This window comes from Streptomyces sp. DSM 15324 (assembly GCF_001514285.1).
In the GTDB taxonomy this organism is placed as follows: domain Bacteria; phylum Actinomycetota; class Actinomycetes; order Streptomycetales; family Streptomycetaceae; genus Streptomyces.
Genome location: NZ_KQ949024.1, coordinates 753,909 through 809,517 on the forward strand (window position 1 = coordinate 753,909; position 55,609 = coordinate 809,517).

The 55,609-nt window shown below is 70.6% G+C and carries 54 protein-coding genes and 2 pseudogenes (2 of these 56 only partly in view); 23 read left to right on the forward strand and 33 right to left on the reverse strand.

The annotated features are described in order from the left end of the window. Positions 1 to 717: the 5' portion of a cyclase family protein gene (locus AQJ58_RS09445; protein ID WP_067247274.1), read on the reverse strand. 282 nt of this gene lie to the left of the window's left edge; the window shows 717 of its 999 coding nt (coding positions 1-717); the start codon lies at positions 715 to 717; its stop codon lies off the left edge, out of view. After that, positions 714 to 1,697, reverse strand: a complete 984-nt coding sequence (locus AQJ58_RS09450; protein ID WP_199844553.1) for a fumarylacetoacetate hydrolase family protein — start codon at positions 1,695 to 1,697, stop codon at positions 714 to 716. The genes AQJ58_RS09445 and AQJ58_RS09450 overlap by 4 nt, the downstream gene beginning before the upstream one ends. A 119-nt stretch (positions 1,698 to 1,816) precedes the next feature. Here AQJ58_RS09450 and AQJ58_RS09455 point away from each other — a divergent pair, with 119 nt between their 5' ends. Then, complete coding sequence (locus AQJ58_RS09455) at positions 1,817 to 2,800, forward strand: LysR family transcriptional regulator (RefSeq protein ID WP_067247280.1); 984 nt, start codon at positions 1,817 to 1,819, stop codon at positions 2,798 to 2,800. 141 nt (positions 2,801 to 2,941) lie between these two features. On the opposite strand, the gene AQJ58_RS09460 is transcribed toward AQJ58_RS09455, so the two are convergent. Together AQJ58_RS09460 and AQJ58_RS09465 are read right to left on the reverse strand one after the other, a co-directional pair. Further along, on the reverse strand, positions 2,942 to 4,210 hold the full coding sequence (locus tag AQJ58_RS09460; RefSeq protein ID WP_067247283.1) for an MFS transporter: 1,269 nt from the start codon (positions 4,208 to 4,210) through the stop codon (positions 2,942 to 2,944). 330 nt (positions 4,211 to 4,540) lie between these two features. Further along, a complete protein-coding gene (locus AQJ58_RS09465; protein ID WP_079078797.1) occupies positions 4,541 to 4,990 on the reverse strand; it encodes a DUF6069 family protein in 450 nt (149 codons plus the stop codon). A gap of 138 nt (positions 4,991 to 5,128) precedes the next feature. Here AQJ58_RS09465 and AQJ58_RS09470 point away from each other — a divergent pair, with 138 nt between their 5' ends. From AQJ58_RS09470 to AQJ58_RS45855, 4 genes and pseudogenes are all read left to right on the forward strand, one after another. Then, positions 5,129 to 5,632: a MarR family winged helix-turn-helix transcriptional regulator gene (locus AQJ58_RS09470; RefSeq protein WP_079078798.1), complete on the forward strand. Its 504-nt coding sequence runs from the start codon at positions 5,129 to 5,131 to the stop codon at positions 5,630 to 5,632. 21 nt (positions 5,633 to 5,653) lie between these two features. Further along, positions 5,654 to 5,824 (forward strand): annotated as a pseudogene (locus AQJ58_RS40560) (IS5/IS1182 family transposase); the annotation flags it as partial. 173 nt (positions 5,825 to 5,997) lie between these two features. Continuing rightward, positions 5,998 to 6,357 carry a hypothetical protein gene (locus AQJ58_RS09480; RefSeq protein ID WP_067247290.1) on the forward strand — a complete coding sequence of 120 codons (360 nt, stop codon included), beginning with the start codon at positions 5,998 to 6,000 and terminating at the stop codon, positions 6,355 to 6,357. Between the two features lie 36 nt (positions 6,358 to 6,393). Further along, positions 6,394 to 6,522 (forward strand): annotated as a pseudogene (locus tag AQJ58_RS45855) (IS30 family transposase); the annotation flags it as partial. A 269-nt stretch (positions 6,523 to 6,791) separates the two neighbouring features. On the opposite strand, the gene AQJ58_RS09485 reads toward AQJ58_RS45855, so the two are convergent. Together AQJ58_RS09485 and AQJ58_RS09490 are read right to left on the reverse strand one after the other, a co-directional pair. After that, the gene (locus tag AQJ58_RS09485; protein WP_067247292.1) at positions 6,792 to 8,120 is read right to left on the reverse strand and encodes a class I SAM-dependent RNA methyltransferase; all 1,329 of its coding nucleotides are present in this window, start codon (positions 8,118 to 8,120) and stop codon (positions 6,792 to 6,794) included. A gap of 104 nt (positions 8,121 to 8,224) precedes the next feature. Beyond that, entirely contained in the window at positions 8,225 to 10,306 is a 2,082-nt protein-coding gene (locus AQJ58_RS09490; protein ID WP_067247294.1) for an APC family permease, read from the reverse strand. Between the two features lie 414 nt (positions 10,307 to 10,720). Here AQJ58_RS09490 and AQJ58_RS09495 point away from each other — a divergent pair, with 414 nt between their 5' ends. Continuing rightward, complete coding sequence (locus AQJ58_RS09495) at positions 10,721 to 11,389, forward strand: potassium channel family protein (protein WP_067247297.1); 669 nt, start codon at positions 10,721 to 10,723, stop codon at positions 11,387 to 11,389. After that, positions 11,389 to 12,057: a potassium channel family protein gene (locus tag AQJ58_RS09500; protein ID WP_067247300.1), complete on the forward strand. Its 669-nt coding sequence runs from the start codon at positions 11,389 to 11,391 to the stop codon at positions 12,055 to 12,057. The genes AQJ58_RS09495 and AQJ58_RS09500 overlap by 1 nt, the downstream gene beginning before the upstream one ends. 96 nt (positions 12,058 to 12,153) lie before the next feature. Here the strand turns inward: AQJ58_RS09500 and AQJ58_RS09505 are convergent, their stop codons facing one another. The 7 genes from AQJ58_RS09505 to AQJ58_RS09535 form a co-directional block, all read right to left on the reverse strand. Continuing rightward, complete coding sequence (locus tag AQJ58_RS09505) at positions 12,154 to 12,912, reverse strand: DUF3159 domain-containing protein (RefSeq protein ID WP_067247303.1); 759 nt, start codon at positions 12,910 to 12,912, stop codon at positions 12,154 to 12,156. Positions 12,913 to 12,915: 3 nt separating this feature from the next. Next, positions 12,916 to 13,314, reverse strand: a complete 399-nt coding sequence (locus AQJ58_RS09510) for an OB-fold nucleic acid binding domain-containing protein (protein ID WP_067247794.1) — start codon at positions 13,312 to 13,314, stop codon at positions 12,916 to 12,918. A gap of 50 nt (positions 13,315 to 13,364) precedes the next feature. After that, entirely contained in the window at positions 13,365 to 14,081 is a 717-nt protein-coding gene (locus tag AQJ58_RS09515; RefSeq protein WP_067247305.1) for a response regulator, read from the reverse strand. Further along, entirely contained in the window at positions 14,075 to 16,675 is a 2,601-nt protein-coding gene (locus AQJ58_RS09520; RefSeq protein ID WP_067247308.1) for a sensor histidine kinase, read from the reverse strand. Before AQJ58_RS09520 ends, AQJ58_RS09515 begins: the two co-directional genes overlap by 7 nt. A 223-nt stretch (positions 16,676 to 16,898) precedes the next feature. Next, positions 16,899 to 17,666 (reverse strand): DUF3710 domain-containing protein, encoded by a 768-nt coding sequence (locus AQJ58_RS09525; protein ID WP_067247309.1) that lies wholly within the window; start codon positions 17,664 to 17,666, stop codon positions 16,899 to 16,901. Position 17,667: 1 nt separating this feature from the next. Next, on the reverse strand, positions 17,668 to 18,210 hold the full coding sequence (dut, locus tag AQJ58_RS09530; RefSeq protein ID WP_067247312.1) for a dUTP diphosphatase: 543 nt from the start codon (positions 18,208 to 18,210) through the stop codon (positions 17,668 to 17,670). Further along, positions 18,207 to 18,791, reverse strand: coding sequence for a PaaI family thioesterase (locus tag AQJ58_RS09535; RefSeq protein WP_067247314.1), 585 nt, complete (start codon positions 18,789 to 18,791; stop codon positions 18,207 to 18,209). The genes dut and AQJ58_RS09535 overlap by 4 nt, the downstream gene beginning before the upstream one ends. A gap of 58 nt (positions 18,792 to 18,849) precedes the next feature. Between AQJ58_RS09535 and AQJ58_RS09540 the strand changes: the two genes are divergently transcribed. Further along, positions 18,850 to 19,314: a DUF3093 domain-containing protein gene (locus tag AQJ58_RS09540; RefSeq protein WP_067247317.1), complete on the forward strand. Its 465-nt coding sequence runs from the start codon at positions 18,850 to 18,852 to the stop codon at positions 19,312 to 19,314. A gap of 16 nt (positions 19,315 to 19,330) precedes the next feature. Here AQJ58_RS09540 and AQJ58_RS09545 read toward each other — a convergent pair whose 3' ends face one another. The 4 genes from AQJ58_RS09545 to AQJ58_RS09560 form a co-directional block, all read right to left on the reverse strand. Further along, positions 19,331 to 20,278: a hypothetical protein gene (locus AQJ58_RS09545; protein WP_079078799.1), complete on the reverse strand. Its 948-nt coding sequence runs from the start codon at positions 20,276 to 20,278 to the stop codon at positions 19,331 to 19,333. A gap of 13 nt (positions 20,279 to 20,291) precedes the next feature. Further along, complete coding sequence (locus AQJ58_RS09550; RefSeq protein WP_003993510.1) at positions 20,292 to 20,588, reverse strand: DUF4193 domain-containing protein; 297 nt, start codon at positions 20,586 to 20,588, stop codon at positions 20,292 to 20,294. 396 nt (positions 20,589 to 20,984) lie between these two features. Continuing rightward, positions 20,985 to 22,238 (reverse strand): sensor histidine kinase, encoded by a 1,254-nt coding sequence (locus tag AQJ58_RS09555; protein WP_067247797.1) that lies wholly within the window; start codon positions 22,236 to 22,238, stop codon positions 20,985 to 20,987. A gap of 5 nt (positions 22,239 to 22,243) precedes the next feature. Further along, positions 22,244 to 22,897: a response regulator transcription factor gene (locus tag AQJ58_RS09560; protein ID WP_067247321.1), complete on the reverse strand. Its 654-nt coding sequence runs from the start codon at positions 22,895 to 22,897 to the stop codon at positions 22,244 to 22,246. A 412-nt stretch (positions 22,898 to 23,309) separates the two neighbouring features. Between AQJ58_RS09560 and AQJ58_RS43805 the strand changes: the two genes are divergently transcribed. After that, complete coding sequence (locus AQJ58_RS43805; RefSeq protein WP_199844554.1) at positions 23,310 to 23,483, forward strand: hypothetical protein; 174 nt, start codon at positions 23,310 to 23,312, stop codon at positions 23,481 to 23,483. A gap of 85 nt (positions 23,484 to 23,568) precedes the next feature. Here the strand turns inward: AQJ58_RS43805 and AQJ58_RS09565 are convergent, their stop codons facing one another. After that, on the reverse strand, positions 23,569 to 24,384 hold the full coding sequence (locus tag AQJ58_RS09565; RefSeq protein WP_067247323.1) for an inositol monophosphatase family protein: 816 nt from the start codon (positions 24,382 to 24,384) through the stop codon (positions 23,569 to 23,571). A gap of 8 nt (positions 24,385 to 24,392) precedes the next feature. Further along, positions 24,393 to 25,520, reverse strand: a complete 1,128-nt coding sequence (locus AQJ58_RS09570) for a ferrochelatase (RefSeq protein ID WP_067247325.1) — start codon at positions 25,518 to 25,520, stop codon at positions 24,393 to 24,395. A 287-nt stretch (positions 25,521 to 25,807) separates the two neighbouring features. On the opposite strand from AQJ58_RS09570, the gene AQJ58_RS09575 reads away from it, so the two are divergent. From AQJ58_RS09575 to sepH, 3 genes are all read left to right on the forward strand, one after another. Then, positions 25,808 to 27,046 (forward strand): MFS transporter, encoded by a 1,239-nt coding sequence (locus AQJ58_RS09575; protein ID WP_067247799.1) that lies wholly within the window; start codon positions 25,808 to 25,810, stop codon positions 27,044 to 27,046. Continuing rightward, positions 27,006 to 28,325, forward strand: a complete 1,320-nt coding sequence (locus AQJ58_RS09580) for a D-arabinono-1,4-lactone oxidase (RefSeq protein WP_067247328.1) — start codon at positions 27,006 to 27,008, stop codon at positions 28,323 to 28,325. The genes AQJ58_RS09575 and AQJ58_RS09580 overlap by 41 nt, the downstream gene beginning before the upstream one ends. Before the next feature lie 466 nt (positions 28,326 to 28,791). Further along, positions 28,792 to 29,829 carry a septation protein SepH gene (gene sepH / locus AQJ58_RS09585; RefSeq protein WP_067247331.1) on the forward strand — a complete coding sequence of 346 codons (1,038 nt, stop codon included), beginning with the start codon at positions 28,792 to 28,794 and terminating at the stop codon, positions 29,827 to 29,829. Between the two features lie 137 nt (positions 29,830 to 29,966). Here sepH and AQJ58_RS09590 read toward each other — a convergent pair whose 3' ends face one another. Continuing rightward, positions 29,967 to 30,818: a sulfurtransferase gene (locus AQJ58_RS09590; RefSeq protein ID WP_067247334.1), complete on the reverse strand. Its 852-nt coding sequence runs from the start codon at positions 30,816 to 30,818 to the stop codon at positions 29,967 to 29,969. A gap of 220 nt (positions 30,819 to 31,038) precedes the next feature. Here AQJ58_RS09590 and AQJ58_RS09595 point away from each other — a divergent pair, with 220 nt between their 5' ends. Continuing rightward, the gene (locus AQJ58_RS09595; protein WP_067247337.1) at positions 31,039 to 31,842 is read left to right on the forward strand and encodes a VOC family protein; all 804 of its coding nucleotides are present in this window, start codon (positions 31,039 to 31,041) and stop codon (positions 31,840 to 31,842) included. 25 nt (positions 31,843 to 31,867) lie between these two features. On the opposite strand, the gene AQJ58_RS09600 is transcribed toward AQJ58_RS09595, so the two are convergent. The 3 genes from AQJ58_RS09600 to AQJ58_RS09610 form a co-directional block, all read right to left on the reverse strand. After that, positions 31,868 to 32,320, reverse strand: coding sequence for a hypothetical protein (locus AQJ58_RS09600; protein ID WP_067247339.1), 453 nt, complete (start codon positions 32,318 to 32,320; stop codon positions 31,868 to 31,870). Continuing rightward, complete coding sequence (locus tag AQJ58_RS09605) at positions 32,320 to 34,839, reverse strand: AAA family ATPase (protein ID WP_067247342.1); 2,520 nt, start codon at positions 34,837 to 34,839, stop codon at positions 32,320 to 32,322. Before AQJ58_RS09605 ends, AQJ58_RS09600 begins: the two co-directional genes overlap by 1 nt. A gap of 91 nt (positions 34,840 to 34,930) precedes the next feature. After that, positions 34,931 to 35,425: an ATP-binding protein gene (locus AQJ58_RS09610; RefSeq protein WP_324613750.1), complete on the reverse strand. Its 495-nt coding sequence runs from the start codon at positions 35,423 to 35,425 to the stop codon at positions 34,931 to 34,933. A gap of 194 nt (positions 35,426 to 35,619) precedes the next feature. Between AQJ58_RS09610 and AQJ58_RS09615 the strand changes: the two genes are divergently transcribed. After that, a complete protein-coding gene (locus AQJ58_RS09615) occupies positions 35,620 to 36,573 on the forward strand; it encodes a helix-turn-helix domain-containing protein (RefSeq protein ID WP_079078837.1) in 954 nt (317 codons plus the stop codon). After that, a complete protein-coding gene (locus AQJ58_RS09620) occupies positions 36,570 to 36,785 on the forward strand; it encodes a DUF397 domain-containing protein (RefSeq protein ID WP_067247347.1) in 216 nt (71 codons plus the stop codon). Before AQJ58_RS09615 ends, AQJ58_RS09620 begins: the two co-directional genes overlap by 4 nt. A gap of 94 nt (positions 36,786 to 36,879) precedes the next feature. Here the strand turns inward: AQJ58_RS09620 and AQJ58_RS09625 are convergent, their stop codons facing one another. The 3 genes from AQJ58_RS09625 to AQJ58_RS09635 form a co-directional block, all read right to left on the reverse strand. Then, positions 36,880 to 37,380, reverse strand: a complete 501-nt coding sequence (locus tag AQJ58_RS09625) for a hypothetical protein (RefSeq protein ID WP_067247350.1) — start codon at positions 37,378 to 37,380, stop codon at positions 36,880 to 36,882. A gap of 76 nt (positions 37,381 to 37,456) precedes the next feature. Next, entirely contained in the window at positions 37,457 to 37,687 is a 231-nt protein-coding gene (locus tag AQJ58_RS09630; protein WP_067247352.1) for a DUF397 domain-containing protein, read from the reverse strand. Positions 37,688 to 38,032: 345 nt separating this feature from the next. Beyond that, complete coding sequence (locus AQJ58_RS09635; RefSeq protein WP_159056226.1) at positions 38,033 to 38,560, reverse strand: hypothetical protein; 528 nt, start codon at positions 38,558 to 38,560, stop codon at positions 38,033 to 38,035. Positions 38,561 to 38,592: 32 nt separating this feature from the next. Here AQJ58_RS09635 and AQJ58_RS09640 point away from each other — a divergent pair, with 32 nt between their 5' ends. From AQJ58_RS09640 to AQJ58_RS09655, 4 genes are read left to right on the forward strand one after another with little or no spacing between them, the layout of a single operon-like run. Further along, positions 38,593 to 39,000, forward strand: coding sequence for a hypothetical protein (locus AQJ58_RS09640; RefSeq protein ID WP_067247357.1), 408 nt, complete (start codon positions 38,593 to 38,595; stop codon positions 38,998 to 39,000). Then, positions 38,972 to 39,496, forward strand: a complete 525-nt coding sequence (locus AQJ58_RS09645; RefSeq protein ID WP_067247360.1) for a DUF6879 family protein — start codon at positions 38,972 to 38,974, stop codon at positions 39,494 to 39,496. Before AQJ58_RS09640 ends, AQJ58_RS09645 begins: the two co-directional genes overlap by 29 nt. A gap of 7 nt (positions 39,497 to 39,503) precedes the next feature. Further along, the gene (locus AQJ58_RS09650) at positions 39,504 to 40,358 is read left to right on the forward strand and encodes a helix-turn-helix domain-containing protein (protein ID WP_079078800.1); all 855 of its coding nucleotides are present in this window, start codon (positions 39,504 to 39,506) and stop codon (positions 40,356 to 40,358) included. 15 nt (positions 40,359 to 40,373) lie between these two features. Next, positions 40,374 to 40,556 (forward strand): DUF397 domain-containing protein, encoded by a 183-nt coding sequence (locus AQJ58_RS09655; protein WP_420712145.1) that lies wholly within the window; start codon positions 40,374 to 40,376, stop codon positions 40,554 to 40,556. Between the two features lie 186 nt (positions 40,557 to 40,742). Here the strand turns inward: AQJ58_RS09655 and AQJ58_RS09660 are convergent, their stop codons facing one another. The 5 genes from AQJ58_RS09660 to AQJ58_RS45315 are packed head-to-tail and all read right to left on the reverse strand — an operon-like array spanning position 40,743 to position 49,828. After that, complete coding sequence (locus AQJ58_RS09660) at positions 40,743 to 41,519, reverse strand: hypothetical protein (RefSeq protein WP_067247365.1); 777 nt, start codon at positions 41,517 to 41,519, stop codon at positions 40,743 to 40,745. Positions 41,520 to 41,554: 35 nt separating this feature from the next. Beyond that, a complete protein-coding gene (locus AQJ58_RS09665) occupies positions 41,555 to 44,833 on the reverse strand; it encodes a type I restriction endonuclease subunit R (RefSeq protein ID WP_067247367.1) in 3,279 nt (1,092 codons plus the stop codon). Continuing rightward, on the reverse strand, positions 44,830 to 46,023 hold the full coding sequence (locus AQJ58_RS09670) for a restriction endonuclease subunit S (protein WP_079078801.1): 1,194 nt from the start codon (positions 46,021 to 46,023) through the stop codon (positions 44,830 to 44,832). Before AQJ58_RS09670 ends, AQJ58_RS09665 begins: the two co-directional genes overlap by 4 nt. Further along, positions 46,020 to 47,639 (reverse strand): class I SAM-dependent DNA methyltransferase, encoded by a 1,620-nt coding sequence (locus AQJ58_RS09675; protein ID WP_067247373.1) that lies wholly within the window; start codon positions 47,637 to 47,639, stop codon positions 46,020 to 46,022. Before AQJ58_RS09675 ends, AQJ58_RS09670 begins: the two co-directional genes overlap by 4 nt. 17 nt (positions 47,640 to 47,656) lie before the next feature. After that, positions 47,657 to 49,828 carry a hypothetical protein gene (locus AQJ58_RS45315; RefSeq protein ID WP_067247375.1) on the reverse strand — a complete coding sequence of 724 codons (2,172 nt, stop codon included), beginning with the start codon at positions 49,826 to 49,828 and terminating at the stop codon, positions 47,657 to 47,659. Between the two features lie 233 nt (positions 49,829 to 50,061). On the opposite strand from AQJ58_RS45315, the gene AQJ58_RS09685 reads away from it, so the two are divergent. The 4 genes from AQJ58_RS09685 to AQJ58_RS09700 all read left to right on the forward strand — a co-directional run bounded on the left by AQJ58_RS09685 (position 50,062) and on the right by AQJ58_RS09700 (position 54,060). Then, a complete protein-coding gene (locus AQJ58_RS09685; RefSeq protein ID WP_234360002.1) occupies positions 50,062 to 50,706 on the forward strand; it encodes an Rv1352/Rv1906c domain-containing protein in 645 nt (214 codons plus the stop codon). A 299-nt stretch (positions 50,707 to 51,005) separates the two neighbouring features. After that, positions 51,006 to 52,022 (forward strand): EcsC family protein, encoded by a 1,017-nt coding sequence (locus AQJ58_RS09690; RefSeq protein ID WP_067247378.1) that lies wholly within the window; start codon positions 51,006 to 51,008, stop codon positions 52,020 to 52,022. Positions 52,023 to 52,538: 516 nt separating this feature from the next. Further along, complete coding sequence (locus tag AQJ58_RS09695; RefSeq protein WP_234360003.1) at positions 52,539 to 53,198, forward strand: alpha/beta hydrolase family protein; 660 nt, start codon at positions 52,539 to 52,541, stop codon at positions 53,196 to 53,198. A gap of 70 nt (positions 53,199 to 53,268) precedes the next feature. Continuing rightward, on the forward strand, positions 53,269 to 54,060 hold the full coding sequence (locus tag AQJ58_RS09700) for an MBL fold metallo-hydrolase (RefSeq protein ID WP_067247381.1): 792 nt from the start codon (positions 53,269 to 53,271) through the stop codon (positions 54,058 to 54,060). A gap of 31 nt (positions 54,061 to 54,091) precedes the next feature. Here AQJ58_RS09700 and AQJ58_RS09705 read toward each other — a convergent pair whose 3' ends face one another. Beyond that, positions 54,092 to 54,739: a thymidine kinase gene (locus tag AQJ58_RS09705; RefSeq protein WP_067247382.1), complete on the reverse strand. Its 648-nt coding sequence runs from the start codon at positions 54,737 to 54,739 to the stop codon at positions 54,092 to 54,094. Positions 54,740 to 54,795: 56 nt separating this feature from the next. After that, on the reverse strand, positions 54,796 to 55,609 hold the 3' portion of the coding sequence (locus tag AQJ58_RS09710; protein WP_067247385.1) for an alkaline phosphatase family protein. 377 nt of this gene lie beyond the right edge of the window; only the last 814 of its 1,191 coding nucleotides appear in the window; its start codon lies beyond the right edge, outside the window; its stop codon occupies positions 54,796 to 54,798.

The window sequence follows — 55,609 nt, forward strand, 5'->3', positions numbered from 1 at the left end:
CAGGCCGGGCGCGGGGCCGCCCGCGTAGTCGCCCCAGCCTCCCCGCCGGGCGCGGGCGAGATGTCCGGTACGGACGAGGACGATGTCGCCGGTGCCGACGGTCACCCCATGGGCCTCGGCGGTCTGCTCGAGGTGCTCCTCGGTGATGGCGAACCCGTCGGGCAGCTCTCCCCCACTCTCGGCTCCGCTCGAGCGGGAGGTGCCCCCACCCGTGCCGACGACCAGGCCCACGTCGAGCAGCACGCCGCGTCCCGCGACGTACGGCGCCATGTGCTCGATGCCGGTGACAAGGTCTCCGTCGGAGGTGACCACCTGCTCGGCGGCCCGTCCGTTCCACGCCTTGCCGTGGTCGAAGATGTGCCCGAGGCCGTCCCACTGGGTGGAGCACTGCAGCGGCATCGCGATCACGTCGTCCGCGCCGCCGATGCCGTGCGGGAAACCTTGGTTGCCGAGGGCCGCGTCGGTCCCCGTGTCGAGCATGGTGTGCACCGGGTTGGTCCGCCGGCGCCAGCCCTTCTGCGGGCCGTTCATGTCGAACCGCTGCGACAGCGAGAAGCTCACGCCGCGGCGCACGAGCGCCGCGCCCTCGCGCCGCTTGGCCTCGTCGAGGAAGTTCAGCGTGCCGAGCACGTCGTCCTCACCCCAACGCCCCCAGTTGGAGTACGCCTTGGCGGCCTCGGCTATCGCGCCCTCCGGGTCGCGGCGGTCCAGGCTCATGCCGTTCCCTCCGCGACGCAGCGGGTCCGCTGCACGCCCAGACCGGTGATGGAACCCTCCATGACGTCGCCGTCGCGCAGCAGGCGTCCCCAGTGGATGCCGTTGCCGGCCGGGCTGCCGGTCAACACCAGGTCGCCGGGAAGGAGTTGCGCCGTCTGCGAGGCGTACGACACCAACCGGGCGACTCCGAAGAGCATGTCCTTGGTGGACTCGTCCTGCATGGTCTCGCCGTTCAGCCTGAGCGTGACCCGCAGGTCACCGGTGTCCGCGATCGACTCCGCAGGTACGAGCCACGGGCCGAGCGGCGTGAAACCGGGAGCGTTCTTGCAGCGCAGCCAGTCGGTGCCGATGGCCTTCATGTCCCGGCGGAACACGGTGGCGCGGTCCGTGAGGTCGTTGGCGATGGTGTACCCGGCGACGTACTCCAGGGCCTCCTCGACCGTCACCCGGTAGGCGGGCTTGGCGACGACGGCCGCCAGCTCCAGCTCCCAGTCCGGCTTTGCGGCCCAGGCGGGCAGGACCACGTCGTCGTAGGGGCCCGTGATCGCGCTGGGCAGGCCGATGAACACGTAAGGCAGGTCCTCGGCGGCCCGGCGGTCCATGACCGCGGCGATCTCCGCCCGTGCCTCCTCGACGGTGCGGGGGTCGTCGGGGGAACGGTGGGCGACCTCCAGATCGATCACGTGCTGCCGGTAGTTGGCGCCGGACTGGAAGATCTGCCGCGGCTCGATGGGGGCGTGCACGCGCAGGCTCTCCAGTGGCAGCCGGCCGAAGGAGTCGTCGTCGGCCAGGGTGTGCAGGACAGGGAGGGTCTCCTCCCACCGCTCCAGGACCGCGCGCAGATCCGACGGCGCCCAGTCCAGGGCGCTTCGCAGATCGAGTACCCGGTCATTGGCCAGGAGGCCGGGAAACGACTCCCCGTCCTGAGCGGAGAACGTGCCGAGCGCGAACGGGCCGGCTGGTTGCGCGAGCATTGCCATCAGATTTCCTCCTGCGGGGTTGGGGTCTACTCTGGCTCCGATCAGCCAATCACGGAAATTAATCCTGTGGATGTTTCGAATCCACGTCATGGATGGCTCTCGTCGCTAGGTGGTTGCCGGTGAACCTGTCCCGACTCGACCTCAATCTGGTCCTCGCCCTTCGCGCGCTGCTGGAGGAGCGCAATGTCACCCGGGCCGGCGAGCGCATCGGCCTCAGCCAGCCGGCCATGAGCGCCGCGCTGTCCCGGCTGCGCCGCCATTTCGACGACGAATTGCTCGCCCGCACCGGCAACGCCTACGAGCTGACTCCGCTCGGCGCCGCCCTGCGCGACCGCAGCGCCACCGCGTGCGACCTGCTGGAGCGGGTCTTCTCCAGCCAGGCCGACTTCGACCCGACCGCGGAGTCACGTGAGTTCACCCTGCTCGCCTCCGACTACGGGGCGGCCGTTTTCGGTGCCGCACTCGCCCGCACCCTGCACGAGGAAGCGCCCGGCATCCGGCTCACCTTCCAGCACCCGGCACCATCCGTCGTGGAGAACACCGCCGCGGTGCTGAGCACCGTCGACGGACTGCTGATGCCGCACGGCGTCATCGACGGCTTGCCCGCCGTCGACCTCCACCAGGACCGCTGGCTGTTCCTGGTCGCGGACGATCACCCCGAGATCGGTGACGAACTCTCCCTGGACCAGCTGGGGCGTCTGCCCTGGGCCGTCTACCAGCGCCCCTACGACGCCCCAGCCGCCCGCCAGCTCAGCATGATAGGGATCAGTCCCCAGGTGGAGGTGTCCGTGCAGACCTTTCAGCTGCTGCCCTTCATGGTCGAGGGCACTCGCCGGATCGCGATGGTCCAGGAGCGCCTGGCGCGCAAGGCGGTCCGATCGGCCGCGGTGCGCGTCCTGCCCTGCCCCTTCGAGGCGGTACCGGTGCGGGAGGCGATGTGGTGGCACCCGGTGCACGCTCAGGACGCGGGCCACATCTGGCTCCGGCAGAAGGCCGCGGAAGTGGGCGCGACGCTGGCGGGCAACGGCTACAACACTGGCAAGGGCCCGGGAAAGGCCCTGCCCGTCGACCAGAGCGCGGGGCTGCCGCCGGGCCGGCTCTGACCGGGCCCGGCGGCAGCCCGTGATCGACGCGCTCTCGGCGGTCTTCCCACACACCCTCGGGGCTGTCCGGCGGATCAAGTCACAGGAAAGCAGCGGTGACTCATCGGCCCGCGTCCGCGGCATGATCCGCCGGACAGCCCCTCAGGCCAACTGCTCCGGCAACGGCCGGGAATCGAGGGCGCCCACCCGGCGGCGGGCCGCCCACAGCCCCGCCGCGACGAGGGCGGCGGCCAGCCCCAGCAGGCCCACCGCACCGGCGAGAGAGCCGACCGCGGACTCCCCGGCGAGCAGCACCAGCGGGCAGATGAACTCACCGCCGAAGAAGGCCGCCGTCCACAACCCCGTCCCGCGGCCGCGGTCCTCGAACGCCAGGCGGGACATGGCACTGGTGAGAAGGGCGGGCAGCAGCATGCCGGTGCCCACACAGTTGACGACCGCCCCGATGACCAGCAGCGGGGCATTGCCCGCGAGGAACATCACCCCGAAGCCGGCCGCGCAGACCGCGAAGACGGCGGGCAGCATCGGGTCGGGAGAACGCTTGAGCCGGGCGAAGGTGACCGCTCCGCCCACGGTCGCGGCACTGGCGATCGCGGTGGCCAGTCCGATCACGCCGGTGTTCTCCACCCCGAGGTCGTCGAGCAGGTACGACATCTCCACCGGGACGGTGTAGAAGACCATCGCCCCGAAGAAGGTGAGGGCACAGATGCCGCCCAACTGCCGCCAGGGGAAAGAGCGGCGGGCCTCCGTCCCGGCCGGAGTCTCCTCGCCGTCCGCACGGGCCGCCGGGTTGGGCAGGGCGGTTGCCATCAGCGGGGCGAGCGCCAGGCTCACGGCGTAGACCCAGAAGGGCACGCGCCAGCCCGCCGATCCCGCGGCACCGCCGAGCACGAAGAAGACGGTGGCCGACGCGGAGGCGCACATGGTCTGCAGGGCGAGGTACTTCACCCGCCGGTGACCGCTGTAGTAGTCGCCGATCAGCGTCGTGCAGCAGGTCATGATCGCGGCCTCGGCGACTCCGACCAGGGCGCGGCTGGCGATGATGCCGCCCAGCGAGTCCCACCACAGCGGTGCCGTGCCGAACAGCGCGTACAAGACGGTCGCCGCGACCAGCAGTCGCTTGCGGCCCACCCGATCCACGATCACCCCCGCGAACGGGGCCAGCAGCGCCAGCGCCAGTGCCGGGACGGTCAGCGCGAGGGGCACCAGCGCCTTGGCCCCGGGGACCGACGCGAAGTGGTCCTGCATCTTCGGCAGCACCGGGGCGATCAGCACCGCCCCCAGGATCGGCAGACAACTGCCCGCCATCAGAAGGGTCACCCGCAGCAGATGGGCCGGGCCCGAGACGGCGACGGCTGACGGAGCGGTGGCATCGACCGCCGCGTGAGGGGGCGGAGACACGGAACCGGGCATGGCGACTCCAGGGGGCGGTATGAGGGAGTGGGCATGCCTCACGGGCGCCGACGGCGCACGGCATGCTGGGGAAGCTCGCACGCCGACGGCATCCGGACAGCAGCGTGCGGTAGCGACGACTATGGGGGCGCCAGAGCGCCGGTGCCATCCCCTGGGCGATCCGAATCCCGTATCCGGGTTATCCACGCTGTGGATGGGATGGGCAACCGTCACGCAGACGGAAGACGTGCACGACCCGTTCCTGCGCGCGAACAGCGGTGTCCCGGAGCTCGGTCGTCCGGGCCTCCGGGACACCGCCGGCAGCCGGCACGTCGCGCACGCCGGGCGGCGTCAGCGGACAGGCAGCGGCAGGACCCGCCGATAGGCGGCGACGGCGGCGACCGCGACCACCACATGCATCACCATCAGCGCGGCGACGGCCAGCGGCCCACTGGAGGGCGTACCGCCACCGAGCAGGGACAGGTCGGGCCCGAACGACACGACCACGAGGACGGGCACCAGCCACCGCAGCAGCCCCGCCGGGTTCTTGGCGACACGACGGACGACTGCCCAGCCCATGGCGCCGAGGACGACGCCGAACACCGTCAGCGGCCCGTACGCCGAGGGGTGCAGCGGAGCGAAATCCCCCGACGCCCCCGCCGCGCGGGCGGACAACGCGACCACCGCGTCTCCGAGGACGGCCACGACAGCCGCCACGAGAAGCCCCGCGACCACGGTCAGGCGGCGGGAGCGCGGCGCGGGCGGGGCGGACGATGCGGCTTCGGGGACGGAACCGGGCATGGGGACCTCCTGCGGAGAGCTCAAGAACGACAGGTGCAGCGCCGGACAGCGCGAAAGGCAGGCGTTTGACTCATCAAACATGCAGGACGCTACTCCGTAATGTTTGATCAGGCAAACACCTCGGTTAGAGTGGCCCCCATGACATCCCCCCGGTGGCTCGCTCCCGAAGAGCTGCGAGCCTGGATCAACTTCCTCGACTGCTCGACGCTGCTGAACGACTACCTCGATCAGCAGTTGCGGCGCGACGCGGCCATGACGCACGCGGACTACAGCCTCCTGGCCCGCCTGTCCGTGGCACCCGACCGCGCCCTGGGGATGTCCTTGCTCGCCGAGCAGTTGAAGTTCACCCGCAGCCGTCTCACGCGCGCGGTGATCCGCCTGGAGGAGTCGGGCTACGTGCGGCGCCGGGAAGATCCGGCCGACGGACGCGGACAGCTGACCGAACTCACCGATGCGGGCATGGAGTTGGTGACCAAGGCCGCCCCCGGCCATGTTGCTGCCGTACGTCGCGTGGTGTTCGACGCCCTCAGCCCCGAAGAGGTGGAGCAACTCGCCACCATCACCGCCACCGTGGTCGCCTCCCTCAAGCAGGCCGGCGAGGAGGACGCCTACCCGGCGGCCCTGCCGTGGCACCGCCGCTGACCCTGAGAACCCGGCCCGTTCATCGGGCTGAGCCTGCGTCAGTTCGGCAAGCTGATCACCACGGTGCGGCGCCAGGGTGCGGATCCGGTGCGCAAGGGCCGGCCGTGGAGCCTGCCGCTCAAGGGTGTCGTGCTGTTGGTCGCCGCGTACGGGCGGACTGACCTGACCCTGCGCCGGCCGACGCCGCCGTTCGAAGATCCGCGGCAGTCGATCAGTGCCTCGGAGCACACCCCTGGCTCGCAGCCGCCGCACATGCGCACCCCCGGCCTGTAGTGCGCCACCAGGGAAGCCGTATCCGCCCCGTCTCGTCCGGTTGCGCCATCGTCCAAGCCGCCCGTGCGGGCCGGTGCATAGAATCCGATCCCATGTCGAAGCCTGACGAGCTGCTCGTTGCGATAACCGCCCTTGTGGAGTCCGGGCAGAGCAATCAGATGTCCCTGACCGTTGTCACCAGTGGTGCTGTCATCACCGGTCGGCTGGCTCCGGAAGCCACGTGGAGGCAGAGGGTGTCGGAGGTGCTGACGGACTCCGCCGACCTGGGCGAGTTCTCCGCCGTCTTCGACAACCCCGCGAGGAAGGACGGACCGCCCACCCATCTGCATTTCCACGTCGCCCGGATCCTGCAGGGCACGGTCGGGATCCCGGAGACAGGCGGGATGTACCGCGTCGCGATCGAGGACGTCAGTGCCTGGACCGTGGGCGACTTCAGCTACTCCGACCACTGACTCACCGTCCCACGGCACACAGCGACCCCACCGGCACGCCGGCCTCAGGGGCCCAGGAAGCCGGTCCGTGAGCGGGAGGAACGCCTTCGGCTCATGGATCTTGGAATAGGGACCACGGAAGCCTGCCGGATCATCGGTATCAACCGCCGCACCGGCAAGCGTTGGCTCTAGGGCCGGCAGGCATCCGGGAGGTACTAGGCAGCCCCGTCCATCGTGGACACGGGGCTGCCCTGGCAGGCACCCGAACCCCCGGCTCGCCCTGAGGAACCCGGCGGTGGAGCCCGGAGCAGATCTGCCACGCTCGAATCGGCGTGACCAGCCCTGTCCGGTCGCCGCCCGACTCGAGTCACGGACGGCGCAGTCCACCCCCCTCACCCGCGACCTGACGCGCCATCAGAGCGGGCGTCATCCAGGGAAACCAGGGAAACAGCAGGTCAGAGCCCCTTGGCGGCGGGCTCCAGAATAGCGACGCACTCCACATGGTGCGTCATCGGAAACAGATCGAACGCCCGCAGCGTCCGCACCCGGTACCCCCCGTCCCGGAAGTACCCCAGGTCGCGCGCCAGGGCGGCCGGGTCGCAGGCGACGTAGGCGATCCGGCGGGCGTCCAGGGAGACCAGGTGTTCCACCGTGGCGCGGCCCGCTCCCGCGCGGGGCGGGTCGAGGACGATGAGGTCGACCTCGGTGATGCCGGTGCGCGGCAGGACGGATTCCACCTTGCCCTGTTCGATGCGGACCCGGGGGAAGTCCGCGAGGTTGTGCCGGGCGTCCTCGACCGCGCGCTTGCCGGACTCGATGCCGAGGACCGCGCCCTTCTCGCCGAGGCGGTCCGCCAGGGCGCCGGCGAAGAGGCCGACGCCGCAGTACAGGTCGAGGGCGGTGTCGCCCTTGCGCGGCAGCAGGCCCTGCATCACGGCGGTCACCAGGGTGTCCGCCGCCTTCGGGTGGACCTGCCAGAAGCCGCCGCTGCCGACCCGGTGGGTGCGGCCGTCCGCGCGCTCGCGGACGAAGGGGCGGCCGTGGACGCGGTGCACGCCGCCGTCCTTCTCGCCGACCCGCATGACGGAGACGGGACGGTCCAGTTCCACGATGGGCAGCCGTGCGCCGGGCCGCGGGGTGAGGATCACCTGCCGGTCCTGGGAGCCGGTCGCCGAGATCGCCTCGACCGTCGCCATCCCGGTCCAGTCGCGCCGCTCGATGCCGAGTTCGGAGACGCCCTCGGCGGCGATCATGCAGTGGTCGATCCGCTCCACGTCGTGCGAGCGGTGCCGGCGCAGACCGGCGTGGCCCTCGGCGTCCACCGCGTACTGCACGCGGGTGCGCCACTGCGGCACCTGCCCTGCGGGCAGCTTGTCGCCCTCCGCCGGCATCACGGTGCCGTCCCAGCCGGCCTCCTCGGGCGTGAGGCCCGCGAGCCGCTGGAGCTGCTCGGCGATCACCTCGCCCTTGAGCCGGCGCTGGGCGCCCGGCTTGGCGTGCTGCCAGTCGCAGCCGCCGCAGCGGCCGGGGCCGGCGAAGGGACAGGGGGCCTCGACGCGGTCCTTGGAGGCGGAGAGGATCTCCACCGCGTCCGCGCGCAGGAAGCGGGCGCCCTCCTCGCCCTCGGTCACCCGGGCCACGACCCGCTCGCCGGGCAGGGCGTGCCGGACGAACAGCACCTGACCGGAGTCGGTGCGGGCGATGCAGTGGCCGCCGTGGGCGACGGGGCCGATCTCGACCTCGTACTCGTTCCCCACCAGGGTCTTCTTCGGTTCTGCCTGCATGGCGGGGTGACTCCACAACGTCGAACGAGGAACGGCCGGACAACAGCCCACCAGTCTACGTGGCTGTCGTCCGGCCGTTCACCACACGGTGGGGCCGCCGGGCGCTACGACTCCGACGAGGAGCCCGTGGGACCCGTCGCCGAACCCGACGCCTCCTTCGCCCGGCCCTGCTCGGCGGGACCGCGCCGCACCGCACCCGGCGCGTTCCACTCCTGCCGCTTGCGGGCCCGCATACGGGCCGCCTCGGAGGACTCCAGCTGGTACGGCACGGAGGTGACCATGACGCCGGGCGTGAACAGCAGGCGCCCCTTGAGCCGCAGCGCGCTCTGGTTGTGCAGCAGGTGCTCGTACCAGTGGCCGACCACGTACTCCGGGATGATCACCGAGACGGCGGCGCGCGGCGACTCCTTGCGCAGGCCCTTGACGTACTCGATGATCGGCCGCGTGATCTCGCGGTACGGGGAGTCGAGGACCTTCAGCGGTACGTCGATCCCGCGCCGCTCCCACTCCTCGCGCAGCGCCTTCGTCTCGGTGGGGTCGACGTTGACGGTGAGCGCCTCCAGCGTGTCGGAGCGCATCAGCTTGGCGTAGGCGAGGGCCCGCAGGGTCGGGCGGTGGATCTTGGAGATCAGGACCAGGGAGTGCACACGCGACGGCCGTACGCTGTCGTCGCTCGGGCCCTCGGGCGCCGCGATCTCGTCGGAGACCCGGTCGTAGTGCTTACGGATCGCCGTCATCGTCGCGTAGAAGATCACCATGCCGAGCAGCGCGACCCAGGCGCCGTGCGTGAACTTGGTGACGAGGACGACGACCAGCACGAGGCCGGTGAAGAAGGCGCCGAAGGCGTTGATCGCCCGGGAGCGGACCATGTGGCGGCGCTTGGCCTGGTCGGTCTCGGTGGCCAGATGGCGGTTCCAGTGGCGGACCATGCCGATCTGGCTGAGCGTGAAGGACACGAACACGCCGACGATGTACAGCTGGATCAGACGGGTGGAGTCGGCGCCGTAGATGATGATCAGGAAGGTGGCCGCGCCGGCCAGGAGCACGATGCCGTTGGAGAAGGCGAGCCGGTCGCCGCGGGTGTGCAGCTGGCGGGGCAGGTAGCGGTCCTGGGCGAGGATCGAGCCGAGCACCGGGAAGCCGTTGTAGGCGGTGTTGGCGGCGAGGAACAGCACCAGCGCGGTGGCCGCCGCGAGGACCACGAAGAAGAAGCTGCCCTTGCCGAAGACGGCCTCGGCGACCTGGGTGATCACCGGGTTCTGGACGTAGTCGGGGCCGACGCCGACGCCGTTCTTCAGCAGGTCGACGGCCGGGTTCTCGGCCATGCGGACATCGGTGGTCAGGGCGAGCACGATGATGCCGCAGAACATGGTGACGGCCAGCAGGCCCATCGCCGCGAGCGTGGTCGCCGCGTTCTTCGACTTGGGCTTGCGGAAGGCCGGCACGCCGTTGGAGATGGCCTCGACGCCGGTGAGCGCCGCGCAGCCGGAGGAGAAGGCGCGCAGCATCAGGAAGACCAGGGCGAAACCGGCCAGGCCCTGGTGCTCGGCCTTGATCGTGTACTCGGCGGTCGGCGCCCGCATGGTGTCGCCGAGGACGAGCCCGCGGAACGCACCCCACGCGATCATGATGAAGACGCCCGCGACGAACACGTACGTCGGGATGGCGAAGAGCTTCCCGGACTCCTTGACCCCGCGCAGGTTCATCAGCGTCAGCAGCACCACGACGGCGACCGCGCAGACCACCTTGTGCTCGACGACGAAGGGGACCGCGGAGCCGAGGTTCTCGATGCCGGAGGCGATGGAGACGGCCACGGTGAGGACGTAGTCGACGAGCAGCGCGCTCGCGACGGTCAGTCCCGCCTTGGCGCCGAGGTTGGTGGTGGCCACCTCGTAGTCGCCGCCGCCGCTCGGGTAGGCATGGACGTTCTGACGGTAGGAGGCGACCACCGTGAACATCAGCACGACGACCGCGAGGGCGATCCACGGACTGAAGTGGTAGGCCGACACGCCCGCGATGGACAGGACCAGCAGCACCTCCCCGGGCGCGTAGGCCACGGAGGACAGCAGGTCGGAGGCGAACACGGGCAGGGCGATGCGCTTCGGCAGGAGCGTTTCTCCGAGCCGATCACTGCGCAGGGCGCGCCCGATCAGGATCCGTTTGGGCACGTCGGTCAGTTTGGACACAACAGAGGATCGTATGCCTTCGAACTGGGGCGCGCCCACCCTCCCCCGGGGTGAGCCGGGTGACGCAGCACCGCGTCTGCCTCCCGAGTGAAATCGGCCACGCGTCGGCTGCGGATTCGCGGGCCGCGCCGATCGTCATGCCTATATGACAAACCCCGTCCCGCCGCCGCCCATCGGAGGTCCCATGCACACGACCGCGGAGCTGATCGGAGCCGTCGGCACCCTCGTCGGCCTCGGAATCCTTACCGTCCTCAGTCTCTGGAGCATCAGCCGGCGCTGATCACGCGAAGCGTGCACGGGGGTGCCCCACGTGCACCGCGGCTGTGTAGCTTGGTCGCCGGTCTGAGACTCTGTTCAGAGCCACGCCAGAAAATTTATTGACTTCTTGACTTCTTTACTTCCGGAAGGACGGTCGTGCACATCGTCATCATGGGCTGCGGCAGAGTGGGTTCCGCTCTCGCACAGACCCTGGAGCAACAGGGGCACACGGTCGCCGTGATCGACCAGGACCCCACCGCCTTCCGACGACTGGGCTCCGGGTTCGGCGGCCGTCGTGTCACCGGGGTCGGCTTCGACCAGGACACCCTGCGCGAGGCGGGGATCGAGGAGGCCGGCGCCTTCGCCGCCGTCTCCAGCGGCGACAACTCCAACATCATCGCCGCCCGGGTGGCCCGCGAGATGTTCGGCATCGAGAACGTCGCCGCCCGGATCTACGACCCCCGGCGGGCCGAGGTCTACCAGCGCCTGGGCATCCCCACCGTCGCCACCGTCCGCTGGACGGCCGACCAGATGCTGCGCCGGCTGCTGCCCTCGGGCGCCGAGCCGCTGTGGCGCGACCCCACCGGCGGCGTCCAGCTGGCCGAGGTGCACGCGGCGCCGTCCTGGGTCGGCCACAAGATCAGCAAGCTCCAGGAGGAGACGGGCGTCCGGGTGGCGTTCCTGACCCGCCTCGGCGAGACCATGCTGCCCACCTCGCAGACCGTGCTGCAGGAGGGCGACCTGGTGCATGTGATGATGCGTACCGACGAGGTGGAGAAGGTCGAGGCGTCGTTCGCCGAGGGCCCGAAGGAAGGCGGTCACTGATGAGGGTCGCCATCGCCGGAGCCGGTGCCGTCGGCCGCTCGATCGCGGGCGAGCTGCTGGAGAACGGCCACGAGGTCCTGCTCGTCGACAAGGCGCCGACCGCCATCTCGGTCGAGCGCGTCCCCCAGGCGGAGTGGCTGCTCGCCGACGCCTGCGAGATCACGTCCCTGGACGAGGCGGCGCTCCAGCGCTGCAACGTCGTGATCGCCGCCACCGGTGACGACAAGGTCAACCTGGTCGTGTCGCTGCTGGCGAAGACGGAGTACGGCGTCCCGCGCGTCGTCGCCCGCGTCAACAACCCCAAGAACGAGTGGCTCTTCAACGAGTCCTGGGGCGTCGACGTCGCCGTCTCCACACCCCGGCTGATGTCCGCCCTGGTCGAGGAGGCCGTCTCGGTCGGCGACCTGGTCCGCCTGCTGCGCTTCAGCCACGGCGACGCCAACCTCGTCGAACTGACCCTGCCCGAGGAGTCGGCGCTGGCCGGCACCCAGGTCGGCGACGTCGAGTGGCCCGAGGACACCACGCTGGTCACCATCATCCGCGGCACCAGGGTCCTCACCCCGACCAGGGAGGACTCCCTGGAACCGGGCGACGAGCTGCTCTTCGTGGCCGCCCAGGCGCGGGAGGAGCAGTTGGAGGACCTGCTGTCGGTACGGCGCGACACGTAGGCCCGTCCGCCTGTCCGAAGCGGGGGTCTGCGGCAGCGGGGGGTCTGGGGCGGGGGTCTGGGGGCCGGGGGTCTGGGGCGCCGGCCCCCGGACACCTCAGCCGTCCCGACGGTGCCGGCCGCCCGCGGCCTCGGCGGCGGCCTCCCGCTCGGCCTCCGCCTTCTCCTCCGCCTCCATCTCGGCGAACACGTCGATCGGCGCGGGCGCCTTCGCCAGGAAGACCCAGGTCAGCCAGACGGCCAGCAGGAAGGGCGGGATCTTCAGCGCGATCAGGACCCAGCCCAGCTGCGCGGTGTCCGCCCACCAGTACAGCGGGAAGAGGATCGCGCACTTGGCGAGCAGGATCAGGCCCCAGGCCCAGCTGGCCTTGGCGTACGCCTTCTTGCGGCCGGGGTTGCGGGTGCGCCAGGAGAGGTTCTCCTTGAAGACCGGGCCGAGGATCAGACCGATCAGCGGGACCCCGCACAGGGTCGTGATGATGTACGCCAGCGCCAGGCCCAGCGTGTAGAGCATGCCGGGGAGGTAGAAGTCCTTCGCGTTGCCGGTCATCATCGCGAAGACGACGCCGAAGGCGACCCCGAAGACCCCGCTGAAGGCGTGCTTGACGGTGTCCTTCATCGCCAGCCGGACCACGACCAGGACCAGCGACACCGCGAGTGCGGCGATCGCGGACATGTGCAGGTCCTTGTTGATCGTGAAGATGGTGACGAAGAGCAGGCCGGGCACGACCGTCTCGATCATGCCCCGCAGGCCGCCGAAGGCCTCGAACAGCGCGGCCTCGGTCACCGCCCGGGCGTCGGCCGCGGCGGTGTCCTCCGCGGTCGTGTCTTCGGTCGGCTTGTCGAGCGACGTCACCGGCTACTCCCTACCGAGGGGTCTCAGTTCGTACTTCGGGTTGAACAGCACCCGGCGGCCTCTGCTCATGGAGAGCCGGCCCGATGCGATGAGCCTGCGCCCCGGCTCTATGCCCACGATGGAGCGCCTGCCCAGCCACACCACGTCCAACGCGGCGCTGCCGTCGAACAGCTCGGCCTCCAGGGCCGGGACTCCGGCGCGCGGACGCAGGGTGACCGTGCGCAAGGTACCAGTAACCGTGACGATCTGCCGGTCCTGGCAGTCGCCGATCCGGACGCAGCCTGCCGTCTCGGCGTCCTCCCGCAGTTCCTGGGACTCCAGGTCCTCCTGGGACGAGGAGAGCCGGTCGAACATGCGCCGGAACCGGCCCACCGGCTTGTCGGAACGCGGAACATCACTCATGTCTGAAAGCGTACCGGGGCCCACCGACACGGCCGTACCCGTCCCGCGGCTCACTTCTCGAAGCGGTAGCCCATCCCCGGCTCGGTGATGAAGTGCCGCGGATGCGAGGGGTCCGCCTCCAGTTTCCGTCGGAGCTGGGCCATGTAGACCCGCAGGTAGTTCGTCTCGGTGCCGTACGACGGCCCCCACACCTCCTGGAGGAGCTGCTTCTGCCCGACCAGGCGCCCCGAGTTGCGCACCAGCACCTCCAGCAGATGCCACTCGGTCGGGGTGAGCCGGACGTCCCGGCCGTCCCGGTGGACCTTCTTGGCGGCGAGGTCGACGGTGAACCCGTCCGTCTCCACCAGGACGTCGTCCTCGCCGCCCCCGGCCGGCTCGGCCCGGCGCACGGCGGCCCGCAGCCGGGCCAGCAGCTCGTCCATGCCGAAGGGCTTGGTGACGTAGTCGTCGGCGCCCGCGTCGAGCGCCTCGACCTTCTCGTCCGAGGAGTGCCGGGCCGACAGCACCAGGATCGGCACCCGGGTCCAGCCCCGCAGCCCCCTGATCACCTCGACGCCGTCCATGTCGGGCAGCCCGAGGTCGAGGACCACCACGTCCGGGTGGCGGGCGGCGGCGAGCCGGAGGGCGGTGGCGCCGTCGTGCGCGGCGTCGACCTCGTACTTGCGCGCCTTGAGGTTGATCACGAGGGCGCGCACGATCTGCGGCTCGTCGTCGATCACCAGCACCCTGGTGGCGGTCTGGGAGGGTCCCCCAGCAGGACTCACCATGAAGCCTGCCTTTCCGGTCGTACCGAATGTCCTGGTGCCGCGGGTGGTGGCGCGGGGTCCGCGGCGGGCCGTGCCGGCGGCTGGGCCGTCACCGCCGCCGCCGCGCGCAGGGTGAGGACCATGGTGAGGCCTCCGCCGGGGGTGTCCTCGGCGTTGAGGGTGCCGCCCATGGCCTCGGCGAAGCCGCGCGCCACCGCGAGCCCCAGTCCCACGCCCGCCCCGCGCGGTGCGTCGCCGTGGCGCTGGAAGGGCGCGAAGATCCGCTCCTTGGCCTCGTCGGGGACGCCCGGTCCGCGGTCCACCACCCGGACCTCGACGCGGTCGGACAGGGCGCTCGCGGCGACGAGCACCGGTTCGCCGTCCGGGCTGTACTTGACCGCGTTCTCCACGAGGTTGGCCACCGACCGCTCCAGCAGCCCGGCGTCGACGGCGACCATGGGCAGCGTCTCGGGGATGTCCAGCTCGACGCTCTCCTCCGGGTCGGGGACCCCGCCGAGGGCCATCGGCACCACCTCGTCGAGGTCGATCTCCCGGATGATCGGCGTGACCGTCCCCGTCTGCAGGCGCGACATGTCGAGCAGATTGCCCACCAGGTGGTCGAGCCGGTCGGCGCCGTCCTCGATGCCTTCGAGCAGCTCCGCGCGGTCCTCCTCGGACCAGGCCACGTCGTCGGACCGCAGGCTGGAGACCGCGGCCTTGATCCCGGCCAGCGGGGTGCGCAGATCGTGGCTTACGGCGGCCAGCAGGGCGGTGCGGATCCGGTTGCCCTCGGCCAGCGCACGGGCGTGCTCGGCCTCCTCCTTGAGTCGACTGCGGTCCAGTACGACGACGGCCTGCGCCGCGAACGCGGCCAGCACCCGGCGGTCCTCGGCCGGCAGCACGCGGCCGGTGAGCGCCAGCGCCGCGCGGTCACCGACCGGAACGTCGACGTCCGCCTCGTCGGGGCGCTGTACCGGCCGCCCGAGGCCCACATGGCCCGCGCAGGTCCACGGGGACCGGTCGTCCGCCCGCTCCAGCAGGGCCGCCGACTCCATGCCGAAAGTCTCCCGGACCCGTTCCAGCAGGGCCTCCAGGCTGGTCTCGCCGCGCAGCACGTTGCCCGCGAGGAAGGACAGGATCTCCGACTCGGCTCTCAGCCGGGCCGCCTGATGGGTGCGGCGGGCCGCCAGGTCGACCACCGACGCCACCGACACCCCCACCCCCACGAAGATCACTATGGCGATGATGTTCTTCGGGTCCGCGATCGTCCACCGGTGCAGGGGCGGGGTGTAGAAGAAGTTCAGCAGCAGCGAGCCCAGCGCCGCCGAGGCCAGCGCCGGGAGCAGTCCGCCGAGCAGCGCGGCCGCCACGGTCACGGCAAGGAACAGCAGCATGTCGTTGGCGAGCCCGAGCTGGACGGTGTTCAGCAGCAGCGCGAGGATCACCGGGCCGCCCAGGCCGACGAGCCAGCCCCAGACGATCCGGGCCCGCCCGAGCCGGGCACCGCGGGCCACGGGGAGCCCCCGGCCCTTGGCGACCTCGCCGTGCGTGACGATGTGCACGTCGAGGTCGGGGCCGGACTCGCGGGCGACCGTGGCGCCGACGCCGGGCCCGAAGACGTACTGCCAGGCCTTGCGGCGCGAGGAGCCGAGGACGATCTGGGTGGCGTTCACCCCCCGGGCGAAGTCCAGCAGCGCGGCCGGTATGTCGTCGCCGACCACATGGTGGAAGGTGCCGCCGAGATCCTCCACGAGGGTGCGCTGGACGGCGAGTTCCTTGGGCGAGGCCGAGGTCAGTCCGTCGCTGCGCGCGATGTAGACGGCGAGGACCTCGCCGCCGGCGCCCTTCTCGGCGAGCCGGGCCGCCCGCCGGATGAGGGTGCGCCCCTCGGGGCCGCCGGTGAGCCCGACGACGATCCGCTCGCGCGAGCCCCAGATCGCCGACACCCGGTGCTCGCTGCGGTACCGCTTCAGGTACGCGTCGACCCGGTCGGCCACCCACAGCAGGGCGAGCTCCCGCAGGGCGGTGAGGTTACCGGGCCGGAAGTAGTTGGACAGGGCCGCGTCGACCTTGTCCGGCCGGTAGATGTTGCCGTGCGCCATCCGGCGGCGCAGGGCCTCCGGTGACATGTCCACCAGCTCGATCTGGTCGGCCCTGCGGACGAACTCGTCGGGCACGGTCTCCTGCTGCCGTACGCCCGTGATGGACTCGACCACGTCCCCGAGAGACTCCAGGTGCTGGATGTTGACGGTGGAGACGACGTCGACGCCGGCCGCGAGGAGTTCCTCCACGTCCTGCCAGCGCTTGGCGTTGCGCGAACCGGGGACGTTGGTGTGCGCGAGTTCGTCCACCAGGGCGACCTGCGGGCGGCGGGCGAGGACCGCGTCCACGTCCATCTCGGTGAAGACGGCGCCCCGGTGCTCCAGCTCACGGCGCGCGACCTGCTCCAGGCCGTGCAGCATCACCTCGGTGCGGGTACGGCCGTGGTGCTCGACGTAGGCCACCACGCAGTCCGTGCCGCGTTCCACCCGGCGGTGCGCCTCGGACAGCATGGCGTAGGTCTTGCCCACGCCCGGTGCCGCACCGAGGTAGATCCGAAGCTTGCCGCGCGCCATGGCCTCATTGTCTTCCCGTGACTCCTGCCCACGCAGCGTCGACCCTACGGCCAGGGGGTCCGACAAATGGGGCGAGGCGTGCGCCGGCGGGCTCCTTTGACGCAACCCTGACGCGAGCGCCGACCCGCCGACCTCGCCGACTCCGCCGACACCGCCGACACCGCCGACACGGAAAAGAGCCGCACCCCGAAGAATGCGGCTCTCTCTGACTCCCTCTCGGCGCTCAGCGGACCTCGGTGATCTCCGGTCCGCGCTGGAGCTGGCCCATGCCTCCGGAGAAGCGGGAACTCTCGTCCTGCTGCTGGATGCCCTCGGGGACCATCTGCGCGTCGTTCGGCAGCTTGAGGACGATGGGGTCGCGCGGCGCCATCGGGCCGTCGCCGCGCACCACGACCGTGTCCCGGAAGATCTGCTCGAGCAGGCCGGCGGCCTGCGGCTGCACCGCGCCCTGGCCGGAGATCACTCCGCGCAGGAACCAGCGGGGGCCGTCCACACCGACGAACCGGACGACGTGGAAGCCGCCGGTGCCGTCCGGCAGCTGCACCGGGACCTGGGCCCGCAGCTCCCAGCCCAGCGGGCCCTCGACCTCGTCGATGATCCCGCCCTGCTGGGTGATGCCCGCACCGATCTCCTCGCGCACCTCGCCCCAGATGCCCTCGCGCTTGGGCGCGGCGAAGGCCTGGAGCTGGATGGCGCTGTCGCGCAGGACGACGGTGGCGGCGACGATCGCGTCACCCGCGACCTCGACGCGCAGCTCCATGCCGTCGACGCCCGGCACGAACAGACCGCCCAGGTCCACCCGGCCCTCGGCCGGGTCGCGGACCTCGGAGCTGTCCCAGGGTCCGTCGGGCCGCGGCTCGGGCTCGAGCCGGACGCGCTCACGCTCGCCCGCTACCTCTTCGTCCGCCTCAGTGTCGACACTGTCGACGACCTGCTCGGCCTCGCCGGCCGCGTCCTCGGCGGCACCCTTCTTCTTGCGACGTCCGAACACGTCACTGTCCTTCCCGGTCGGATACGACCGATGCGTATCGATACCCACCCACACTGCCGCCCAGGGCGGCCTGACCGCTTGCATCGCCCACCGCGGCATGCCCGCCGGTGGACCCGAAGCCCCCCGCGGCCCGTGCCGATTCGGGAAGTTCCGCGACCTCCTGGAAGCGGACCCTCTCGACCTGCTGGACGACCAGTTGGGCAATCCGGTCGAAGCGCTCGAACCGCACGGACTCGCGCGGGTCGAGATTCACCACGATCACCTTGATCTCCCCACGGTACCCGGCATCAACCGTCCCCGGGGCATTCACGAGTCCGACTCCGCAGCGGGCCGCGAGCCCCGACCGGGGATGCACGAAGGCCGCGTACCCCTCGGGCAGCGCGACGGACACCCCCGTGGGCAGGACGGCCCGTTCCCCCGGCCCCAGCTCACAGGCCTCGGTGGTCCGCAGATCCGCCCCCGCGTCCCCGGGGTGCTCGTACGCCGGAAGCGGTACGTCGGGGTGGACGCGCCGGATCAGGACGTCCAGGGGGTCACGGCTCACGGGTTCACCTCGAAGGCGCGGGCCCGCCGGGCCCGGTCGGGGTCGCTCATGGCCGCCTGGATCTCCTCCTCGCGGCCGTGGTGGACGAAGTGCGCCACGTCGACCTCCACGAAGAGGGCGTCGGCGCGGACCGCGACGGGGCCCTCGGGGCCGCCGATGCGTCCGGTCGCCGTCGAGTAGATCTTCCGCCGGGCCACCGCCGTCACCTCGGCCTCCAGGTACAGGGTGGTGCCGACGGGCACCGGCCGGACGAAGTCGGTCTCCAGCCGGCCGGTCACCGCGATGGTGCGCAGCAGCCAGTTCAGCGAGCCGAGCGTCTCGTCGAGGGCGGTGGCCAGCACCCCGCCGTGCGCGAGCCCCGGAGCGCCCTGGTGGGCGGGCTGCACGGTGAACTCGGCGGTGACGGCGACCCCCTCACCGGCCCGCGCCTGCAGGTGCAGCCCGTGCACCTGTCCGCCGCCGCACCCGAAACACTGTTCGTAGTGGGCACCGAGGAGCTCGCCGGGCGCGGGAGCATCGGGGTGCCGGACGGGTTTCACGGCGTCGGCGGGGGGCTGAAGAGCTGCGGAAGTACCACTCACAGCCGCAGACCTTACCCGCGCGTCGGCCGATACCGAGCACCGTGCCAAGCTTGACTCCATGCAGCTCTCCGCCGCCCCTTACGAAGAACGTCTCACCGCGCCCCGCACCTGGTGGCTGATCTCGTTCCTCGTCGGCGTCTCCTTCGCCCTGATCCTGCTGCCCTTCGGCACGCTGCCGCTGCTGGGCGGCCTGGTGGGCGGGACGGCGGTGGCCGCGGTCGCCGCCAGTTCGTACGGCTCGGTGCGCATCCGGGTGGTCGGGGACGCGCTGATCGCCGGCGAGGCGCGGATCCCGGTCACGGCCCTCGGCGAGGCGGAGGTCCTGGACCCGGAGGAGGCGCGGGCCTGGCGCACCTACAAGGCGGACGTGCGCGCGTTCCTGCTGCTGCGCGCCTACATCCCCACCGCGCTGAAGGTGCAGGTCACCGATCCGGACGACCCGACCCCCTACCTGTACCTGTCGACGCGGGAGCCGGAGCGGCTGGCGCAGGCGCTGCGCACGGCGCGGGAGGCCGCGGTCTAGGGCGCCGCGCCCCGGCTCAGTACCCGAGCTCCCTGGGATGTCCGGGGAGCTCCGTCATGTCCAGCGGATCTGCGGGCTTCTCCAGCGGCGGCAGGTCCGTCAGGGCCTCCCAGGGCACCTGGGCCTTGCGCAGATCGGCGCGGATCCTCGCGGCCAGCTTCTTGGTGTCGCGCCGGTTCATGGCCGCGCCCACCACGGCGCCCACCAGGAACGGCACCAGCATCGGCAGGTCACGGACGAGCCGTTTCATGATCTGCTGGCGCAGCTCGCGTTTCATCTGGCCGCCGAGCGCGGAGTTGACCGAGGACGGCTTGAGCGGTTCTATGCCGCGCTCGCCCGACCAGGAGCGCAGATAGGCCGTGCTGCGGTCCTTGAGGCTGCCGGGGGGCCTGAGGCCGTACACCTCGTGCAGTTCGGCGATGAGCTTCAGCTCGATCGCCGCCACGCCGGTGATCTCCGCGGCCAGCTCGGTCGGCATCGCGGGCGGCACGGGCAGCATGGCCGCCGCGCCGACGCCCGCGCCGACCGTGGCCGTGGCGTTAGCGGCGCCCGCCACGAGCTTGTCGGCGAGCTGTTCCGGCCCGAGGCCGGGGAACTGTCTGCGGAGCGTCCTGAGGTCCCGTACGGGGATCCTCGGGGCGATCTCGATGATCCGGTCCGCGAGGTAGGCCAGACCGGCCCTGGCGCGGTCCCCGCCCTTGCGGACGCCTTCCCGGGCCAGGTCCCTGGCCTTGTCGCGGATCACCGCGGCCCGTCGCCTGGCGACGGGCGCGGGTCCACGTCCAGGCTCCGGGAGTCCGGTCCCGTCACCTGTCGTACCGAGCGAGGCCGATCCCGCAGGGACCACTCCCGTACCGGATGGGCCTCGCTCGTCGTCACGCACGCCGTGAGGGCCGTCGGACGGCCCGTGGTCCGCTCCCGGCTTGCGGAAGCGGCGCTTCCGAGAGGGGGTCGAGCCAGTCACGGCCGACCCCGCCTCAGTCGCAGTCGCGGCAGATCGGCTGACCGTTCTTCTCCCGGGCCAGCTGGCTGCGGTGGTGCACCAGGAAGCAGCTCATGCAGGTGAACTCGTCCTGCTGCTTCGGCAGCACGCGGACAGCCAGTTCCTCGTTGGACAGGTCCGCTCCGGGGAGCTCCAGCCCTTCCGCGGCCTCGAACTCGTCGACATCGACGGCGGAGGCGGACTTGTCGTTCCGCCGGGCCTTCAGCTCTTCAAGGCTGTCGGAGTCGACGTCGTCGTCGGTCTTGCGTGGGGTGTCGTAATCGGTTGCCATTTCGCCTCTCCCCCTCTGGGTGAATGCGGTGTCTCCAGCGCACGTAACGCGTGAGAGGCCGGACTTGTGCCCGCCTCGAGGCGGAGATTTTGCCTCACATCAAGGTCTGTTACTCAATCGACACCCAACCGGACTCCTCATGAGTGATCGGCTTGGATGGCGATCGGGACCGTACACGGTCCTGATGTCGCACTTCAAAGGCGTCTCACCGTGTACTTCCCGTGATCAGGACCCCCGAAAACCCGGATTTTCCGGGCTTTCCGGCGGGCGCCATGATCACAGAGAGTAGATGGCCGGAAATTCGCCTTTGTGATCGATCACACACGGGGCCGCCCTGGCCGAGTGCTGAGAATTCCGCGCAAAGCGAACATCCCCGCGTGTGTCGGCGACATGATCTCAGACGGGCAGGGTCACCCGCATCACCAGTCCTCCCCCCTCCCGCGGCTGGGCCGCGATGTGCCCGCCGTGTGCCCGGGCCACGGACCGCGCGATGGACAGCCCGAGCCCGACCCCCTTGTCGCTGCCCGTGCGCTCCGTACGCAGCCGCCGGAACGGCTCGAAGAGATTGTCGACCTCGTACGCCGGCACGACCGGCCCGGTGTTGGACACCACCAGGACCGCGTGCCCGTGCTGGATCTCGGTGGTCACCTCGACCCAGCCGTCCTCCGGGACGTTGTAGCGCACGGCGTTCTGCACCAGGTTCAGCGCGATGCGCTCCAGCAGGACGCCGTTGCCCTGCACGACCGCGGGTTTCTGCTCGCTGCGGATCACCACGCCCTTCGCCTCCGCCTCCGCGCGCACCTGGTCGACGGCCTGCTCGGCGACCTCGGCCAGGTCCACCGGCTTGCGCTCGACGATCTGGTTGTCGCTGCGGGCGAGCAGCAGCAGGCCCTCCACGAGCTGCTCGCTGCGCTCGTTGGTGGCCAGCAGGGTCTTGCCGAGCTGTTGCAGCTCCACGGGCGCGTGCGGATCGGAGAGGTGCACCTCCAGCAGCGTGCGGTTGATGGCCAGCGGGGTGCGCAGCTCGTGCGAGGCGTTGCCGACGAAGCGCTGCTGGGCGGTGAAGGCCCGCTGGAGGCGCTCCAGCATGTCGTCGAAGGTGTCCGCGAGCTCCTTGAACTCGTCGTCCGGGCCGTCCAGCTCGATCCGGCGCGAGAGGTCCGAGCCGGCCACGGCGCGCGCGGTGCGGGTGATCCGCCCGAGCGGCGACAGGACGCGTCCGGCCATGGCGTAGCCGAAGGCGAAGGCGATCACGGCGAGACCGAGGAGGGCCAGGAGGGAGCGGCTGAGGAGGTCGTCGAGGGCGGCCTGGCGGGAGTGGTCGATGCAGTCGCTGATCGCGGAGTTGAACTGCGTGAGGGTCAGACCGGTCGCGTTGTTGACCGCGGGGCAGTCGGCGCTGGCGACCTTGATCTCGTTACTGGCGCTCACGATCTTGAACGGCGGCTGGTTGCCGGTGCTGATGGCCTGCGCGGCGAGGAGGTAGATGATCGACAGCAAGAGGATGCCGGCGATCAGGAACATCCCGCCGTACAGCAGGGTGAGGCGTATCCGGATCGTGGGGCGCAGCCACGGGAAGGGGGTCTGCGCCCGCCGGGGATCCCACGTGGGCTTCGGGGGTGCCTGGGGAGGCGCGGGTGCGGCGGCCACGGCCATCAGATCCGGTAGCCGGAGCCGGGCACGGTGACGATCACCGGGGGTTCGCCGAGCTTGCGGCGGAGCGTCATGACGGTCACGCGGACGACGTTGGTGAACGGGTCGGTGTTCTCGTCCCACGCCTTCTCCAGGAGCTGTTCCGCCGAGACGACGGCGCCCTCGCTGCGCATCAGGACCTCCAGGACGGCGAACTCCTTGGGTGCGAGCTGGACCTCCCTGCCGTCGCGGAAGACCTCGCGGCGGTTCGGGTCGAGCTTGATGCCGGCGCGCTCCAGGACGGGCGGCAGCGGCACGCTGGTACGCCGGCCGAGGGCCCGCACGCGCGCGATCAGCTCGCTGAACGCGAAGGGCTTGGGGAGGTAGTCGTCGGCGCCGATCTCCAGGCCCTCGACGCGGTCGCTGACGTCGCCGGAGGCCGTGAGCATCAGGACGCGTGTGGGCAGGCCGAGCTCGACGATCTTCCGGCAGACGTCGTCGCCGTGGACGAGCGGGAGGTCGCGGTCGAGGACGACCACGTCGTAGTCGTTGACGCCGATGCGTTCCAGGGCGGCCGCACCGTCGTACACGACGTCGACGGCCATGGCCTCCCGGCGTAGTCCGGTGGCCACCGCATCGGCGAGCAGCTGCTCGTCCTCGACGACGAGTACGCGCACGTCGCTTGTCCTTCCTGTGTCCACCCGTAGCGCTCCGTGAGCGCACGCGGGCAGGGGTTCCTGGTGGGTGTGCTTCCATCCTGCCCTTTTCGGCCATAAGTCGGCGGTAAGACGGTGAGGGCGCGATGAAGGCCAGGTATGAACCCCGGGAATGCGAGATTTTCTCGTTCGGTTGAGGTTTCCGTGGAAGGGAGCGGGGGGAGGACGGCTTTACACCCCGCGATCACGCTCTGCATGTGCCACAACACCATGTGGTACTCCGCTGTCCGCTTGCCGCAGAGTGGGCGTGGGTGTCCGGCACCGTCGCCGCCCGGCAGGGCAGCGCTGGGCACCCACTGGAGACGTGATCGCCCCTTCCGAACCGGCACACCCCCGTGCCATCGACCCACGACCCAGGACGAGGGGGCGCAGCATGGACGCATTCACCACAGGACTTCTGCAGCGCATAAGGGCGACCGAGTCCGATCTGACCAGGGCGCTCGACGAGGGCGACGACTTCCTCGTCGAGGTGGAGCAGGCTGAACTCGACGACCTGCGACGCCTCGCCGCCGAACACGGTGTGGAGGTCGGCGCGAGGAGCGTCTGAGTGGTTGGTACGCGTCGTTCGCACGCGTGACGGAGGGGCCCCGGCGAATCCAGCGCCGGGGCCCCTTCGCGTGCGCGCCGGTGCCTCAGTCGTGCCAGGCGCCGAAGTCCTCCAGGAGGCGCTGGAGGGGCTCGAAGACGGCCGGGGTGGCGGCGATGGCCAGGTCGCGCGAGGGGCGCTCTCCGGGGCGTCCACCGGTCAGCGCGCCCGCCTCCCGGGCGATCAGGTCACCCGCCGCGAGGTCCCAGGGGTGCAGTCCGCGCTCGTAGTAGCCGTCCAGGCGGCCTGCGGCCACGTCGGCCAGGTCCACGGCGGCCGACCCGCTGCGCCGGATGTCCCGCAGCAGCGGGACGATCCGCCGGGCCACCTCGGCCTGGTGGGTGCGGACCTCGGTGACGTAGTTGAAGCCGGTGGAGACCAGGGCCTGGTCGAGCGGGGCCGGGGCCCGGCAGGACAGCTCCCGCTCGCCGTCCCAGGCACCGGTCGCGCGGGCGCCGCGACCGCGTACGGCGTGGTACGACTCCCCGCGCATCGGGATCTCCACGACCCCGACGACGGTCTCGCCGTCCTGCTCGGCGGCGATGGAGACGGCCCAGGTGGGCAGGCCGTAGAGGTAGTTGACCGTGCCGTCGAGGGGGTCGATCACCCAGCGGATGCCGGTGCTGCCGGGGCTGGCGGCGCCCTCCTCGCCGAGGAAGCCGTCGTGGGGGCGGTGTTCGGAGATCAGGCCGGTGATCAGCTTCTCGGCGGCGATGTCCATCTCGGTGACCACGTCGATGGGGCTCGACTTGGTGGCGGCCACCGCGAGGTCGGCCGGGCGGCCGTCCCGCAGCAGCGCGCCGGCCCGGCGGGCGGCCTCCCGGGCGAGTGCGAGCAGGTCCTCGTGGAGGGGGTCGGTCACGGGGCTCCTCACGCGTAGGGGCTGTCGGCGCCGGCGGCGGCGGGGTGGGGCGCGCGGGCCGGGCAGCAGCCGACGGGGCACAGGTCGTGGCTGGCGCCCAGCGCGCCCAGGGCGCACGGGGTGACCGGTCGGCCGGTCTCGGCTGCGGCACGCTCCAGGACCAGCTCGCGGACGGCGGCGGCGAACCTCGGGTCCGCGCCGACGGTGGCCGAGCGGCGCACCGGCAGGCCGAGCTCCGCGGCCTTGGCCGTGGCCTCGGTGTCGAGGTCGTAGAGGACCTCCATGTGGTCGGAGACGAAGCCGATGGGGGCCATCACGACCGCGGGGACGCCGGCCGCGTGGCGCTCCTCGAGGTGGTCGCAGATGTCGGGCTCCAGCCAGGGGATGTGGGGGGCGCCGGAGCGGGACTGGTAGACGAGCTGCCAGGGGTGGTCGACGCCGGTGCGCTCGCGGACGGCGTCGGCGATCGTACGGGCCACGTCCAGGTGCTGCCTCACGTACGCCCCGCCGTCGCCGTGGCCCTCGACGGGGCCGGAGGTGTCGGCCGAGGCGTCGGGGATCGAGTGGGTGGAGAAGGCGAGGTGGGCGCCGTCGCGGACGTCCTCGGGGAGGTCGGCGAGGGACCGGAGGACGCCGTCGATCATGGGCTCAAGGAAGCCCGGGTGGTTGAAGTAGTGCCGCAGCTTGTCGATCCGGGGCAGCGGCAGGCCCTCCGCCTCCAGCGCGGCCAGCGAGTCGGCGAGGTTCTCGCGGTACTGGCGGCAGCCCGAGTACGAGGCGTAGGCGCTGGTGGCGAGGACGAGGATGCGGCGGCGGCCGTCGGCGACCATCTCGCGCAGGGTGTCGGTGAGGTAGGGGGCCCAGTTGCGGTTGCCCCAGTAGACCGGCAGGTCCAGGCCGTGGTCGGCGAAGTCCTTGCGCAGGGCGTCCAGGAGGGCGCGGTTCTGGTCGTTGATGGGGCTGACTCCGCCGAACAGGAAGTAGTGCCGGCCGACCTCCTTGAGGCGTTCCTTCGGAATGCCGCGCCCGCGGGTCACGTTCTCCAGGAACGGGACCACGTCGTCCGGGCCTTCCGGGCCGCCGAAGGAGAGCAGGAGCAGGGCGTCGTAGGGGGTGGCATCGAGCGCTTCTGGCATGGATCCGATCCTGCCACCCGCGTCCGACAGCGGGGAAACGGCGGGGGCACACCGGGGTCGCACCGGCATCGCACCGGGCGCCGTACCGGGGGTGCCCGCGGGGCGTGCGCGCCGGTGCCGGCCGGTATGGCCGGTACGGCCGGTGCATGGGGGTTGCCCGGCTCGTAAGCTGTATGGGTTGCCTTCGCGCCTTACCGGGTGTGACCGGGCACGCACCGACGAGCCGCCTCACTTGTCCCGCCGCGCGGAGCCGCCACGCGCGCGTGACCGGACCGACCGGAGACACCGTGCCCAGCCCCTACCGCGCCCTGTTCGCCGCTGCCGGCTCCAAGGGCTTCTCCGCCGCGGGGTTCCTCGGCCGGATGCCGCTGTCGATGATGGGCATCGGCGTGGTCACGATGGTCTCCCAGCTCACCGGGCGCTACGGCCTCGCGGGCGCGCTGTCGGCGACGATCGCGCTGGCGGCCGCGGTGGCGGGGCCTCAGATATCCCGTCTGGTGGACCAGTACGGCCAGCGCCGGGTGCTGCGTCCGGCGACGCTCTTCGCGCTGGCCGCGGCGGCCGGGCTGCTGCTGGCCGCGCACTTCCGGTGGCCGGACTGGGTGCTGTTCGTGTGCGCCGCGGGCATCGGCGCGGTACCGAGTCTCGGCGCGATGGTGAGGGCCCGGTGGGCGGCCCTGTACCGGGGCACCCCGCAGCTGCACACGGCGTACTCCTTCGAGTCCGTGGTGGACGAGGTGTGCTTCATCTTCGGGCCGATCATCTCGATCGGGCTGTCCACGGTCTGGTTCCCGGAGGCGGGCCCGCTGCTGGCGGCCTGCTTCCTCGCGGTCGGGGTCTTCTGGCTGACGGCACAGCGGGCCACCGAGCCCGTGCCGCACCCGCGCGAGCAGCGCGGCGGCGGCAGCGCCCTGCGCTCGCCCGGACTTCAGGTCCTGGTGGTGACGTTCGTGGCGACCGGAACGATCTTCGGCGCGGTCGACGTGGTCACGGTCGCCTTCGCCGACGAGCGGGGCCACAAGGGCGCGGCGAGCGTGGTGCTGGCGCTCTACGCGGCCGGTTCCTGTGTCGCCGGGCTCGTCTTCGGCCTGCTGCGGCTGCGGGGAGCGCCGGAAAAGCGCTGGCTGCTGGGCGTGTTCATGATGGCCGTGAGTATGATCCCCCTCCTACTGGTCGGAAACTTGCCGTTTCTGGCCGTGGCGCTGTTCGCTGCGGGACTGGCCATCGCTCCGACGATGATCACCACCATGTCCCTCATCGAAGAGCACGTACCACGCGCCCAATTGACCGAGGGCATGACCTGGATCAGCACCGGGCTCGCGGTCGGGGTGGCGCTCGGCTCCTCCATCGCCGGCTGGGTCATCGACGCGGCCGGGGCACAGGCCGGGTACGGGGTTCCGGCGGTGTCCGGGGCCGTCGCGGTCGCGGTCGGTTTCCTCGGGTACCGCCGGCTCGGCAGGCCGGCTCCGGGTCGGGGAGGCACCCTTGAGCACCACAACGAGCGGGAAGAACGGCACGTGGCGTAACTGGGGCGGCAATGTGACCGCCCGTCCCGCGCGGGAGGTGATGCCCGCCTCCGTCGACGAGCTGGCCGCGGCCGTGCGCCGGGCGGCCGAGGACGGCCTGAAGGTGAAGGCGGTCGGTACCGGCCATTCCTTCACGTCGATCGCCGCCACCGACGGCGTATTGATCCGCCCTCAACTGTTGACCGGCATCCGCAAGATCGACCGTGACACCATGACCGTCACGGTCGAGGCCGGCACCCCGCTCAAGAGACTCAACATGGCGCTGCTGCGCGAGGGCCTCTCGCTCACCAACATGGGCGACATCATGGAGCAGACGGTCTCCGGGGCCACCAGCACGGGCACCCACGGCACCGGCCGTGACTCCGGCTCGATCGCCGCGCAGATCAAGGGCCTGGAGCTGGTGACGGCGGACGGCTCGGTGCTCAGCTGTTCGGAGAAGGAGAACCCGGAGGTCTTCGCGGCCGCCCGGATCGGCCTCGGCGCCCTGGGCGTCGTCACCTCGATCACCTTCGCCGTGGAGCCGGTCTTCCTCCTCACCGCGCGCGAGGAGCCGATGCCGTTCGACAAGGTCCTCGCCGACTTCGACGAGCTGTGGGCGGAGAACGAGCACTTCGAGTTCTACTGGTTCCCGCACACCGGGAACACCAACACCAAGCGCAACAACCGCAGCGCGGGCCCGAGCCAGCCGGTAGGCCAGGTCTCGGGCTGGATCGAGGACGAGTTCCTCTCCAACGGCGTGTTCCAGGTGGCGCAGTGGGTCGGCCGGGCGGTGCCCGCGACGATCCCGACGATCGCGCAGATCTCCAGCAAGGCCCTGTCCGCGCGCACCTACACCGACGTCCCCTACAAGGTCTTCACCTCGCCGCGCCGGGTGCGCTTCGTGGAGATGGAGTACGCCGTCCCGCGCGCGGCCGTCACCGAGGTGCTGCGCGAGCTGAAGGCGATGGTCGAGCGCTCCGGCCTGCGGGTCAGCTTCCCTGTCGAGGTGCGCACCGCGCCGGCCGACGACATCGCGCTGTCCACCGCCTCCGGCCGCGACAGTGCGTACGTCGCCGTCCACATGGCCAAGGGGACGGCGTACCAGGGGTACTTCACGGCCGCCGAGCGGATCTTCACCGCGCACGAGGGCCGGCCGCACTGGGGCAAGGTGCACACGCGCGACGCGGAGTACTTCGCACAGGTCTATCCGCGTTTCGGGGAGTTCACGGCAGTGCGCGACCGGCTCGACCCCGGCCGCCTGTTCCAGAACGACTACCTCCGGAGGGTTCTCGGGGCGTGACCCGATCCGCTACCGGTCCGGCGACCGGTCGCGGCCGCCGTGGCGGAAAACGCATGACGCGATCCCGATCGCTCCGATTCGGGAGATTGCGTGAAGTGTGCCACTTTCAAGATCACAGAAACCGCGTAACGGGCGGCCAAGACGCACCTCTTGCCAGAAGTTGAGCGGCGCGCCAATCCACGCACGTGGCCCAAATGGAGTACTGTTGCGAGCCTTGGGCCCGGGCCCCCTACAGGGTGTCCTGGGCCTTGCTGGACCGCCGGGAGGGGACTAGTTGCACACGGTGACGGCCTTGGTCACTTAGCGTGGCGAATAGGTAACCGTGCCATAACGGCGATCCAGGGCCCGCGCCCGACACGCCGGGCAACTCGGCAAGGTTGTGGCAGGCTGCACCCGGGCAGGCCACACTCGACTAGCGGAAGCAGCGACGCACGTGACGTCGGCAGGCACCACCCGGGAGGTCCCCATGCCCGAACTGCGTGTCGTGGCCGTCTCGAATGACGGCACACGGCTGGTGCTGAAGGCTGCGGACAGCACGGAGTACACGCTTCCGATCGATGAGCGTCTGCGCGCCGCCGTCCGTGGCGACCGTCCCCGCCTCGGCCAGATCGAGATCGAGGTGGAGAGCCATCTCCGCCCCCGAGACATCCAGGCGCGTATACGAGCCGGTGCGACCGCGGAAGAGGTCGCCCAGATGGCGGGCATCCCCGTCGACCGGGTCCGCCGATTCGAGGGGCCGGTGCTGGCGGAGCGCGCCTTCATGGCCGAGCGGGCCCGCAAGACCCCCGTCCGCAGGCCCGGCGAGAACGCCGCGGGACCCCAGCTCGGCGAGGCCGTCCAGGAGCGGCTGCTGCTGCGCGGCGCCGACAAGGACACCGTCCAGTGGGACTCCTGGCGCCGCGACGACGGGACCTGGGAGGTCCTGCTCGTCTACTGCGTCGCGGGCGAACCGCACTCGGCGAGCTGGACCTACGACCCGCCCCGGCGGCTGGTCCAGGCCGTCGACGACGAGGCGCGCTCGCTGATCGGCGAGTCCGACGACCTCTCCTCCCCGGAGCCCAGCTTTCCGTTCGTCCCCCGTATCGCGCGGCTGCCGCGCGACCGTTCGATGGACCGTGCGCTGGAGCGCCCGAGCCTGCCCGCCCAGCCGTCCGAACCGGCCGAGGAGAGCATCGGCGAGCGCGAGCGGGACTCGCTGACCAGCCTGCTGGAGGCGGTGCCGAGCTTCCGCGGCGACATGGTCGTCCCGGAGCGCCCCGCCGAGCCCGTGGAGGAGCCGGAGGAGCAGGAGCCGGAGGCCGAGGAGCCCCCGGCGCCGGCCGCCTCCGCCGGCTCCGCGTACGCCGACGTCCTGATGCCGCGTTCGGTCGGCAGCCACCGCGACCGGCTGATCGGCGCCACCGACCGGCAGGCCGAGGCGGACGGGGTCCGTCCCGGGCGCCGGGCCGCCGTGCCCAGCTGGGACGAGATCGTGTTCGGGACGCGCCGCAAGAAACAGGAGTGACGGGACCGGGACGCCGTACGGCGACACGGTCCCGGCCTTCGCCGGTTCGGGTAATTCGGTTCGCACGACGATCCATACGTACGAAGGGGCCGCACCTGCTCGGTGCGGCCCCTTCCTATCCCCGGATGCGAGGCAGGTCACTGTGGGTCGGGGCCCACCGCGACCGGCCGGGACGGGTCCGAGGACCACTCCGACCAGGACCCCACGTACAGGTCCGCCGGGATGCCCGCCACCGCCAGCGCCAGCACCTCGTGGGCGCCGGAGACGCCCGAGCCGCAGTACACGCCCACGTCGGTGCCGTCGGACGCGCCCAGCGCCTTGAAGCGGTCGTGCAACTCCTCGGCGGGCAGAAACCGGCCGTCGGGGGCGACGTTGTCGGTGGTGGGCGCCGACACCGCGCCCGGGATGTGCCCGCCGACCCGGTCGATCGGCTCGACCTCTCCCCGGTAGCGCTCCCCCGCGCGCGCGTCGAACAGCACCCCGGAGCGTGCCCGTTCGGCGGCACCGTCCGCGTCGAGCAGGCCCGCGGCGCCCGCCACGGGCACGAAGTCGCCCTCCACGCGCGCGGGGACGTCCGTCGAGAGCTCGCCCCGCCACTGCGGCAGCCCGCCGTCGAGGACCCGCACGTCCGGGTGACCCGTCCAGCGCAGCAGCCACCAGGCGCGGGCGGCGGCCCAGCCCTGTCCCCCGTCGTACACGACGACCGGCCGGGCGGCCGACACACCCGCCCGGCGCATCGCCGCGCCGAACTCCGCCAGATCGGGCAGCGGATGGCGGCCTGCCGTGCCTGCCGCGCCCGCGAGTTCGCGGTCCAGGTCGACGTAGACCGCGCCGGGCACGTGTCCGGCCGCGTAGGCGGCCCTGCCGTCGAAGGGCGGCTCGCCGGCCGCCTTCGCCACGGTGAGCTGCCAGCGGACGTCCAGGACGACGGGCGGGTTCTCCCCCGCCAGGTCGCCGCCGAGTTCGGTTGCGGTGATGATGGCGTTCATGGTCCCCATCCTCGCGCACGAGGGTGGCCCCCACGCCCCGCTCCGGCTACTCTGCTCGGCCGGACCGGGTCGATCACGGGGTGTACGGGACCGAGCACATGCCGTACAGGCCGTCGCCCTACGGCGACCACCGCGTGTATCCCGGCGGAAACCCCCCATCAGGCATCCTCCGAAGGCGGAAGCGACACGGCCACCACGAGGGGCCGGGGAGAGAGGGACGATGACCGAGGCACCCGGGTCGGCCGGCCCGAGGGGCGCAGAGCAGGCCCGGTACGCGCCCGGTACACCCTGTTGGGTGAGACTGATGGTGCATGGGTTGACGGCCACGCAGGAGTTCTACGGCGCTCTCTTCGGCTGGGAGTTCCAGCCCGGTCCGCAGCAGCTCGGCCCCTACGTCCGGGCCCTCCTCGACGGCCGTGAGGTCGCGGGGATCGGCCAACTGCCCCCGGACCGGCATCTCCCAGTCGCCTGGACCCCGTATCTCGCCTCCGACGACGTGGACGCGAGCGCCGAGACGGTGCGGCTGTGCGGCGGCACCATCGGGGTCGGCCCGCTGGACGCCGCGGAGGCCGGGCGGCTGGCGATCTGCTCCGATCCGTCCGGCGCCGTCTTCGGCATCTGGCAGGCGGCGGCCCATCGCGGCACCAACATCACCGGGGTCCCCGGCGCCCCCGCCTGGAACGAACTGGTGACCTTCGAGACCGCGAGCGTCACCAAGTTCTACGAGACGGTCTTCGGCTACACGCAGGAGGCGGAGGTGTCCGCCGACTTCGACTACGTGACCCTGCACATCGGCGGGCACCCGGTCGCCGGCATCCACGGTGTGGGCAGCGCCCTGCCCCGGGACCGGGGTCCGCACTGGGTGACGTACTTCGAGGTGGCCGACGTGGACGCCTCCCTCGCACTCGTCACCGACCTTGGCGGCCACGTCCTCGGCCCGGCCCGCGACAGCGCCTACGGCCGCGTGGCCACCGTGACCGACCCGGAGGGCGCCCGCTTCGCCCTGATCGAGGGGCCTTGCTGAGGCACGGCCGGACGCGCCGCCGACTTCACCGGGACCGGGACCGAGAGCGATCCAGGGCGGTGTCCGGCGCGGCGAGCTCCGTGGCGCGTTCCGTGGCGAGCTCCGTGACAAGTTCCTCGACGGCCGCCTGCCAGGCCTGTACCTGGGTGTGGCTCGGGCCCATCTCGTCGTGGTGGTACTTGCAGCCCGTGCTGAGCCCGCTCCACAGGGCGTGGGCGCGGCGGGCCAGGTCGGGGCCGGCGTAGTGGCGCAGGCAGAGGAGCTTCGCCCGCGTGGTGACCCGGCGGAGTCCGGCCTCCTCGGCGGTGAGGACCGCGTCGACGGCCGCCTCCAGGGCGATCCGCAGGGCGTAGGCGGCACCCCGGGCACGGCTGCCCGGGGTCAGCGGGCCGCCCAGGCCCGCGGTGAGGAGGCTGTCGGCGGTCGCGAGGAGTGCGGCGACGGTGGCGGTGTCGGCGCTCGTGGGCGTGGCGGGCATCAGACGTTCCCCTCCTGCTTGCGGATCCGGTGGGCGAGGTCCTCGACCTTCCTGACGAAGGCGACCGGGTCGTGCGGGAGGAACCCGTCGGGGTGGGCGCCCCGCTGGCACTGGTGGATCAGGGTCGTGCTCTCGCCTCCGTACAGGGCGCGCAGCCGGCTCCTGACCTCGTCGTCGTGGTGGACGAGACCGTCGTCGAAGAGGGCGAAGGACGCGAGCGGGACGAGCCGGTCGGTCCGGTCGATGGCCGCCTGGAGGGCGTCGGCGCTATGCCCGGTGCGGCTGCGGCGGAGCCAGGCCGCCTCGACGATCGCGATCGCGAGGGCCTCGCGGCACAGGGACGGCAGCACGTGCCGCAGCGCCGCGTCGGGGCAGTTGGGGGTCCTGGCGAGGGCCAAGGCGTCGCCGATGGCCTCCGAGACCGGGTCGGTCCCGTCCGTGACGTCCACCTTGGACCTCTCGCCGCGCTCCACCTTCAGCACGGTCACGGGCAGGCCCTGGCCGCGGAAGGCGTGCGGGAGCCGGGTGTCGTGGGTGAAGACGACGACCTGCCGGTCACGGCCGAGTTCGTCGAGCACCTGGGCCAGCCCGTCGACCTTCGCCGGGTCCATGGACTGCACCGGGTCGTCGATGACGACGAACCCGAAGGGGCTGTCGGCGGTGGCGGCGCGCGGCAGGAACAGGGACAGGGCGAGCGAGTGCAGTTCGCCCTGGCTCATGACGCTCAGCGCCGGGGCCTCGGCGTCGTCGACGGTGACGTCCATGACCAGCTTGCGGACGGTCGCCTTCTCGCTGCCGTGCATCCTGACCGGCTTCAGGTCGACGCTGCTCTGCCGGCGGAGCTTCTCCCAGATCCGCTGCGTGTGCTCGGCGAAGGCGTCGAGGCGCAGGTCACGGATCTCGGTCGTCAGCTTCTTGATCCAGGTCAGCGCGGCGTTCGTCTCCGTCCTGCGCGACTTCTCGGCGGCGACCTGCCGGGAGAGCCGCGTCCACTCGGCCAGCAGGCCGACGACCGCGCGCCAGCGTTCGTCCAGGGCCGCCAGTTCCTCGCCCGCCTTCCGCGCCACGACCTCGCACGCGTCCGCCAGCGTCACCGCGGCCCGCAGCGCGCGCTCGGCGAGTTCGGCGGGGTCGGTGATCCGCCGGCAGTCGCTCCAGGCCCGCCAGGGCTCGCCGAGCACGGCCGGGACCTCCCGCGGCGGGAGGACCAGGTCGTGCACGGCCCGCGTCGCGGTCCGCAGCCCGGCCTCGGCCTCGCGTACGGCGTCGGCCTCACGCAGCAGCGCGGCGATCTGCGCCTCCGCGCGCGAGGCCCACTCCCGGTCCAAAACCTGTTCCGTGCCGCACACCGGGCAGGCCGTGTCGTCGGCGTGGCGGTCGCTGTGGCTCAGGGCCGCCTGGAGCAGCTGGGCTCGGCTGTGCGCGTCGGCGGCCACCGTCCCCTTCAGATCCTCGACGTCGGCGAGGGCGTGCCGCAGCGCGTCGACGGCGACACCGACCCGGTCGAGCTCGGGCCCCTCCGCGGCGGCCTCCAGCCGCGCCTCCCGCAGCCGGCCCTCGTCGGCGGTGGGCACACCGGCGATCAGGGCGTCGAGCGTGGCGTAGTCGGGCCCGCCGTCCTTCTCCTCCATCTCCTCCATCGCCAGGAGGGCCTTGACCGCCCGGTCGTCGTGGCCGACGCCCTCCAGGGCCGCGAGCAGCAGCGGCTTCTTCTCCTTCTCGGCGTTCACGGCCGCGTCGAGTTCCTTCCTCGCCGCCGTCAGCCGCCGCACGGCGGCGTTGAGGTGGTCGAGTCCGAGGATCGCGGCGATGTTGTCGTACATCTGGGCCGGCTTGCCGTTGATCAGGTTGCCGAGATCGACGTACGACAGGAACGGCCGGTAGGTGCGCGTGGCCTGCTCCCAGCCGACCTGCTCCAGCGGGACGGTGCCGTGCCCCGGCCGCCTGAGCACGGCCCGCGACTCGGCGAAGGTGTCGCCGGTCCAGGTGCGGGTGAGGGTGCTCGGCGACGGGTCGCCCTCGACGGTCAGCCTGGCCTCGACGGCGGTCTGTTCACCCCGGTGCAGGTTGCGCCAGCGGACGGCGTGGCTCGGGTGCTGACCGGCGCCGTGGGCGTTGGTGCCGGTGAACAGGGTCTCGACGGCCTCGGCGATGCTCGACTTGCCGGAGCCGTTGCGCCCGACGACGAGGGTGACACCCTGCTTCGGCCGCAGGTTCAGCCGCGCCTCACCGCCGACGCCGCGGAAGCCGGTGACGGTGATCTTCCCCAGGTAGACGGGACGGGCGGGGGCGTGGGACTCCCCCGCGCGACCCGTGCCACCCGCGCCACCGGTGCCGCCCGCGCCGCCGGTGCCGCCCGTGTCGTCTTCGGCGGCGCCGAGCGCCTCGCGGACGAGAGCCTTCGCCCCGTCGGTGAGCTTCGGGTCCTGGGCCAGGCGCGCCTCCACGAGCTGGGGCAGCGGCAGCGCGTTGTCGTGGTGCGGGTTCGGGTGCGGGTGCGTGGTGGGCGTAGCGTCCATGGGGTGCCTCCCGGGGTTCCGTCGCTGATGTGGTGGAACCGTAGGAGTGGGGCGGCGATGTACGACTTCTCTGACCCGATAACCCTGGTTATCAAGTCAGTTGAGGTGCTTGGTTCATGTATCGCGGAGTGGCGCACTCGGCCCACACCGTCTTGCCCGGGCCGTCCGGGCGCGGGTGCCAGTCCCAGCGGGTCGCGAGATGCGATACGAGGACCAGTCCCCGGCCGGCCTCCTCCTCGCCGTGGGGGTGGTGGGCGTGACGGGGGCGGCGGGGGTGGCGTTCGGCGCGGGTGTCGGTGACCTCGACGCGTACGGTGGCGCCGTCCGGTGGGGTGTGGAGGCGGAGATGGAAGTCCCGGCCGGGGACGTGCCCGTGCCGCACGGCGTTGGCGGTGAGCTCGGCAACGATCAGCACGATCGCGTCGTGCGGGTCGGTGCCGTACGGGATGCCCCACGCGTCCAGGCGTACGGCCGCGAGATGGCGGGCGAGGCGGGCTCCGCGGGGCGTGGAGCTGAAGCGCATCTCGAAGGTGCGGTCGCCGGGGGCGCCGGGACCGCCGGGACTGCCGGGGAAGGCGGGTTGGATGGAGTTTGTGGGTTTCGTCGTCCCGCCGACGACAGTGCCCCCGGTCGCGTAGCGTGACTACTGGTGACGCAGCGACAGGGATCCGCTGTACGCGAGCTGTACGCGCGTGTACGTGCTGCGCGCCGTTACGGCGTCCCGTCCGGGACGTTGGGGGCGTGGGGGCGTGGCAAAGCAAGGAGACGCGCGTGACGGAGTTGACGGAGCGCGAGGGCGCGGTGGCGGGGGCCGAGACGGTTCCCGGGGAGCCGGAGAACGACGGCAAGGGCACGGTCGTGAGCCTCGGGGACGGCTGGGACAGCGACGACGGGGCTGGAACCGGGTCCGGGGCCGGGCCGCGGCCGGAGGAGGAGGCCGGGCGGGGTGTCGTGGTCGCGTTCGGGCAGAGCATGAAGACGCTGCGGGTACGGGAGGGGCTGGAACGCGAGGAGTTCGGGCGCCGGATCGGGTACTCGGCGTCCACGGTCGCGTCGTTCGAGCAGGGGCGGCGGATTCCGTCACCCCGGACGATCGAGCGGGCGGACGAGGTGCTGGGGGCGGGCGGGTTGCTGTGCCTGTGGAAGGAGCAGGTGGAGCGGGCGCAGTATCCGGTGTTCTTCCAGGGGATGGCGGCCTTGGAGAAGGAAGCCATTGAGCTGCTCTCCTACAGCACACTCGTGTTCAACGGCCTGGTGCAGACCGAGGAGTACATGCGCGCGGTGTTGGGCATGCGGTGCCCAATCCTGGACGAGGAGACCATCGAGCAGCGGGTCGCAGCGCGACTGGCTCGCCAGGACATTTTCGACCGATGGCCCGCACCGCTCCTCAGCTTCGTGATCGGGGAGGCAGTACTGCGTCACCCGTATGGCGGAAAGCACGTACTGCGGGGGCAGTTGGAGCATCTGCTCTTGATCGGCCAGAAGCGGAACGTCGCAATCCAAGTCATGTCGCTCGACTGCCAGGTCAACGCGGGCGTAGACGGACCGTTCACAATCGTCACGCGCAAGGACGGCAAGAGGTTCGTCTATGCCGAGGCGCAAGGAACCAGCGCCCTCCAGACCGACCCGGAACAGACAGCTCTCGCCGCCGCACGCTATGGGATCATCCGATCACAGGCTCTCACTTCGCGAGAGTCACTGGAACTCATCGAAGGGGTGCTGGAATCGCTATGAACAGCGCTGAGTCCTTGACCGCCACCTCCGGCCTCGCCTGGTTCAAGAGCAGCTACAGCGGAGCCGAAGGCGGCGAATGCGTAGAGGTCGCACCCGGTACGGCGGTCGTGCACGTCCGTGACTCCAAGGCCGTCGCCGGGCCCGTACTCACGGTCTCGCGTGACACCTGGGTGGGATTCGTCGGGCTGGCCGCGTCGGAGCGGCGCGTCTGACGCTCGTACACACGGCAAGAGCCCTGCCCCTTCCTGTCGGGCGGGCAGGGCTCTCGTCGCATCCGGACACCAGACCGGGGCTCACCCCGGTGCGCTAGCGGAGCGGGCAGGTGAGGGCTGGGTGATGGACGTTCGGGCAGCACACGACGTTGAGCGAGACGATGTTGCCCGAACGGTTGTAGTACGCCCAGCTCACGTCGACGCCGCCCGGTAGGACATCGAGCGCGTACGCGCGTCTGCCGTCCAGACCGGCGTCTGGCCGGCCCTCCTCCCCTTGCCCGGTCGGCGGGTTGTCGAGGAAGTGCTTCGTCAGCCAGTCCACGGCGGTTGCCGCGTCGGTCCATGTGCGCTCGGGGGAGGCCTGGTTGCGCTTCATGAGCCAGTGACCCGACATCATCGGCGGCAGCGAGGAGACGGGGAACTCGGCCGCGACCTCGCGGTAGCGGGCGAGTGCTTCCTTCGCCTTCTTGTCGTCGTCGGAGGCCGGCGCCGGCGGAGGGTTGGGATGGGGCGGTCGCCGGTCGCCCTCGCGGTGGTAGCTCTCCGGAGACCCGATCCATGGCCCGAACCCGTGGAAGTGCCCTGACCAGCTCATATGCGCCTTTCGCCAAGGGGGCGGGCCGCTCTCGCGCGCGCGAGAGCGGCCCGCCGGGATGAGAGGTGTAGCAGGGTCAGGCGGTCAGACCGCGCTCCGTCACCCACCCGAGGGCGAAGTCGTCCAGCTCGCCCGCGGTGAAGCGCAGCTCCCTGCCGGCGCCCTCCGGCTTGGAGTCGCGGACGATGAAGGAGTCGGCGGCGCCGGGGATCGCGGCGAAGTCGACGCAGCCCTCGGTGCAGGGGCCGCCGCAGTAGTTCTTGGTCTCGACGCCGTCTGCCGGGAGCGTGTAGAGGTTGCTGTCCATCGGGTAGTCCTCTCTGGTGCAACTGCGTTGCGGAGACGCGTTCTCCGCTCCGTGGTGCGCTTGCTGACCCACCCCCGGCCCGACCTTGGACGTGACAGGTCGGGGGTGGGCGCTGGACCCCGCCCATCCGTACGGGGGACGACGGACGGGCGGGGAGCTATGAGGCGCGACGTGCGTCCAACTGCTGGGTGTAGGCCCGGACGTACCGGCGAGACCAGTCACAACACCCTTCGCAGGCGAAGCCCGGAGCCGTGACGCCGTTCACCGTCACAGGACCTATGAAGATCACGGACTGGTCCGGCTTCCGGCAGAGCCAGCAGAGGCCCACCAGCCACGTCTTGGCGGTCATGCCTCTTCGGCTCCGCTGGCTTTCTGGCAGACCGACAGCAACGTGCTGGCGAAGATGGCCGAGTCGCGCATGTAGGCGTACGCGTCGTGGGCGGGAGTGCGGCTTGTTGGCCGGTTACTCGCAGCCACGTGGCGTTCCACCATGCGGAGGAGACGCAAAGTGTCTTGGCTCTCGTCCTCTCCGAGGCACTGCCCGACGAGAAGGTTCAGGTGTCCGATCAGCTCACCGGTTCTGCCGTCGATGTCCTTGCGTGTCGACGTGCTGAGCTTCATGCCCCAAGCCTGTTCGACGGTCTCGGAGATCGTCTCCACGTGGATGGGCAAACTGCTGGCCTCGGCCTCTGTGATTACGGGTTCCTCGGTCACACTCGCCACCACGCTTCTCCCTTCGATGCCGCCTTTGCGGGTTGGGTCCGTGGACGAACGTAGAGCGGGTGGTTCCCAAGTCCCAAGAAGATTGCGCGAGTTTGCAGCAAGTCGATTGACGGCCTCGAACAGGCTCGCCACCATCGAGATGTCGCGCAAACCGGCGCAAGGCAGCGGACGGGAGAGCCACCATGAAGCTACGGTTCCTCGGTAAGAACTCCACCCCCGGAGACAGCCCCACCCTGTACGCAAGCGATCAGGAAACCTACGTCATCCAAGGCTGGAAGGTGTACGCGAACGAACTGCTCATGCAGCTCGACGTGCCGGCGGGACAGACCGTGATCGAGGTCCCGACCGAGTTGTTCGAGCACCTGACCAAGGACGGCCAGGAGTCCGGCGAGGTCAGGCAGTTCACGGCCCCGATCATGCTCGTCACCGAACAGGGAACATGTGTCCTTCAGGGACCGGAGATGCACGACGCCGAGGCCCTGAGCCAGATGCGGATGCCCGACTATGAGACCTGCATCGAGGTCCCCAAGTCCTCGATCACGGCCCTACTGGAGGAGAACAGTGGACCTGATCACCCCAGCGCAGCGTGACGAGCTGTTCAACCAGTTCGAACGGGACGCCTTCCACCTGGAGTTGAGGGACGACTACGGGTCGCCCATCGAGGACACCCCGTACGTCCGCTGGAAGCGGGGCGAGCCCGACGACTACGCCTGGCTCAACGACTGGACGACGCTGATGAAGCGCGTCACGGGAGAAGGCAGGACCGTACGCCGCGTCCGTGTCGTCACCGAGCCGCACAGCCAGTACGTCACGTGGGAGCACTCGCTCACGCACCTCAACATCGAGATGGGCGAGGACATCCGATGGCTGCCGCGACACCGGTTGCCCGAAGGCGTCACCTTCCCCGTGCAGGGGAACGACTGGTGGCTCTACGACGACCGCCTCCTCGCCGTAGGCCACTTCGACCCCGAAGGGCGCGTGCTCGGGTCCGAGATCGTCGAAGACCCGGACATCGTGGCCGAGTGCGTCAGCCTGCGTGACCTGCTCTGGGCCGTCGCCATCCCTCACGTCGAGTACAAGCCCTGACCCATCAGTGAGCACGCAAGCACAAGAGGCACGAGAGGCGCTGGGCGCCCGGCTGCGCGGATTCCGCAGGGATGCGGGATTCGCGAGCGGCCGGGCGCTCGCTCGCGCGCTCGGGTGGCAGGAGTCGAAGGTCTCGCGCCTCGAAAACGGCAAGCAGAACGCCAGCGAGGAAGACATCAGGACCTGGTGCGCCGCGACTGGGCACGACGGAGAGATCCCTGACCTGATCGCCACGGTGCGCCACATCGACGAGCTGTGGCTTGAGTGGCGCCGGCAGCTGGCAACCGGGGCAGAGAAGAGGCAGCAGGCGGCCATACCGGTCTACTCGAAGACCAAGGTCTTCCGGATCTGGCACCCCACGGTCGTGTGGGGGACTCTCCAGACAGCGGAGTACGCGGCGCAGACCCTCAACCAGGTCAGGGACTTCTACGAGATTCCCGACGACATCGAAGCCGCCACGGCCAAGCGGCTGGAGAGACAGCAGTACCTGTACAGGGGCGACAGGATCTTCAACGTGGTACTCGCCGAGCAGGCGCTCTACACCAACTTCGGGGGCGCGGAAGTGATGAAGGGGCAACTTGACCGCCTGCTCGCTGTGATGCGGCTGGCCCGGCTCAGCCTCGGCATCATCCCGAGGGCCGCGCCCATGCGCCTCTGGCCCGGCAACTCCTTTTCGATGTTCGACGACAAGCTCGTCCTCGTCGAAACGTACTCGGCGGAGTTCTCGGTGACACAGCCCCGAGAGATTGAGCAATACGCCAAGGCGTTCGCGCTCTTGCAGCAGTCGGCGGTCTACGGGACCGCTGTTCGAGACCTCATCTTCGCCGCACTCCAGCACTATGACCGGATGCCAACCGATTAGGAGACGATGACCATGATGCCCAACTGGCGAACCAGTTCTTACACAAAGTCCGACAGCTGCGTCGAGGTCGCCGACAACGACCCGAAGAAGGTCATGGTCCGCGACACGAAGGACCGTGACGGCGGATCCCTGGCATTCCCGCCGTCGTCCTGGTCCGCGTTCGTGGCGTTCGCGATGGAGGTCAGGCTGCCGGGGTGAGGGCGACGAGGAGCGGGCCTGCGGAGTTGTTCCAGCCACGGTGTCCCGTGTGACGTGGGCGGGATACGTCGCACCGGCCACGTCTGAGCGGTGCGGCTGGCACTCGTACAGTCATGGGGCCCTGCCGACTCGAACTCGGGTCGGCAGGGCCCTCGTTGTGGCTGCTGCACTGATCCCGCGCAGGGACTACTGGGTGCCGAGCCAGCTTTCGAAGAGCATGAGGTGTTCGCCCATGGCGCCCAGCGAGGTGGGGCTGTGGTCGTACTGTTCGGAGAGCGCCACCTCGTAGACCTTGTACGCCGGTTCCGCCTCCTGGCCGGCAGCGTCCATCGCCGCGAGCGTCTTGAGCGCTTCCTCAATGTTGCCGTTCTCGGCGCTGGTCACAAGCCTGGGGCAGAGTTTCTCGGAGATGTACTCGCACAGCTTCATGAGCTGGCGCCCCGCGCGGGTCGCCCGGTCCTGGATGGCTTCCGATCGTGCCCGGTCGAGGGCGTCTTGGAGCTCGGCCTCGTCGTCCTCGTCGCACCAGATGCGCCGTGCGGACGCCTCTCGTTCCTCGAGTTCCTGCTGAGAGTCACGCCGTAGCTCCTCCCAGGTGAGGGTGGGGTGGGCCATGTCTTCCGGGGGCAGCTCCGGCAGAGACTCGATCGCCGCCGGGTCCGGGAGCGTCGCGCCTTCCCAGAGCGCTCGGAGCAGGAGGACCTGGCGGAGTACGGGCAGCAGGCGGTCGGCATCGGTGGCTCCGCGGATCTCGTAAACCGAGCGCTGCACCGCCGAGTAGTCGCAGTCCGCGATGTGCCCGTCCAGCTCCCAGCTGAGTTCGGAGATGGTGGAAGAGATGTGCCGGATCTCGTCGAGCAGGTCCTCGTAGGCCTCCCCCACGCCGTCAGCGATCCGGTGTGCCTCCTCCGCCTCGCGCACCTGCCGCTCCAGCTTGGCGACGAGATTCGTTAACTCACTCATGTAACCCCCATGGTCAAGTGGTCCATTGGGCCGCTTCAGTCGTTCGGTGTGCCGTTCACGGACCACTCGTTGGCGAAGTGTTCCATCTGGCGGAGGACCAGGTCGATGGCCTCCTTCTGCTGGTCCGGCGGGTAGTTGTTGCGGGCCAGGAGGCGCTTGATGGTGCTGCGCAGGCGGGCGCGGACGGTTTCGCGGGCGATCCAGTCGGGTTTGAGCTGGCGGCGGACCTCGGTGACGAGTTCGCGGGCGATGCTGGCCAGGACTTCGTCGCCCATGAGGGAGCGGGCGGTGCCGTGGTCGGCTACGGCGTCGTAGAAGGCGAGTTCGCGCCAGTTCAGGGGCGGGTCGAACTTCTCGCCGCGGCGGGCGTCGGCGGCAACCTCCTTGGCCATCTCGACCAGTTTGGCGATGAGTTCGGCGCTGGTGTACTGCTGGCGCATGTAGCGGACCATGAGGTCCTGGAGGCGTTTGGAGAACGTGGTCTGGCGGACGATGTTGTGCCGGGTGACCTCGCGCATCTTCCGCTCGACAAGCCGCCGCAGCGCCTCGGCCGCCAGGTGCGGGGTGTCGCTCTGCTGGAGCTGGGCGACGAGCGCGTCGGTGAGGTGGGTGAGGTCGGCGGTCTCCAGCCCGGCCTCGGCGAACAGGTCCGTCACTCCGCCCGTCTCGACCACGGAGGACGTGAGCTGGGCGAGGTACAGCTCGACGTCACGCGCCACCGGCAGGCCGCGCGCCTCGCGGTTCATGGCGTCCAGCTTGGCCATGTAGGCGCGGACCTCGACGAAGAACTGGATGTGCCGCTTCCAGGCCGGCCGGTCCGCGAAGCGGTCACCAACCTCCTTCGAGCTGCCCGCCAGTGCCCAGAAACGCTCCAGACGGTAGGCGTGGTCGCGGAAGCGGCGGCCCAGGGTCTGGCGTGGGTCGTCGAGCTGGTCCGGGTTGTTGCCGGGTGAGAGGGGGTCGAGGAGGTAGTTCGCGGTGCGCAGGGCTGCGTCGACGAAGGCCTTGGGGCCAGGCTTGTCGAGCAGGGGTTCCCAGGCGAAGCCGCGCAGAATGCCGGACAGGATGTCGTACTCGTTGCGCAGCTCGTCCAGTGCGCGCTCGACGTCCTGGCCGAGGGTGCGGTCGCGCTGGTCGGCCTCGGTGTATTCGGCGATAGCTTTCTGCAGGTTCTCCGTCAGGGGCGCGTAGCCGACGAGGAGGCCGTCCTCCTTGCCGCGGAAACGGCGGTTCACGCGGGCCAGGGCCTGCATCAGGTTGGCGCCCTTGAGCGGCCGGTCCAGGTACATGGTGTGGATCGGCGGGGCGTCGAAGCCGGTCAGGAGCATGTTGTTGACGATGAGCAGCTCCAGCTCGTCGTCGGGGTCCTTGGCGCGGTTGATAACGGCCTTGCGGCGGCTGTCGGGCAGTGCGTGGGCGAGGAGGGCGTCGGAATCCTTGCGGGAGTTCGACGAGAAGACGATCTTCATCGCGCCCTTGTCGAACTCGTCGCTGTGCCACTCGGGGCGCAGCTCGCGCAGTTCCTTGTACACGCTTACGCAGATCTCGCGGGTCGCGCACACCACCATCGCCTTGCCGGGTGCTCCGCCCTCCTCGGAGGCTCCGACGAACGGCTTCATCCGTTCCCGGCGGGCTTCCCAGTGGTCCACGAGGTCGGCGGCCAGGTCCCTTATCCGGGCCGGGGCGCCGTACATCGCGTTCATGGTCGCCACGGCCTGCTCCACGCGGCGGCGTTCGGTGTCGTCGAGGCCGTCGGTGATGCGGTCGGCCTCCTCGTCGATGGTGGTCGGGTCGACGTCCCGGTCCAGGACGAGCTGGATGACGCGGCTCTCGTGGTAGACCTTCACGGTCGCGCCGTCGTCGGCGGCCCGCTTCAGGTCGTAGATGTCGATGTAGTCGCCGAACACCTCGCGGGTGTTGCGGTCGGCCTCCGAGATCGGCGTGCCGGTGAAGGCGAGCAGGGTGGCGTGCGGGAGGGCGTCGCGCAGGTGGCGGGCGAGGCCGTTGAGGTCGTCGTAGTGGCTGCGGTGCGCCTCGTCGACGATCACGACGATGTTCCGGCGGTCGGAGAGCATGGGGTGGTCGGTGCCCGACTCCCGTTCCTCCTTGGTCTTGCCGAACTTCTGGAGCGTCGTGAAGAGGATCCCTCCCGTCCTCTTCGCCGCGAGCTCCTCCCGGAGTTCGGCGCGGGTGAGGACCTGACGGGGTGACTCCGGGAGGATCTCGCTCTCCTGGAACGTCGCGTAGAGCTGGTCGTCGAGGTCCGTTCGGTCGGTGATGACCACGACCGTGGGGTTCAGGAGGGCCGGGTCCCGCATCACCAGGGTGGTGGTGAGGACCATCTCCTCCGACTTGCCGGAACCCTGCGTGTGCCAGACGACGCCGGCCTTGCCGTTGCTTGCCGATGCTCTGCGGACCTCCTCGGCGGCGCGGGTCACCGCGTGGTACTGGTGCGGCTTCGCGATGCGCTTCATCCGCTTCGACGGGACGAAGTTGATGAAGGACTGGCCCAGTTCGAGGAAGCGGGACTGGGTGAACAGGCCGTGGAGTGCGAGGTTCTGCCCGGACTCCGAGAAGCCGTTCGCCGTCAGCGGGTCGACTCGGGCGCCGAACTCGTCCGTGTTCCACGGGGCGAAGTGCTCGTACGGGGTGAACGGGGTGCCGTACTTCGCGCTGATGCCGTCGGAGAGCAGGACGACGGCGTTGTAGCGGAACGCGGTGGGGAACTCCTGGACGTACCGCGCCACCTGGGCGTGGGCCGTCTGGAGGGTTGCGTCCTCGTCGCCGGCGCGCTTCAGCTCGATGACGGCGAGGGGGAGGCCGTTGACGTACAGGACGACGTCGAAACGGCGGTTCTTGTCGCCGTCGATCACGGTGACCTGGTTCAGGGCGCGGTAGGTGTTCGCGTCCGGGTCGGTGAGGTCGAGGAGGCGGATGGTGGGGTTGTACTCGGCGCCGTGGGAGTCGGTGTAGGTGACGGAGCGTATGCCGGTGGTGAGGTAGCGGTGGGCGGCCCGGTTCTCCTCGTAGGTGTCCTGCGAGCCGGGGGTGACGGCGGCCGTCATGGCCTCGCGGACGGCGTCCGGGGGGAGGTCCGGGTTCAGGCGCTCGATCGCCTCCTGGAGGTCCGGGTAAAGGATCAGGTCGTCCCAGGACTTCCGGTGCCCGGACCCGGGCGCGAACTGGTTGCCGGGGCCTGGCAGCCAGGCCAACTCGGCGAGTTCGTCGAGCGCCAGCAGCTCCCAGTCGGCTTCGGTGGGGCGGCGGGGGGTTCTGTCGTCGGGCTCGGTTCCGTCGTGGTGCGTTGCAGTCACGTGGCGTCCTCGACAATCTTCTCGGCGACTTTGACGCGGAGGCGGCCGGACATGAGTTGGGGCAGGAGGGTGTCGCGGAGGGTGGCGAGCTGCCGCGATTCCCGGAGGTGGCTCTCAATCAGTTGATGCAGTGATGTGAGCTCGCCGTCCAGGCTTTCGAGAACGTCGGCAGGCAGATCCGGGATCTCCACATGATCGAAGGTCTTCATATTCACCGTGGAGAACACGGTTCCGTGTGCCATGCCGAGCATGCTCTTCGAGGCAGAGCGCACCATGTGGAAGAGCACTGCACTCGGCACCCGCCCCGGTTCGAACGCGTAGCAGGACTGGTTGATGGCTGCCGACATCGCCATTCGAGCAACGGCACCCACGGTCCCCCGGGCTGTGAGCACTACCGAGCCAGGCCTCAACTCTTTTGCTCGCGAATCCTGCGTAGCCGCCTCGGTGATGTGCTCCTCGGTGGACATCAAAACACCGGCGGTCGCGTTGACCACGTCTTTGGCCGAAGCCCAGGGAACGCTTCCATCCCAGTAGGACTCTTCTTTGCGGTCGGGCGTGCCGCCCAAGATCGGCTGAAGAAGCTGAGACATGGAGACGCAGGTATGCCGCTGCGCGTGACTCTGGAAAATCAGATCACACATTGAGTCGGCCGTGCTTGCGATGCGCTCGTTGACGGCAATCTTGTCATCCAGGGCCCCCAGCACTGAGCCGATTTGACGCTGTTCCGCGACGCCCGGCACCAGTGGAATACGCAGATCCCGCACCTGGGCCACACGCAAGTGGGCCACGGTCGACCCCGAGGCCTGAGAGTGCAGGAGTTCTTGAACAGCGGGACTCAGCAGGAAGTAGTGGAGAAATCGGGAGTCGGAACGCTGTTCGTTCGGCCGCAGCAGCATGGTCCGCTGCCCGAGACAGAGGTTCATTCCCTGTTCGACACGGCCGACTCGCCCCACGGGAGCCTCGCGGGTGAGAACGATGTCTCCCGCTTTCGGCACCGCGCGAGCCGTCCACGTGGAAAAGGTCTCACTACTCACGGGCTTGGCATCTGATAGCCGGATACGTCCATCGATGATATTGGGGGTCCCAATAGCGAATCCCGTGATCTCCTCGCCAGGAGCGGCCTCGGGGGGCGTACGGTTCTTACAGTCCACGACCAGGTCACAGAGATCGGCAAGCGTCAGAGCCGTCATCGAACGCCCTCCAACTGTTCGCGCACCGTCTTCTCCAGCTCCGCCGACTTGTCAAACAGCTCGTACAGTTCCTCGGTCAGCTTGCCGATCCGCTCGGCGATCGCCTCCGCGTCCTCTTCCTCCGCCTCGACAGCCCCCACGTACCGCCCCGGCGTCAGCACATACCCGTGCTCCCGCACCTTCTCCAGGTCAGCCGAGTAGCAAAAGCCCGGCACGTCCACGTACCTCAGCCTGGCCTCGCGCGCCGACGCCGTGCCCCGCCACGCGTGGTAGGTGTCAGCGATCTTCCTAAGGTCAGACTCCGGCAGACCCCGCTCCGTCCGGTCGATCATCTCGCCCATTTCCCGGGCGTCGATAAACAGGATCTCGCCCCGCCGGTCATCCAACCGCCGTGCCCCCTGAGGCGACTTGTCCTTGGACAGGAACCACAGGCACGCCGGAATCTGCGTCGTACGGAACAACTGCGACGGCAGCGCCACCATGCACGCCACCAGGTCCGCCTCGACCAGTGCCTGCCGGATCTCACCTTCTCCACTCGACTGCGAGCTCATGGAGCCGTTGGCTAGAACAACGCCCGCCGTCCCCCTCTCCCCCAGCTTCGAGATCATGTGCTGGAGCCACGCATAGTTGGCGTTATTCCTCGGCGGAACCCCGTACCTCCACCTCGGGTCCGTCTCGTCCCGCGCCCAGTCCTTGATGTTGAACGGCGGGTTGGCCATCACGAAGTCGGCCTTGAGGTCCGCGTGCTTGTCGTCGGCGAAGGTATCGCCCCAGCGTGCGGCGAGGTTGCCGTCGATGCCGTGGATGGCGAGGTTCATCTTGGCGAGGCGCCAGGTGCGCTCGTTCAGTTCCTGGCCGTAGATCGAGATGTCGGCCTTGTGGCCGCGCCCCCGGTGCGCCTCGATGAACTTCGCGGCCTGGACGAACATGCCGCCCGAGCCGCACGCCGGGTCGTACACCCGCCCCTCGTACGGCTCCAGGATCTCGACGATCAGCCGGACGACTGAGCTCGGCGTGTAGAACTCGCCGCCCCGCTTGCCCTCGGCGCGGGCGAAGTTGCCGAGGAAGTACTCGTACACCTCACCCAGCAGATCCTGCGCCGGGCGCTCCTCGCTGCCGCCGAAACGCGCGTCGCTGATGAGGTCGACGAGTTCACCGAGGCGCTTCTGGTCGACGCGGTCCTGGTTGAAGATCTTGGGGAGGACGCCGGTGAGGGAGGCGTTCTCGCGCATGATGGCGTCCATCGCCTCGTCGAGGAGCTTGCCGACGCCCTGGGCCTTGGCCTGGGCTGCGATCCAGGACCAGCGGGCGGTCTCGGGGACCCAGAAGACGTTGGCGCGGGTGTACTCGTCGCGGTCTTCGAGGAAGTCCTCCATGCGGTCCTCGGTGATGCCGTCGTCCGTGAGTTCCTCGGCCAGCTCACGCCGGCGCTCGTCGAAGGCGTCCGAGACGTACTTCAGGAAGATCAGGCCGAGGACGAACTCCTTGTACTGGGCGGCGTCGATCGAGCCGCGCAGCTTGTCGGCCGCCTTCCAGAGGATGTCCTGGATCTCCTTAGCGGTTGAGGCGCTGAACAGCTCCGCCTGGTCGGCGGGCTTCTTCTGGCGTGGAGGCATCGGGTGGGCCGTCTCCTTCAGTGAGTGTCGATATCGGCGGTGGTGCGCGGGAGTTGCTGGATGGTGAGCGTGCCGTCGGCCATGCCGGCCGCCATCACGCGGGTCAGGTCGTCGAGCGCGGCGGTCTGCTCGCGCAGCAGTGCCGCCCGGCCCTCGATCTCGGCGAGGACGGCCTCGTACAGGTCGGCCTCGGCGCGGCTCAGGTCGGGGACGACCAGGTCCTCGATACGGCGGGACGCGCGCACCGCGCCGCTGGTGCGGGCGTGCTCGGCAGCCGCCGCACGCAGCAGCGCGGCCAGCACCCGGGGCCGTACGGGCGGATCGGCATCCCGAGGCACCCGCAGGATGCGGGCCGGGGCCGCGACCAGTGAGACGCCCTCCGTGTCGACGTAGACGCCGAAGTGCGGGTGGGCGGTGACGACGAGGTCGCCGGGCTCGGTGAACTGGGCGTGGCCGTACGCCGTGAGGAAGATGCCTCGGTCCATGCGGCGGGCGCCGATGCGGGCGGTGCCCAGGATTTCCTCGGGGGTGAGGACCGGGTAGTGACCCTCGGGGGTGAGGTGTTCGGGGGCGAAGCGGTGGCCGGGGCGGCGGCGCAGGCGGCGCGTACGCAGCAGGCGGCCCACGGACGTACGGCGCACAGGCCGGGCCTCGGAGCGGAGTTCCGCCTGGGCGCGCAGCCGGAGTTCGCCCGTACGCGCACGCTTCTGGAGGTCAGTCAGCCGGCGCTCAAGATCCGCGATGACCGCCGGGCGTTCCACCACCGTCCGTGTGTGACGGGACGCCAGTGTGCGGTGCTGCGGGGTGAACGCGGCGCCGGGGTGGTCGTCGAGGTCGGTGGCGTGCACGATGGCGGCGTGGCGGGGCTCGTGGCGCGGGTCGCGCTTCCAGCCCGAGGTGCGCCAGATGGAAATGTCCTCGGCAAGGGCATCGAGAACCGGCTCGGTGAGCGGTTGCGCGGAGTAGTCGGCGAGGAGGACGAGACCCGTGCGCTCGGCCTCGGGGACGCGGGCGAGGACCCAGACCGCCGTACGGTAGCCGGGGCGGTAGGCGTACGCGCCGTCGGGGAGGCTGATCGCGGCCTTCAGCAGGCCCGGCTTCAGGAAGGAGCGGCGCAGGCGGTCTGCGTCGCCGTGCCGGGCGAGGGGGCCGGTGAGGACGTCGGCGGGGCCGAGGACGACGGCGGTGGAGCCAGTGTCGAGGTAGTCGGTGAGGGCGGCGACCTGGTCCAGGACGGTCTTCGCGTCGCGGGTCTCGGCGGGCTCGTAGGGGAGGGCGCAGACGAGGAGGTCCGGGTAGCCCCATTCGTCGGCGGTCAGTTCCTCGCCGTCGACGACGTCGAGCCGGAACTCGTACACGCCGCGGACCAGCATCCGGCGGCGGACCAGGCGTACGCGGGCCGGGTCGGGGTCGGCGGCGAGGTAGACGTGGGCGGAGTCCTCGGCGGCCAGGTCGTGGAGGGCGGCCGGGAGGTCGCCGGCGCGGGAGTGCAGGACGGCGATCACCGAGCCCTCGGCGAGGGTGTCGACGCCGGAGAGGGCGGCGAGGGCGCGGACCACGGCCGGGGCGGGTTCGTCGGCGGCCAGGTCGCGGGAGCCGAGGCGGGGGCGGGCCTGGAGGACCCAGTCGAAGGCCTCGGCGGGGTTGTAGGCGGCGTCGATGAGTTCGTCGGCGAGGTGGGCGAGGGCCGGGCCGGTGCGGTCCGGGTCGGGCAGGGCGCGCAGTTCGGAGAGGAGGAAGCGGTCGTCGGGGTCGAGGTCGGCGGCCCGGTCCAGGACCGTGTTCCAGGGGCGGCCGTCGGCGACGGGGGCGTCGAGCTGCTGGTGCAGGCAGAGCAGGGCGGTCAGCGCGCCGATGAGGGCGGAGGCGGGCAGGGCCGGGGTGCGCCAGGCGGCCAGGGTGTGCAGCGCGAGCTCGGCACGCAGCCGGCGCGCGTCGGTGTTGCCGCGGCCGGTCGAGGCGAGCCAGTCGACGACGGCACGGGCGTCGAACAGGGGGCGTCCGTCCTCGTGGGCGACGGGGGCGGGGAAGTCGGGGTGGCGGCGGGCCCAGGTGGTGGGGACCGGGCGCTGGACCTGGGCAAGGGCGGCGATCTCGGCGTACGTCATCCGCCAGGCCGGCGGGTCGGGCAGGATGGGGGGCTTCGGGGCCGTGTGCGCCGGTGTGTGTGTCGGTGTGCGCGTCGCCATCGGACGTGTTCCCCCCTCTCCCCGTGGACCGCTGAGGCCGGCGTCCTCGCCTTCGCGGTGCGCTGTCCGCCCCCTTTCGGCGGGGCAGGCGTCAGTAATCTACCGCCCCCCCGAAGAGACGGGCACAGCCTGCCTGATAATACGGGTTATCAGCAGTGTCCCACCTCGTAGTGCGGAGCGGCAGGCACCTTGTGGTGGCCAAGTGCCACGACGCCGACCGGAGGATCACCGCGATGAGCCACACGCCCTCGATACCGCCCAGCACCCCGCAGTTCCCCGGCACCGGCGGTGCACCGGGCGGGCCGGGCGGGCCCGGGAACGCCGTACCGCCCTTTCCGCCGACCGGTGGCGGGCAGCCCGCCTTCGGGCAGCCCATGAGACCGAAGCCGTCGCGCCGCAAGGCGTGGCTCACCCACGGCGCGACCGCGTTCGTCGCGCTCGTGATCGGCGCCGGTATCGGCGGCGACGGGGACTCCGGTAGTACGGACAGCTCCATCGCTCCCGCCCCGACGGTCACCGTCACCAAGACCGCGGCCGCCCCCGACGGCGACGAGCCCGAGCCCGAGCCCGCCGTGACCGTCACCGAGAAGGTCACGGTCACGCCGAAGGCCACCAAGAAGCCCGGCGCGGCCACCACGGTGGAGGGCGACGGCCAGTACCTCGTCGGCGAGGACATGCAGGCCGGCACCTACAAGACCGCCGGGCCCGACAAGAGCGGCCTCATCGACAACTGCTACTGGGCCCGTACCAATGACGCCTCCGGGGAGTTCGAGGCGATCATCGCCAACGCCAACCTCGCCGGTCAGGGCCGCGTGACGGTCAGGAAGGGCGAGTACTTCGAGACGAACGGCTGCCTGAAGTGGACCAAGGTCGGCTGACCGGTCGCCCGCGCTCGTGGGGGAGACCCGGCGGACCCGGGGCAGGCGGCGGCCGAGACATGACCACCTGTCAGGGGCGACGCCGCCACGTGGCCTCGGCTCGAAGTTCCACACAGTCGAGGCTGCACCCAGGCCGAGGGCGAACTGCGCCCAGGTGGACTCGCGTTCACCTTCAGCGACTGAAGTACGGCTACTCCGGGTCTTCCTTGCGCATCTTCACCTTTTCAGAACTTGCCAGTACCTCACCCATATGTCAGGGCATCGTGGACCCAGCGATCACAGTCGAAATGGAGACCCCAATGAGCAGTTACGCCAGCCCACTCGTCGACGGTCCAACCCCGATGAGCGCGTACGAGGGGCAGGTGTGGGACACGCTCAACGAGCACTGGCAGCGACGCAGCAACCGCCGTGGTCTGCCGAACTGGGCAAGCGCCGCGCTCGGTCGCACCGGTGAGGTGGCAGGGAACGCCGTGAGACGGGTTACGGACGCTGTGCCAGAGGCGGTCGCGGAGCCGATCCGTCGCGCGGGCGACGCGGTCGCCGACAAGGCCATGCAACCTGCGCTCGCAGGCGCGGCAGCGTTGCTCGAGCTTGTCAACGACTGGGCCATGGATCTCAACGATCCGAAGAACGTCGAGACGCTCGCCCGCAAGCGAGGCTTCGACATCGACAGTTTCACCGAACTGCGGCAGCATGACCTCAAGGTCTGCGACCGGCTGTTGACCCGCAACACCCTCAAGTGGCGGACCACCGGAGCGCTCGAAGGCGGCGCCATGGGCTTGCTCGCCATGGTCCCCGTCGCCGGCATCCCTGTCGCGATGACAGCAGACATTCTCGTCGTACAGGTCCTGAGCACGTCGATAGCAGCGCGCATCGCCTACTCCTACGGCTACGACGCCAAAGACCCCAAAGAGCAGGACTTCATCCAACGCCTGGTACAGCGGTCCTTCATGGCGCAGGCGGCCAAAGCCAAGCCGTTGCGTGATGCCGCGCGGGCGGCGGACGCGGTCAAGGGACGCGTGAGGTGGTCGAACAAGCTCCGCCAGGACCACCGCCTCCTCACCGCCCTTGAGAAGTTGATGCAGCAGCTGGGCCCGGCCGGCTCGAGGGTGCCCGTCAAGAACGTCGCCAAGGTCGTGCCGTTCGTGGGGGTCCTCATCGGTGCCGGTATGAATTCCGCGGTCCTCGGCAGGGTGGCCGCCGACGCCCAACGGTACTGCCAGACCCGATTCCTGTGCGACAAGTACGGGCTGCCGCTGCCGACCGCACTGCCGACCGACGGGGACGATGCCCCCGGACCGACGCCACGTAGGTGATGGCCGGTGGTCAACAAAGCAGCCTATGCAGGCGAACACCCGCGCCCCGTCAGGTCCTGCCGCGTTCTTCAGCACCTCCGCCGGCGGAAATCCCGCCGGTATCAGTAGTCCGCATCATCTGACCGCGAGCGGCCAGGTGCGCGACACGGGGAGCACGTCCGGGGACAGTGCCGTCGCGCGCGCCGGGAATCGGTCTCCTGCCTGCACCGGCCCCAAGGAGTCACGTAGCCCGCCCGAACCGACACCGGTCTCCTACGACACCACGGGCGCCCCTCTTGACGAGGGGCGCCTGGTCCGCAGGTGCCTGTCAGTGACGCATCAAAGGTCTCCACCCTGGCTGTGGGCCATCAGTCCACCAGATCCGGCCAGATGTTGAAATCCTGGTCGTCCACGACGTCCTCACCGAGGCCCAGTTCGTTCCCGAGCGCGAGGTACCGCTCGTAGCGGATCTCGCTGATCGGCACGAAGTATCCCTTCAAGGCTCGGAGCAGCAGTCGGAACCCGAGGTCCGGGTCGATGTCCACGGCCCGTCGCAGGGCCGGGACGACGCTGTCGAGCGGGCTGTACGAGTGGTGGGCCGTGGCTTGTTCCAGGGCAGGTCCAACCGAATCGACCTCGGCGGCGACCGCCTGCGCCGGCGGCGCGTTCACCCAGATCCTGCTCGACCACGGCTTCGGCGCCGTGGGAGTGGCGATCAACTCGGCACCCACCGAGGGCGTCGCCGTCGTACCCCTGTCGCAGATCCGCTCCTCCTTCCCCGTGCTGAAGAACCCGGCGAACCGCCACCGCGCGGTCGGCCTCGACTACGACCACTGGCGCTACGCCTTCACCAACACCTTCCCCGAGGACCAGGCCCGCGCCGCCTACGAGCGCTATCACGTGCCCGCCTCCGGCAGCATCTTCTGGGGCAGCGCGCTGGCCAACATCCACCCGGGCCACACCGACACCCACGTGGACTACCGCCGCCCGGGCCGAGCCCCCCTGCTGTTCCTCTCGGGCGAGCACGACCACCTCATGCCGCCCCGGGTGCAGCAGTCCAACGCCCACCACTACAAGGCGGAGGGCACGGTCACGGAGGTCAGGGTGTTCCCGGGCCGCTCCCATCTGATGCCCGCCCAGGAGGGCTGGGAAGAGGTCGCCGACCACGCCCTGGACTGGGCCCTCGCCCACGTCTGACCCCTCGCCCGCGGCACACGCCCGGCCCGGGACGGCAGCCACCGTCCCGGGCCGGGGAGAGGAAGCCCGCATGAGCAACCTGCGCATCACCCACATCGGCGGCCCCACCACCCTCATCGAGACCGGCGGCTGGCGGCTGCTGACCGACCCCACCTTCGACCCGCCCGGAGAGCGCTACACCTTCGGGTGGGGCACCTCGTCCCACAAGTCGGCCGGTCCTGCCCTCTCCGCCGCGGAACTGCCGCCGATCGACGCCGTCCTGCTCAGCCACGACCACCACGGCGACAACCTCGACCGCACCGGACGTGACGTCCTGCGCACCGCACGGACCGTCCTGACCACCCCGGCCGGCGCCCGCCGCCTCGGCTCACCGGCCCGCGGCCTCGCCCCCTGGACGGTGACCCGCCTGCACTCCCCGGGACGCCCCACCCTCGAGGTCACCGCCACCCCCGCCCGTCACGGACCACCCCTGTCCCGGCCGCTGACCGGACAGGTCATCGGTTTCGCCCTCACCTGGGAAGGCCAGCAGCACGGCGCGTTGTGGATCTCAGGGGACACCGTCCTCCACCGCGGCGTGCGCGAGGTGGCCCGGCGTCTGACCGTGGGCACCGCGCTCCTGCACGTCGGCGGAGTGCGCTTCCCGATCACCGGCCCCGTCCGCTACACCATGACCGCCGCCCGGGCCGTGGAGCTGTGCGGCATGCTGCGCCCTCACACCGCCGTCCCGGTCCACTACGAGGGCTGGCAGCACTTCCACGAGGGCCGCGACGCCGTCGAGCGGGCGCTCGCGCGGGCGCCCGCCGAGATCCGCGCCCGCTTCCGCCTGCTGCCCACCGGAACCGCCACGGACATCGGCGCCTGACCCGGCGGTGTGCCGCACCGCCGGGCCCGCCTCAGGGAGCGGCGATCGGCAGGACGTCCGGGGAGAGGGCGCCGGCGCGGGCGGAGGCGCTGGTCATGCGGCGGCGGTGGTGTCGCCGGCAGAGGACCTCGTAGCCGACGGTGTCCGCCTGGTTGACGTCCCCGACGACGACCTGTGCGCCCTCGACGACCATGACCCCGCCGACCGTACGGGCGTTGTGGGTGGCACGGGCGCCGCACCAGCACAGGGCCTCGACCTGGAGGACCTCGACGCGGTCGGCGAGTTCGACGAGCCGTTGGGAGCCGGGGAAGAGCTTGGAGCGGAAGTCCGTGGTGATGCCGAACGCGTAGACGTCTATCCCGAGGTCGTCGACCACGCGCGCGAGCTGGTCGATTTGTTCCTCGGCGAGGAACTGCGCCTCGTCCGCGATCACATAGTCCGCGCGGCGGCCCTGGGAGAGGTGGTCGACGAGGTAGGCGTACAGGTCCTGGCCGTCCTCGACCTCGACCGCGTCGGTGACGAGACCCAGGCGGGAGGAGAGCTTGCCCTGGCCCGCGCGGTCGTCGCGGGTGAAGATCATGCCCTGCAGTCCGCGCGCGGAACGGTTGTGCTCGATCTGGAGGGCCAGCGTCGACTTCCCGCAGTCCATGGTTCCGGAGAAGAACACCAGCTCGGGCATGGTGAGGGGGGAACCTTTCGGTGGGGAGATCGGTGGAGACGGGGGACGTGCGGGCGTCAGGAGCGTACTTCGAGCAGCGGGACGAGCTGTTCGGCAGGCGTCATCGAGCCGTGGTTGCCGACCATGGCCGACTCCTTGGGCTCCCGCTCGGAGGCGATGATCAGGACGTCGTCCCGGGCGGCGGCGATCACGTCACCGAGCCGGTCGTACACACGGTCGTCGATGTGCGGGCCGAACCAGCCCGCGGCGATCGCCTCGTCCCGCGAGGCCACCCAGAACTGTTCGCCGAGCACCTCGCGCCAGCAGGTCAGCACGTCGTCGGCGGCGCCGGGGACGGCGTAGACATGGCGGGCGCGGCCCTCGCCGCCGAGCAGGGCGACTCCGGCGCGCAGCTCCCAGTCCTCGTCGAAGTCGATGCGGTGCTGCTCGTCGAAGGGGATGTCGACCATGCCGTGGTCGGCGGTGACGTAGAGCGCGCTGCGCGGGGGCAGTTGCTCGGCGAGGCGCTGGACCAGCCGGTCGACGTACATGAGCTGGCCGCGCCAGGTGTCGGAGGCCACGCCGTAGCGGTGGCCCGCGCCGTCCAGTTCGGCGTAGTACGTGTAGACGAGGGAGCGGTCGCCGGCGGCGAGTTGCGCGGCGGCGAGGTCCATGCGCTCCTCACCGGTGAGCCGCCCGTGGAACGTGCCGCCGCTGAGCGCGACCTTGGTCAGCGGGGTGTTCTGGAAGGCGGGCGAGGAGACCTGCGCGGCGTGCACGCCCGCCCGGTCGGCGAGCTGGAAGACGGTGGGGTACGGCTGCCAGGTGTGCGGCGCGGTCCACGGGTGCCAGCGCAGCTGGTTCATCAGCTCGCCGGTGGCCGGGTCGCGC

Excerpts from the sequence above, each read along its gene's own strand:
- AQJ58_RS09450 (WP_199844553.1), bottom strand. The coding sequence starts at position 1,697 with ATGGCAATGCTCGCGCAACCAGCCGGCCCGTTCGCGCTCGGCACGTTC.
- AQJ58_RS09460 (WP_067247283.1), bottom strand. The coding sequence starts at position 4,210 with ATGCCCGGTTCCGTGTCTCCGCCCCCTCACGCGGCGGTCGATGCCACC.
- AQJ58_RS09465 (WP_079078797.1), bottom strand. The coding sequence starts at position 4,990 with ATGCCCGGTTCCGTCCCCGAAGCCGCATCGTCCGCCCCGCCCGCGCCG.
- AQJ58_RS09470 (WP_079078798.1), top strand. The coding sequence starts at position 5,129 with ATGACATCCCCCCGGTGGCTCGCTCCCGAAGAGCTGCGAGCCTGGATC.
- AQJ58_RS09480 (WP_067247290.1), top strand. The coding sequence starts at position 5,998 with ATGTCGAAGCCTGACGAGCTGCTCGTTGCGATAACCGCCCTTGTGGAG.
- AQJ58_RS09485 (WP_067247292.1), bottom strand. The coding sequence starts at position 8,120 with ATGCAGGCAGAACCGAAGAAGACCCTGGTGGGGAACGAGTACGAGGTC.
- AQJ58_RS09500 (WP_067247300.1), top strand. The coding sequence starts at position 11,389 with ATGAGGGTCGCCATCGCCGGAGCCGGTGCCGTCGGCCGCTCGATCGCG.
- AQJ58_RS09510 (WP_067247794.1), bottom strand. The coding sequence starts at position 13,314 with ATGAGTGATGTTCCGCGTTCCGACAAGCCGGTGGGCCGGTTCCGGCGC.
- AQJ58_RS09515 (WP_067247305.1), bottom strand. The coding sequence starts at position 14,081 with ATGGTGAGTCCTGCTGGGGGACCCTCCCAGACCGCCACCAGGGTGCTG.
- AQJ58_RS09520 (WP_067247308.1), bottom strand. The coding sequence starts at position 16,675 with ATGGCGCGCGGCAAGCTTCGGATCTACCTCGGTGCGGCACCGGGCGTG.
- AQJ58_RS09540 (WP_067247317.1), top strand. The coding sequence starts at position 18,850 with ATGCAGCTCTCCGCCGCCCCTTACGAAGAACGTCTCACCGCGCCCCGC.
- AQJ58_RS09550 (WP_003993510.1), bottom strand. The coding sequence starts at position 20,588 with ATGGCAACCGATTACGACACCCCACGCAAGACCGACGACGACGTCGAC.
- AQJ58_RS43805 (WP_199844554.1), top strand. The coding sequence starts at position 23,310 with ATGGACGCATTCACCACAGGACTTCTGCAGCGCATAAGGGCGACCGAG.
- AQJ58_RS09570 (WP_067247325.1), bottom strand. The coding sequence starts at position 25,520 with ATGCCAGAAGCGCTCGATGCCACCCCCTACGACGCCCTGCTCCTGCTC.
- sepH (WP_067247331.1), top strand. The coding sequence starts at position 28,792 with ATGCCCGAACTGCGTGTCGTGGCCGTCTCGAATGACGGCACACGGCTG.
- AQJ58_RS09590 (WP_067247334.1), bottom strand. The coding sequence starts at position 30,818 with ATGAACGCCATCATCACCGCAACCGAACTCGGCGGCGACCTGGCGGGG.
- AQJ58_RS09595 (WP_067247337.1), top strand. The coding sequence starts at position 31,039 with ATGACCGAGGCACCCGGGTCGGCCGGCCCGAGGGGCGCAGAGCAGGCC.
- AQJ58_RS09600 (WP_067247339.1), bottom strand. The coding sequence starts at position 32,320 with ATGCCCGCCACGCCCACGAGCGCCGACACCGCCACCGTCGCCGCACTC.
- AQJ58_RS09605 (WP_067247342.1), bottom strand. The coding sequence starts at position 34,839 with ATGGACGCTACGCCCACCACGCACCCGCACCCGAACCCGCACCACGAC.
- AQJ58_RS09620 (WP_067247347.1), top strand. The coding sequence starts at position 36,570 with ATGAACAGCGCTGAGTCCTTGACCGCCACCTCCGGCCTCGCCTGGTTC.
- AQJ58_RS09625 (WP_067247350.1), bottom strand. The coding sequence starts at position 37,380 with ATGAGCTGGTCAGGGCACTTCCACGGGTTCGGGCCATGGATCGGGTCT.
- AQJ58_RS09630 (WP_067247352.1), bottom strand. The coding sequence starts at position 37,687 with ATGGACAGCAACCTCTACACGCTCCCGGCAGACGGCGTCGAGACCAAG.
- AQJ58_RS09640 (WP_067247357.1), top strand. The coding sequence starts at position 38,593 with ATGAAGCTACGGTTCCTCGGTAAGAACTCCACCCCCGGAGACAGCCCC.
- AQJ58_RS09655 (WP_420712145.1), top strand. The coding sequence starts at position 40,374 with ATGCCCAACTGGCGAACCAGTTCTTACACAAAGTCCGACAGCTGCGTC.
- AQJ58_RS09660 (WP_067247365.1), bottom strand. The coding sequence starts at position 41,519 with ATGAGTGAGTTAACGAATCTCGTCGCCAAGCTGGAGCGGCAGGTGCGC.
- AQJ58_RS09670 (WP_079078801.1), bottom strand. The coding sequence starts at position 46,023 with ATGACGGCTCTGACGCTTGCCGATCTCTGTGACCTGGTCGTGGACTGT.
- AQJ58_RS09675 (WP_067247373.1), bottom strand. The coding sequence starts at position 47,639 with ATGCCTCCACGCCAGAAGAAGCCCGCCGACCAGGCGGAGCTGTTCAGC.
- AQJ58_RS45315 (WP_067247375.1), bottom strand. The coding sequence starts at position 49,828 with ATGGCGACGCGCACACCGACACACACACCGGCGCACACGGCCCCGAAG.
- AQJ58_RS09685 (WP_234360002.1), top strand. The coding sequence starts at position 50,062 with ATGAGCCACACGCCCTCGATACCGCCCAGCACCCCGCAGTTCCCCGGC.
- AQJ58_RS09690 (WP_067247378.1), top strand. The coding sequence starts at position 51,006 with ATGAGCAGTTACGCCAGCCCACTCGTCGACGGTCCAACCCCGATGAGC.
- AQJ58_RS09695 (WP_234360003.1), top strand. The coding sequence starts at position 52,539 with ATGTCCACGGCCCGTCGCAGGGCCGGGACGACGCTGTCGAGCGGGCTG.
- AQJ58_RS09700 (WP_067247381.1), top strand. The coding sequence starts at position 53,269 with ATGAGCAACCTGCGCATCACCCACATCGGCGGCCCCACCACCCTCATC.
- AQJ58_RS09705 (WP_067247382.1), bottom strand. The coding sequence starts at position 54,739 with ATGCCCGAGCTGGTGTTCTTCTCCGGAACCATGGACTGCGGGAAGTCG.